The organism is Xanthomonas indica, from assembly GCF_040529045.1.
Classification (GTDB): domain Bacteria; phylum Pseudomonadota; class Gammaproteobacteria; order Xanthomonadales; family Xanthomonadaceae; genus Xanthomonas_A; species Xanthomonas_A indica.
This window is the reverse complement of sequence record NZ_CP131914.1, coordinates 1,452,796-1,510,147: the sequence shown is the minus strand read 5'-3', so window position 1 is coordinate 1,510,147 and position 57,352 is coordinate 1,452,796. Positions and strand designations below refer to the sequence as shown.

The window sequence follows — 57,352 nt, the reverse complement described above, 5'->3', positions numbered from 1 at the left end:
ACGCGGTGGAAGCGGCGGCGCGCGCCGAACTGGAGCGCGCGGGCCTGCGTTTGATCGCCGCCAACGTCGCCTTCCGCGGCGGCGAGCTGGACCTGGTGATGCAGCAGGCGCAGAGCCTGGTGTTCGTCGAAGTGCGCTACCGGCGCAGCACCGCGTTCGGCGGCGGTGCGGCCTCGGTCGACCTGCGTAAGCGCCGCCGCCTGCTGCTGGCGGCGCAACTGTTCCTGGCCGCGCATCCGCAATACGCCAGCTGGCCGTGCCGCTTCGACGTGGTCGAGGCCGAGGGCGATCCGCCGCGGCTGACCTGGCTGCGCGACGCGTTCCGCGCCGAGGATTGCTGAGGTGCCGAGCATCTTCACCCACGCCGCGGTGCCGCTGGCGCTGTGGGCCGCCGCCGATCGCGGGCGCATCTCCACGCGCCTGCTCGGCGCCGGCATCGTCGCGGCGATGCTGCCCGACGCCGACGTGCTCGGCTTCGCCCTGCACATCCCCTACGCCGACGCCTTCGGCCATCGCGGTGCGAGCCACTCGCTGCTGTTCGCCGCGGTGCTGGGCGTGCTCGGCGCGCTGCTGCACCGGCCCCTGCGCGCCGGCGCGGTGCAGGCGGCCGCGTGGCTGCTCGTCTGCACCGCCTCGCACCCGCTGCTCGATGCGATGACCTCCGGCGGCCTCGGCGTGGCCCTGGCCTGGCCGTGGAGCGAGCAGCGCTGGTTCGCGCCGTGGCGGCCGATCCGGGTCTCGCCGTTCGCCAACGGTTTCTTCAGCGCGCGCGGCCTGACCACGCTGCTGTCGGAACTGCGCTGGGTGTGGCTGCCGCTGGCGCTGGCGGTGCTCACCTGGAAAGTGCTGCAGCCGCCCTCGCCCTCCGCGTCTTCCTCTTCGCCGCCTTCGCCATGACCACACCGCTGCCCGCCGCGCTCACCGACACCCTCGCCACCCTGCTCGGCCCAGAGGGCTGGCGCACCGACGCCGACAGCCGGCGCAGCTATGGCGAGGACGATTCGCGGCGCTGGGCGCTGGCCGACGCGGTGGCGCTGCCGCAGACCCGCGAGCAGGTGCAGGCGATCGTGCGCGCCTGCCGTGCGCACCGCGTGCCGCTGGTGGCGCGCGGCGCCGGCACCGGCACCGCCGGCGCCGCGGTGCCGTTCTCCGGCGGCGTGGTGCTGTCGTTCGCGCGCATGAACCGCATCCTGCAACTGCGCCCGGCGGACCGCTGCGCGGTGGTGGAACCCGGCGTGCTCAACGGCGACCTGCAGCAGGCGCTGGCGCCGCACGGGCTGTTCTGGCCACCGGACCCGTCCAGCGCGGAGATCTGCAGCGTCGGCGGCAACCTGTCGACCAATGCCGGCGGGCCGCGCGCGGTGAAGTACGGCGCCACCCGCGACAACGTGCTCGGCCTCGTCGCGGTGACCGGCAGCGGCGAGGTGATCCGCTGCGGCGGCGCCTACACCAAGGACGCCACCGGCTACGACCTGACCCACCTGCTGGTCGGCAGCGAAGGCACCCTGGCGCTGATCGTGGAAGCGACGCTGAAGCTGTCGCCGCGGCCGCTGGCGCAGGCCGGGCTGCGCGCGTTGTACCGCGACGCCGCCGGTGCCGCCGCCGCGGTGTCGCGACTGATGGCGCAGCCGAGCACGCCGACCATGCTCGAGTTCATGGACCGCAGCGCGATCGCGCTGCTGCGCCGCAACGGCAGCGACGTGCCGGAGGCCGGCGCGATGCTGCTGATCGAGGCCGACGGCGACCACGACACCCTGCCCTACATGCTGCAGGCACTGGGCGCGGCGGCCGAGGGCGACGGCCTGCTGGCGCTGGACGTGGCCGCCGACGGCAGCGCGCGCGATCGCCTGTGGGCCGCACGCCGCGCGCTGTCGCCGGCGCTGCGCACGATCCGCCCGGGCAAGATCAACGAGGACGTGGTGGTGCCGGTGTCGCGCATCCCCGAGCTGGTCGCCGGCGTGGAAGCGCTGGCCGCCGAGTTCGACCTGCCGATCGTCGCCTTCGGCCATGCCGGCAACGGCAACCTGCACGTCAACATCATGTACGCGCCGGACGACGCCGCTGAAACCGCGCGTGCGCAGGCGGCGTTGCCACGCCTGTTCGCGCTGGTGCTGGCGCTGGAAGGCACGCTGTCCGGCGAACACGGCATCGGCGTGGCCAAGCGCGACTACATGGACCAGGCCTTCGACGCCGCCACCCTGGACGCGATGCGCGCGATCAAGCGCGCGCTGGATCCGGATGGGATCCTCAATCCGGGGAAGGTGTTGCCGGAGCCTTGAGGGGGATTCGGGATTCGGGATTCGGGATTCGGGATTCGGGATTCGGGATTCGGGATTCGCAACAGCGTCTTTCGCATGCTGATCCATTGCAACCTCGCCATGCCGCCATGCCACCATGCCGTTGTAGGAGCGGCTTCAGCCGCGACAGGCGTCACCGGCAAGGCCACGGGCGCGGCTGCAGCCGCTCCTACGACAAGCCAAGGCGATCGCGGCACGAGCGATGGCCTTGCGCACACGATGCGCTATCGCGGCCGACGACCGATGCGGTGCGAGGCGCGGTCGTCATGCCTGAAGCGCTGCATCCATCGCACACACTGCTTTGGGGGAACGGCCCCAGCCTTCCGCCGAGCTCGTCAGCGGGCAGCCGGCAGAGCGCGTGGCGCGGCAGCGATGTGCACGCTGCCGGACGCCGCTGCCACGCCTGCAGCCTTCAAGGCGTACATTGGGCCGGAGTGACGACGCTGACGTGGTCGGCCCCTTCGGCGAGCGTCGGCGCTTCGAAGAGGTCGTGCACCGAGCGGATCGCCTCCTCCGGGACCTGTTCGTCCGCGGCACGCTGCAGGTTCCGCGCGAGCGCAACGGGCAGTGCGACCTTGATCCAGACAATCTCGATCCGGGCGCCGGCCGCGTTCGCAATGGCGATGATCGGTGCCCGATGCCGGGCACCTGGCAGCGCCGCATCGAAGTAGACGGTGCACGGCCGTACCGGTTGCCGCGCAATCCACGTGGTCTTGCCCGCGCCCTGCAGGCCGCACACGATGACGACCGTCCAGGTGCCGGCGGATTCGCACGCACCGGCGAGGATCGCCTTCAAGGCGTCATGGCTTTGCTGCCACGCGCTGCGATTGCGTTCCGGTGTCCAGACGCGCCCTTGTTCCGTATGCAGGAAGTGGTCCGGGTTGATCACGATGGGAGGCGGGCACAAGGTCATCTGGTCTTCCGTCTATCGCGTTCCAATGCCTCCGAAAACACTCGCTGCCGCTGTAGGAACAGCTTCAGCCGCGACGGGCATGACCGGGAACGCAGCGGTCGCGGCTGAAGCCACTCCTACGGATACCCGGGAACGCCGACACGCCCCATCACGCCGACGGACACTGCACGCCGATGAAGCGCAACCCCACGCCCGGCTCGGTGGCGATGTAGCGCGGGGCGACGGCGCTGTCGCCGAGTTTCTGCCGCAGCTTGCCGACCAGGATGCGCAGGTAGTGGGTGTCGTCCTGATGAGTGGGCCCCCACAGTTCGCGCAGCAGTTGCGGCTGCGTCACCACGCGGCCGCTGTGCCGCAGCAGCAGCGCCAGCAACGCGTACTCCTTGCGGCTGAGCGGCAGTGCCTCGCCATCCAGGCGCACCTCGCGCAGGCCCAGGTGGATGTGCAGGTGGCCGTCGTCGAACACCGGCTCGGCCTCGCCGGCGACGGGCTGCATGCGCAGCAGCACGCGGATGCGCGCCATCAGTTCCTGCACGCCGAACGGCTTGGTCACGTAGTCGTTGGCGCCGGCGTCCAGCGCCTGCACCTTCTCGGCCTCGCCGGCGCGCACGGTCAGCATGATCACCGGCACCGACGACCATTGCCGCAGTTCGCGCAGCACGCTGTGTCCGTCCTGGTCGGGCAGGCCGATGTCCAGCACCACCAGTTCGGCGCCGTGCGCGGCCAGCTGCGCCAGGCCGGCGGCGCCGGTGTCGGCCTGCAGCACGCGGTAGCCCTGCGCGCGCAGGCTGATGTCGAGGAACCGGCGGATCTGCGGCTCGTCGTCGATGACCAGCACGCGCGGCGGCGGAATCGGATCGGCGTGGGACTCAGTCGGCATCGGGGCGGGACGGCGGCGCGGCGGGTTCGATGAGCGGCAGAGTAATGCGGATCGTGGTGCCGCGGCCATCGGGACCGGGCAGCGCCTCGACGCTGCCGCCGTGCGCGCCGATCATGCCCTGGCAGATGGTCAGGCCCAGGCCGGTGCCGTGGCGGCCGCGGTCGCCGCGCTCGACGCTGTAGAACATGTCGAAGATGCGCGCGCGCTCGTCCTCGGGAATGCCCGGGCCGCGGTCGCTGATGTCGATGCGCAGGCGGCCGTCGACCATGCCGGCGGCGACGCGGATCGCCGCGTCCGCCGGCGAGAACTTGGCGGCGTTCTCCAGCACGTTGAAGATGGCTTGCTCGACCAGCGCCGGGTGCACCCACAGCGTCGGCAGGTCCGCGGCCAGGGCGATGTCCAGGCGCACCTGCGGCTGGTAGCGCTGCAGGCGCCGCGCGGCCGAGCCGATCAGTTCGTCCACGCCGATCCAGTCGCGGTTCAAGGTCAGCCCGGTGTGGCCGAGCCGGGTCATGTCCAGCAGGTTCTGGATGTAGCGGTCCAGGCGCTCGCCTTCCAGTTGGATGGTGTCGAGCAGGCTGCGGCGATCGTCCGCGTCCATCGCCTGGCCGTAGCTGGACAGGCTGCTGGCCGCGCCGATCATCGCCGCCAGCGGCGAGCGCAGGTCGTGCGAGACCGAGGACAGCAGCGCCGAGCGCAGCCGCTCGGTCTCGCCGCTGACCCGCGCGCTCTCCAGGTCGGCGACCAGGCGCGTGCGCAGCGCGGCCTGGCCGATGTCCTCGACCATCGCCTCGGCCAGGCGCTGCTGCTCCAGGCCCGGGCGCTGCACGCCGGCGCCGAAGCGCAGGCCGACCACGCCGATCGTGCCGCGCTCGTGGCGCACCGGCAGGAACCACCAGCTCGCGCCGGCCAGGGTGTCGGTGAAGCGGCCGGTGGCCTGGCCATGGCGCTGCGCCCAGTCGGCGGCGCTGCGGTCCACCGCGGCCATCGACGGCGCGTAATCGTCGGCGCCGTCGTGGGCGCGCTCCAGCGGCTGCAGGCGCAGCCAGGCCTCGGCGTCGAGCGTGCCGGCGAGCGCGCGACGCCCGGCCTCCAGCACCTGGCCCAGGTCGGCGGCGCTGGTCAGCTCGCGGCCCAGCCGCTGCAGCGCGGTGGTCTGGGCGTTGGCCGCGCGCAGCGCCAGCACCTGCATGCGCAGACGCGAGGCCAGGCGCCCGGCGACCAGCGCCGCGACCAGGAACAGCAGCACCGTGACCAGGCCCTGGCGCGCGCCGATGTGCAGCGTGTATCGCGGATCGATGAAGAAGAAATCGTAGGCGAGGAAACTCAGGATGGCGGCCAGCACCGCCGCGGCCATCCGCGTCTTCGCCGCCACCATCACCACCGCGACGATGAACACCATCGACAGGTCGTCGATGCCGACCCAGCGCTCGGCCAGCCAGCCCACCGCGACCGCCGCCAGCGTGGCGACCGTGGCGAACACCAGGTCGTCGCGCGACAGCCAATGCCCCGGGCTGCGCCAGCGCCGCCGCGCGCGGGCGCGCGCCTCCGGCGAACTGATGATCACCAGTTCGTAGTGCGCGCCGCGTTGCAGCAGTTGCTGGGTCAGCGTGCGGTTGATCATGCGCGCCAGCGGGCGCTCGCGGGTGCGGCCCAGCACCAGGGTCGATACGCCGCTGCGCGCGGCGTGGTCGAGCAGAGTGTCGGCGACGTTGGCACCGTGCAGCAGCGCGGCCTCGCCGCCGAGCCGACGCGCCAGGGCGAAGGCGCGGTCGATTTCCAGCTGCCAGTCGGCGTCGGGCTGCGCCTGGGTCTGCACGGTGACCACGGTCCAGGGCGCGCCGCGGCGCTCGGCCAGGCGCCGCGCCACCCGCACCAGGTAATCGGATTGGCCGCGGCCGTCGATCGCCACCATCACCGTACGCCGCAGCGCGACGCTGGTACGGCCCTGCGCCGCCTGCACGTCGCGCAGATCGTTGTCGACGCGGTCGGCGGCGGTCTGCATCGCCAGCTCGCGCAGCGCGGCCAGATTCGACGGCGAGAAGAACGCCTGCAGCGCCTGCCCGGCCTGCTCGGGCAGATACACCTTGCCCTGCTGCAGGCGCTCGATCAGCTCGCGCGGCGGCAGGTCGACCAGCACGATGTCGCGCAGGCGGTCGAAGATCGCATCGGGCACGGTCTCGCTGACGCGCACGCCGGTGATGCGGTGGACCACGTCGTTGAGGCTTTCCAGGTGCTGGATGTTGACCGTGCTGTAGACGTCGATGCCGGCGTCAAGCAATTCCTGCACGTCCTGCCAGCGCCGCTCGTGGCGGCTGCCGGGCGCGTTGCGATGCGCCAGTTCGTCCACCAGCACCAGCGGCGGGCGCAGCGCCAGCAGCGCATCCAGGTCCATCTCGTCCAGGGTGCGGCCGCGGTATTCCAGGCGCCGCCGCGGCTGCACGGTGAGCCCTTCCAGCAGCGCCGCGGTCTCGGCGCGGCCGTGGGTCTCGACCACGCCGACCACCAGGTTGCTGCCCTGCTGCTGCAACTGCCGCGCGCGCGACAGCATCGCGTAGGTCTTGCCCACCCCCGGCGCCGCGCCGAGGAACACGGTCAGGCGTCCGCCGCGCTCGCGCTGCAGTTCGCCGATCAGGGCATCGGCCTGTTGGGTGCGGGGGTCGGGCATTTGGAGCTGGGAATGGGGAATGGGGAATGGGGAATCGCAGAGCGCAAAGCCTACATGGCTGCGCGATTTACCGCTGTTGCTCCTGCTTTTGCCCATTCCCGATTCCCGTTTCCCCGTTCCCGGCCGCATCCAACGCCAGATTCAGCGCCAACACGTTCACCCGCGGCGCGCCAAGCACGCCGAACTGGCGCGGTTGGGTCTGTGCGGCGACCAGGGCGGCGACGGTCTGTGGTGGCAGGCCGCGCGCGGCGGCCACGCGCGCCACTTGCAGTTGCGCGGCCTCGACACTGATGTCCGGGTCCATGCCGCTGCCGGACTGGGTGACTAGGTCGTCCGGCACCTGCGCCGGGTCGATGCCCTCGCGCGCGGCCACCGCCTGGCGGGTGTCGTCCAGGCGCTTGCGCAGGTCGGGGTTGCTGCGTGCCTGGTTGCTGCCGGCCGCCGACATCGGGTCGTACTTGGCGCCGGACGGACGCGGCTGGAAATAGCCGGCGGCGGCGAACGGTTGCGCCACCAGCGCCGAGCCGACCACGCGGCCGTCCTTGGTGCGCAGGCTGCCGTTGGCCTGCTCGGGGAACAGCGCGCCGGCCAGCACGGTGGCCAGCAGCGAGTACAGCGCCGCGGACGCGAGCACCAGCAGCGGCAGCACCAGCACGGCGCGCCAGCGCATCGGTTCGTGGGGGGAAACGGAAGACACGGTCATGGAGGCAATTCCGAAAGAGCGTATAGATCGGCGCTGGGGTCAGCCCAACGCCACCAACAGCAGGTCGATGGCCTTGATCCCGACGAACGGCAGCAGCACGCCGCCTACGCCGTAGATCAGCATGTTCCGGCGCAGCAGCGAGGTCGCCGAGGACGGGGTGAAACGCACGCCGCGCAGCGCCAGCGGGATCAGCGCCGGGATCACCAGCGCGTTGAAGATCAGCGCCGCCAGCACCGCATTGGTCGGGCTGGACAGCCGCATCACGTTCAGCGCGGCCATCTGCGGGATCGAGGCGGCGAACAGCGCCGGCAGGATCGCGAAGTACTTGGACACGTCGTTGGCCAGCGAGAAGGTGGTCAGCGCGCCGCGGGTGATCAGCTGCTGCTTGCCCACTTCCACCACCGCCAGCAACTTGGCCGGATCCGAATCCAGGTCGACCATGTTGCCGGCCTCCTTGGCCGCCTGGGTGCCGGAGTTCATTGCCAGGCCGACGTCGGCCTGGGCCAGCGCCGGCGCGTCGTTGGTGCCGTCGCCAACCATCGCCACCAGGCGTCCGCCGGCCTGCTCCTGGCGGATGCGCGCCAGCTTGTCCTCGGGCGTGGCCTCGGCGATGTAGTCGTCGACGCCGGCTTCGGCGGCGATGGCCGCAGCGGTGAGCGGGTTGTCGCCGGTGATCATCACCGTCTTGACGCCCATCGCGCGCAGCCGCGCGAACTTCTCGCGCACGCCGTGCTTGACCACGTCCGACAGCTCGACCACGCCCAGCACGTGCCGGCCCTCGGCCACCACCAGCGGCGTGGCGCCGCTGCGCGCCACCTGCTCGACCCGGCTCTTCAGTTCCGCCGGCACCTGTCCGCCCAGCGCGGTGACGTGGCGGATCAATGCATCGGCGGCACCCTTGCGGATCGACCGCGGCGGCTGCATGCCGGCGGCCGGCAGGTCGACGCCGGACATGCGCGTCTGCGCGGTGAAGGCGACGAACTCGGCGCCCGCCGGATCGGCCGGCGGCAGGCCCTGTTCGCGGGCCAGGCGCACGATCGACTTGCCTTCCGGGGTCGGGTCGGCCAGCGACGACAGCATCGCCGCCTCGCGCAGCTGCGCCACGTCCACGCCGCTGAGCGCATGGAACACGGTGGCCTGGCGATCGCCGTGGGTGATGGTGCCGGTCTTGTCCAGCAGCAGCACGTCGACGTCGCCGGCCACTTCCACCGCCTTGCCGGACTTGGCCAGCACGTTGGCCGACAGCGCGCGGTTCATGCCGGCGATGCCGATCGCCGGCAGCAGCCCGCCGATGGTGGTCGGGATCAGGCACACCAGCAGCGCGATCAGCAGCAACGGGTCCACGTGCACGCCGACGAAGGCGGCGATCGCCGGCAGCGAGGCGACCACGATCAGGAAGGTCAGGGTCATCGCCGCCAGCAGCATGGTCAGCGCGATCTCGTTCGGCGTCTTCTGCCGATTGGCGCCTTCCACCAGCGCGATCATCCGGTCCAGGAAGCTGTGGCCCGGCTCGGCGGTGACCTTCACCAGGATCTCGTCGGACAGCACCTTGGTGCCGCCGATGACGCCGGAGCGGTCGGTGCCGGCCTCGCGCAGCACCGGCGCCGATTCGCCGGTGACCGCGGCCTCGTTGATCGTGGCCAGGCCGTGCACGATCTCGCCGTCGGCCGGGATCAGCTCGCCGGCCGAGACCACCACCAGGTCGCCCGGGCGCAGTTCGGCGGCCGGCACGCTGGTCTCGCCGTCCAGCCGCGCGCTGGCGACCCGGCGCGCCACCAGGTCCTTGCGCGCGCGCCGCAGCGAGGCGGCCTGGCCGCGGCCGCGCGCCTCGGCCACCGCCTCGGCGAAGTTGCCGAACAGCACGGTGACCAGCAGGATCGCGGTCACCGCCCAGCCGAAGCCGGCCGGGCCCTGGCCGGCCACGGTGATCAGCGCCGACAGCAGCGTGCCGGCAAAGACCACGGCCATCACCGGGCTGCCGAGCAGGTGCCGCGGCGACAGCTTCAGCACGCTGTCGCGCAAGGCCGCGCGCAGCGCCGCGGCATCGAACAGCCCAGGCCGGCGCGCCGGCGAAGAAGCCACGGAAGTAGAGGGAAGCGGGGTACTCATCGTCGTCGTCTCAGTGCGCGGCCAGGGTCAGGTGATCGGCGATCGGTCCCAACACCAGGGCCGGCGTGAATTGCAGAACGGTCAGGACCGCGATGACCGCGATCAGGGTCAGCGCGAAGGTCGGGGTTTCCACCTGCAGGCTGCCGCCGGTTTCCGGCGCCACGCGCTTGCGCGCCAGTTGCGCGGCCACGATCAGCGGCACGATCAGCGCCGGATAGCGGCCCAGCAGCAGCACCGCGGTGCAGCTCAGGTTCCACCACGGAATGCCGTCGCCCAGCCCTTCGAAGCCGGAGCCGTTGTTGGCGAACGCCGAGGTGTACTCGTAGAACACCTGGCTGATGCCATGGAAGCCGGGATTGGAGGTCGCCGAGATCGACGCCGGCAGGGCCAGCGTGACCGCGGTGAAGCCGAGCAGCACCAGCGGCTGCAACAGGATCAGCAGCGCCAGCAGACGCACTTCCGGCGCCTCGATCTTGCGCCCGAACAACTCCGGGGTGCGCCCGGTCATCAAGCCGGCCAAAAACACGCTCAGCAGCAGATAGACCAGGAACTGCTGCAGGCCGCAGCCGATGCCGCCCCAGATCGCGTTGATCAGCATGTTGACCATGGCCACGCCGCCGGTCAGCGGCGCCAGCGAATCGTGCATGGCGTTGACCGAGCCGTTGGAGGTCTGCGTGGTCAGCGACGACCAGGCCGCCGACGCGTCGACGCCGAAGCGCACTTCCTTGCCTTCCATCAGCGCGGCGCTGCCGGGCGCATGGCCTTCGGCCCACAGCGACACCGCGGTGGACGCCAGCGACATCACCAGCATGCTGCCGAACACCAGCGCGGTGAACTTGCGGCGCCCGGTGAACGGGCCGACCATGCACGCCACCGCCACCGGGATCAGCACGATGGCCAGCACCTCCAGCAGGTTGGAGAACGGCGTGGGATTCTCCAGCGCCATTGCGCTGTTGGGGCCGTACCAGCCGCCGCCGTTGGTGCCGAGCTGCTTGATCGCCACCATCGCCGCGACCGGGCCGAGCGGGATCTTCTGCGTCTGCTGCCCGGCGCTGGCGTCCAGCGGCGTGGCGACCGGACCGGCGGCCAGCGTCGAGGGTACGCCCTGCTGGGTCAGCAGCAGCGTCCACAGCAGGCACAGCGGCAGCAGGAAGCGCAGGGTCGGCCGGATCACGTCGGCCCAGTAGTTGCCGAGATCCACGTCCTGCACCGCCTCGCCGCCGGTGGCGGCCGCAGCGGTGCGCGCCGCATCATGGCCACGCCCGCCGAACAGGCCGCGCAGCGTCGCCGCCACCAGCGCCAGACCCATCATCGGGGTGATGAACTGCAGGCCGACCACGCCCACCGCCTGCGACAGGTACGACAGCTGCGCCTGGCCCGAGTAATGCTGCTGGTCGGTGTTGGTCAGGAACGAGACCATGGTGTGCAGCGCCACGTCCCAACGCATGTTGGGCACCGCATCCGGATTGAATGGCAGCCAGGCCTGGGTCACGAACAGCGCGAACACCAGCACGCCCAACACCAGGTTGCTGGCCAGGAACGCGCCGGCATAGGCGCGCCAGTGCATGCCGCGCGCCGGATCGGTGCCGAGCAGGCGGTACAGCGGGCGTTCGATCCAGCCGAACAGCGCGTCGCCGCGCATCGGCGCCCCGCGCATCACCTTGGCCAGGTACAGGCCCAGCGGCCACCCCAGCAGCAGCGCGAGCGCATAGACAAGCAATGTATCGATCATGGAAGTGGCACTCGGCTCAGAAGTCTTCGGGGCGCAGGATCACGTACAGCAGGTAACCGGCCGCGACGATCACCGCCACGCCGCAAACGAACGAAAGCCAACCGCTCATGGTCTCAACTCCGAAACAAAGGGACGGCCCGCCGCAGGGCAGGCCGCAATCGTGTGGAACAGCGCCGCACGCGACGCACGCACGGCGACAGAAGGGAAGCGCAACATGGCGACGGACGCCGGGTCGGACAGGCCTTCTGGCCCAGGCCGGCATTATCGAAGCCGGCGCCATAAACTCTCCGTGGCGAAGCCGCGCGGCGCGCATAAATTCTGCGTAAAACCGCGCGGCGCTGGCGATCGCGCGCGATATCGCAGGCGCATCGCCATGGTCGGCGCCGGCAGCGCGCGATGCCGCGCGACGCGGCCGGCACCGCGTGCGCCGTCCTCAGTAGTGCAGGATCGCGTCGATCAACGCCGTCGCCTGATGATTGCGGCGTCCGCCGTCGTAGGCGGGAAAATCGTAGGCGTGCTCGTAGCGCAGCTCGGGTCGGATCTCCAGGTCCTGCGACACCCAGTGGGTCAGCCCGATGGTGTGGCTGGAGTAGCGCGTGGCGAAGCCGGTGCGCTGGCCGTCATGGTCGTTCACGAACTCGTTGCGGATCGCCAGCATGTCCGATGCGCCGAGCTGGATGTTGACGTAGTTGACGATGGCGTCGGCAGTGCTGCGCCCCAACGGGAAGTCCGGCGCCTCGCCCAACGCATAGCCCGGGCGCCCGGTCGGCGCGTGCGACTGCGACGGATCGGTGGCCAGCGCCTGGTCGCGCACGTAGAGGTGGTAGGCCTCGGTGAGCATATGCACCTCCGGCGAGAAGCGATGGCCCCAGGTCAGCACGAACTCCTGCAGGTTGTTGTAGGTCTGCGCGGCGTTGTTGTAGGACTCCACGCACGGATACAGCATGTCGTCGTTGCTCTTGGAGACCCAGCGCAGGCAGGCCTGCGCGCTCAGGCGGCTGGTCGCGTCCCAGATCGCCGAATCGTCGCCGCCATGCACGCCGAGCTGCAGCGTCCACTGGTCGTCGAGCTTGGTGGTGGTGAGCACGCCCATGTTGGTATAGGCATCGACCGTGTACAGGATCGAATGGGTCAGCAGGTAGTTGTTCGGCGAGAACTGCGCCTCGATGTCCGGCAGCGACAGATAGCGGCCGACCGTGACCAGCATGCCCTGCGCCACCGACGGCAGGTACAGGTCCACGTGCGCGATCATCGGATCGTTGCCGTAGATCTTGCCGTTGAGCGCACTGTTGGGTTGCGGGTGGTGCAGCAGCTGGTCGCTGGTGACGCCCTTCATCGTGGTGTAGTGGTAGTCGTAGCCGTACAGGTCGTCGAGATGGAAGCCCCAGTCGACATGATCGGTCTGCACCGTGTCCGGCACGCGCTGCAGGCGGATCAGCGCCTGGTTGAACTCGCCGCGGTTGGGCCGTGTGGAGTAGGACAGCGGATAATTCGTGCGCGAGGACGTGCTGGCGTTGAGCGAGGGATTGATCCAGCCGTACAGCTCGATGCGGTTGCGCTGCATCCACTGCCCCACGCGCGTGCAGGCCAGCGCCTTCTCCACCGGATACTGCGCGTTTTCGTTGGGCACGCCGACCGGATAGTCCACCGCGCCGAGCTGCCATTCGGCCGACGGGAACGGCGGCGAGGAGAACGGCGCCGCCAGGCCGCGCCGCGCCGGCGTCGGCGCATCGGGATCGGCCGGTTGCGCATCTTCGCGATAGGCGGAGGCCAGGCGCGAGAAGAAGCCATTGGCGCAATCGGCGCTGCGCGCCAGCGGCGCCGTGGCGGCATCCGACGCCGGCATCGCCTCGGACACCGGCACAATCAGGCCCGCGGCGGCGGCATCGCCCGCGCACAGCAGGGCCAAGGACAGGAACAGGGGATGGAGCTTCAGGGACATTGCGACGTCGGCTCTGCAACGAGCCGTCCTTCTGTGGGTGGAGGGGGCAACGACAACGCGCCGCGTTACGCGCACGCGCCATCGCAGGTGACGCGCCTGGTGGCGCATCGCGGGGAGAGAGGTGGAATGCGGCGCCGCGGCGGCGGCGTCAGCGGGTCAACGCGCGTGCAGTGAACGCGCGCGGCTGTGTGGAGGCGGATGCTGCGACGCGCGGCGGCCGTGGTGACGCCGCCGCGACGCGGGCGGCATCGCGGCGATCCAGATGCGGACGCCAGGCCAGTGCGCCGCAAGCGGATGCGTCACGTGGTGCCTGCAGACGATGGTTGCGGGCCGCGACATGCTCAACATTTCAGCCATCGATTCCACGCACACATCCCCGTCGTCAGCGCGGAAAGTATGCGGAATCGCCGGATATCTTCGTTGCAAAGCGCGCGCGGGTTCGAATAAAAGCTGCGTAAATTCGTGTGCGGAATCGGGTGAAGGTTCCGGCGCGCGAAGCGCCACGCCGATCTGGCTATGCGAGGCTTCGCCCGTACCCTCATCCGCCCCTACGGGGCACCTTCTCCCGAGGGGAGAAGGGAGAAGCTCAAAGCCCCTCTCCCACCGGGAGAGGGGTTGGGGTGAGGGTCGGCGCGCGAAGCGCACGCGGCAACCTATCACTGCGAGGCAGCGCCCGTACCCTCATCCTCCCCTGCGGGGCACCTTTTCCCGAGGGGAGAAGGGAGAAGCTCAAAGCCCCTCTCCCATCGGGAGAGGGGTTGGGGTGAGGGTACGGCGCGCGAAGCGCCACGCGGACCTATCTCTCCCAGGCTTCGCCCGTACCCTCATCCGCCCCTGCGGGGCACCTTCCCTTCTCCAGACGGGAGAAGGGAAACGCCGCACTACCTCAGTGCAACGGCACACTCAGGAACGACGGCGTCGCCGCCGGCGAGCTGAAGCTCACGGTGCCGCCGAAGCGGCTGGCCGAGGTGTAGCGCGGGTCGGTGGTGTCCACCACCAGCACCAGCCGGCGCCCGGCCGGGATGTCGACCGCGGTCGCCTGCAGCGCCAGGTCGAGGGTGACCGGCGTGCCCGGCGTCGCATTGCGCAAGGTGTACGGCACGTGGCTGAGCAATTGCGCCGAACCCGACCCGTCCATGCTGTAGAGATAGGCGAACAGCGACACGTTCGACTGGCTCGGGGTCACCGTCAGCCGCAGCGACGGCGCACCGGCCAGGCGCTTGCCGCTGGACAGCACGGGGCCGCTCCACACCGCGGCACCGGCGCGGCTGACCAGCGGGATCGAGGTCGTCACCGGCTGGCCGAAGCCCTGCAGCAGGCCACTGACCAGCACCACACCGGAATCGGCCAGCGTCGGCACGCCGGTGGCGATGCGGTAGCTCCAGCCACTGCTGTTGCCGCTGGTCAGCGCCCCGGTCGGCAGCAGCAGGCCGCTGGGACCCGTCAGGCCGTAGCGGGTGGCGCCGGCCTGCACGCTGTTCCAGTCGGCATAGCTGAGCCAGTCGCCACCGAGGGTGGACAGTTGCACCGGCGCTTCGCGGTCCACGCCGTTGTCGCGGCCCTTGAGGTAGCGGTCGAACCAGCGCGTGGCCTCGGTATACACCTGGTTCGGCAGGCCCAGCGCACCCGGCAGTTCGGCGGTGGCGTGATCGCCCTGACTGAACATCAGGTGCTTGGGCACGCTCAGCCGGTTGTACAGGTCGATGTACTGATTCGGCGGGAACAGGCCGTCGTTGAAGGCATTGGCCATCAGTACCGCCGGACCGTTGCGGTTGAGCGCCTGCACCTCGTTGATCACCCCGCGCTCGGCCGCCTTGGGCAGGAAGCCCTGCACCGCGCCGTCGTAGTCGCCGACCGCCACGTGCGCGGTGATCCGCGCCAGGTCCGGACCGGGCCGGCCGGTGAGCGTGCCGGCACCGACCAGCAGGGCGACGCCCTGCTGGCTGACCGTGCTGTTGGCGTAGAGCGAGGCCTGCAGGTCGGCCCAGCCGCTGAGCGCGGCCACCGCCTTGATCCGCGGGTCGCGCGCGGCGGCAAGCAGGCTGGTGCCGGCGCCGTAGGAGATGCCCGAGACGCCGATCGCCTTGGCGTCGGCCGGGGTGTTGGCCAGCGCCCAGTCGATCACCGCGCTGACGTCCTCCACCGTCGGCGCTCCGGCGATGTCGATCAGCCCCTGCGAATCCCAGAACCCGCGCGAGGTGTAGCTGACCACCACATAGCCGTCGTTGGCCAGTTCGCTGGCGCGGCCCACGTACTCCAAGTTCGGCAGCGACCAGCTGGCCGGCATCACCACCAGCGGGAACGGTCCCGGTCCCTGCCCCTGCGGCACCAGGACCAGCGCGCCGAGCTTGGTGCCATCGAAACTGGAAATGCTCTGGTACTGCTTGCTGAAGCCGGCCGCGGCGGCGGCGGCGGAGAACACCAGCAGCATCGCGCCAAGGGCGATGCGACGTGAGACGGACATGCGCATGGACTGCCTCCCAAGCGGCGCCGGACCGGAATGGCCGGCTGCCGGAACGGTATTGCCAGAACGGTGACAAGCGCTCGACACGGGGCCGGGCAGGCGGACCGTACCACCGGGTACGGGCGATGTTCACGCCGCAGTGCGGCACGGTATGGAAGGGGGTGTCGGTCGACCTTGGCGCGCGGCACACCGGTGCTGGCGCCGCGGCCCGTGGCCGGCGCGCGCGCAGGCCACGCGGCTCAGCTCAGAAAGTGCTGGTACCCGCTGCGCGGCGGTTGCCACCGCCGGCCGTCGGCATCGCGCACCACGATGCCGCGACCGGCGACGATGCGGCCGATCGGCGTCGCCGTGACCCCCACCGCCTGCAGCGCCTGCACGATCGCCGCGTGCTGCGCCGGGTCGGCGGTGAAGCACAGTTCGTAGTCGTCGCCGCCGCCCAGTTGCCAGGCATGCACCTGCGCCGCATCCGCGTCCGCTGGCGCGGCGACCGCCGGCAGCGCGGCCAGCGCCAGTTCGGCGCCGACGCCGCTGCGCGCGCAGATGTGCTCCAGGTCGGCGAGCAGACCGTCGGACACGTCCACGCAGGCCCGCGCCAGGCCGCGCAGGCGCACGCCCGCCTGCACCCGCGGCGTCGGCCGCAGCAAGCGCTGGCGCAGGCGTTCGTGCAGGGGATCGGCGGCCGGCGTGGTCACGTCCAGGCGGCCTGCCTGCCACAGCGCCAGCGCCGCGGCGGCCTCGCCCGGCTGGCCGGTCACCCAGACCTCGTCGCCCGGTTGTGCGGCATCGCGACGCAGCGCCGCCGTCGCCGGCACGCTGCCGATGGCGGTGACCGACAAGGCCAGCGGCCCACGCGTGGTGTCGCCGCCAGCCAGGCCGATGCCGTGCGCGTCGGCCAGCGCGAAGAAGCCCTCGGCGAACGCATCGACCCAGGCCATGTCGACCTGCGGCAGCGACAACGACAGCGTGCACCAGCGCGGCTGCGCGCCCATCGCCGCCAGGTCGGACAGATTCACCGCCAGGGTTTTCCAGCCGATGTCGGCGGCCGCGGTCTCGGCCGGGAAATGCACCCCGGCATTGAGCGTATCGGTGGTGATCGCCAGCAACTCCCCCGCCGGCGGCAGCAGCAAGGCCGCATCGTCGCCGATGCCCAGCGGCAGGTCGTCACGCGCCCGACTGCGTGCGCGCAGGCGCTCGATCAGATCGAATTCGGGCATTGGAGCTGGGAATGGGGAATCGGGAGTCGGGAATGGTGAGAAGCAAGAGCGAGAGCCGGGACGCCGGCGATCTGGAAGAGGATGGCTGTTGCATTTGCCATTCCCCATTCCCGTTTCCCCATTCCCGGCCTCTCAGCCGCCCGACTCCACCGCGCGCCACTGCAGCGCGGCGCGGTCGAGGACGCCGTTGACGTAGGTGTGGCCGTGCTCGGAGCCGAAACGCTTGGCGGTCTCGATCGCTTCGTTGATCACCACGCGGTACGGCACGTCCATGCGGTGCAGCAGTTCGTAGGCGGCCAGGCGCAGCACCGCGCGCTCGATCGCGTCCACTTCCTCGACCGTGCGGTCCAGGTAGCCGACCAGCGCCTCGTCCAGTTCGGCGCGATGCTTGAGCACGCCTTCGACCAGGTTCTCGAAGTACACCAGGTCGGCGATCTCGTGCGCCTGCTCGTGCGCGAACTGCGCGATCACGTGCTGGGCGTTGCCGCCGGAGATCTGCCAGGCGTAGATCGCCTGCAACGCACGCCGGCGCGCACGCGAACGCAGGACCGGATCGACGCCGTCGCGGCGTGGGTGGTGCTTGTGGCCAGCGGGTTTGTTCACGGCAGCAGCTCCAGCAGGTTGACCATCTCCAGCGCGCTCAGCGCCGCTTCCTCGCCCTTGTTGCCGTGGCTGCCGCCGGCACGCGCCTCGGCGTCCTCGACCTGCTCCACGGCGAGCACGCCGTTGAGCACCGGGATGCGGAAGTCCAGCGACACCCGCAGCAGGCCCTCGGCGCAGCCGTCGGCGACGTGTTCGTAGTGGCGGGTATCGCCACGGATCACGCAGCCCAGCGCGATGATCGCGGCATGCTTGCCGGCCGCGGCCAGGCGTGCGGCGACCAGCGGCAGTTCCCACGCGCCCGGCACGCGGATCACGTCCACCGCGTCCTCGGCGATGCCGTTGCCGGCCAGGCTCTGCCGCGCGCCGGCAACCAGCACGTCGGTGATGCGGGCGTTCCAGCGGCTGGCGATGATCGCGAAACGCGCCGACTCGGGAGTGCGGAGGTCGCCTTCGTAGTGGGACATGGCGGTGGCAGCTTGAGGGGGTGGGAGAGTTTAGCAGGCGGTGGGGCCGCGCCCCGGGAAAGCGGTCCGGGGGTCCGTGCAGAAGGTCGCGTCACCGCCAACGGCAGGAATCGCGCGGGATCAGCTTTTACCGACTCCCGACTCCCGACTCCCGATTCCCGGCTCCACATGCTCCACCACCTCCAGCCCGAACCCGGCCAGGCCGATCTGCCGGCGCGGGGTGCCGAGCACGCGCAGCTTGCCCAGGCCCAGGTCGGCCAGGATCTGGCTGCCGGCGCCGTTGCGCCGCCACTGGCCCACGTCCTTGCCATGCGCCGCCTCCGGCTGCGCGCGCAGCCGCGCCAGCAGCGCCTCGCTGTCGCGCGGCGCCGACAGCACCACCATCACCCCGCGCTCGGCGGCAGCGATCGCACGCAAGGCGTCGCTGGCGGCCACGCCGAAATCGTCGCGGCGCCAGTGCAGCAGGTCGGCCAGCGGGTTCTCCACCTGCACCCGCACCAGGGTCGGCGTCTCGGCGTCCGGGGTGCCGCGGACCAGGGCGAAATGCAGGTCGTGGGCGATGCGGTCGCGGTAGGTGACCAAGGTGAAGCCGCCGAACTCGGTGTCGATCGGCCGCTCGTCGATGCGTTCGACGGTGTGCTCGGTAGCCAGGCGGTAAGCGATCAGGTCGGCGATCGACCCCATCTTCAGGCCATGGGTGCGGGCGAACGCCTCCAGCTGCGGGCGCCGCGCCATGCTGCCGTCGGGGTTGAGCACTTCCACCAGCACGCCGGCCGGCTCCAGCCCCGCCAGCATCGGCAGGTCGCTGGCGGCCTCGGTGTGGCCGGCGCGGGTCAGCACCCCGCCCGGCTGGGCGATCAGCGGGAAGATGTGGCCGGGCTGGCTGAGGTCGTGCGGCTTGGCGTCCGGCTTGACCGCGGTGCGCACGGTATGGGCGCGGTCGTAGGCGGAGATGCCGGTGGTCACGCCCTCGGCGGCCTCGATGCTGACGGTGAAGTTGGTATGGAACTGCGCGGTGTTGCGCTGGACCATCGGCGCCAGGCCCAGCTGCGCGCAGCGCTCGCGGGTCAGCGACAGGCACACCAGGCCGCGCGCGTGGGTGACCATGAAATTGATGTCCGAGGGCTTGACCAGCTCGGCAGCCATGATCAGGTCGCCCTCGTTCTCGCGGTCCTCGTCGTCGACGATGACCACCATGCGGCCGGCGCGGAGTTCTTCCAGCAGCTCGGGGACGGAGGCGAAATTCAGGCTCGGGGTAACGGAAGGCGACATGCGGGGACTCGCGGAAAGACGGAAGGCGCCGCCCGCGCCGCAGACGGCGGCGCAGCGTGGCGGAAGGACGGCACGGCCGGACTCAGAGCAGCGCTTGGTCCTGGCGGCCCTGCAGCAGGCGTTCGACGTAACGCGCGACCAGGTCGATCTCCAGGTTCACCGCCGCGCCGACCGCGGTCTGCGCGAACGCGGTGTGCGCCACGGTGTGCGGGATCAGCGCGACCTCGAAGCCTTCCGCGTCGACCTCGTTGACGGTGAGGCTGACCCCGTCCACGCAGATCGAGCCCTTCTTGGCGATGTAGCGCAGCAGCGCCGCCGGCGCGGCGAAGCGCCAGCGCTGCGCGCGCGCGTCGTCGTGGATCGACAGCACCTCGCCGAGCCCGTCGACATGGCCGCTGACCAGATGCCCGCCGAGGCGGTCGCTGGGGCGCATCGCCCGCTCCAGGTTCAGCGCCGCGCCCTCGGCCAGGCGGCCGAGCGTGGTCAGCGCCAGGGTCTCGGTGGAGGCGTCGGCCTGGAACGAGGCGGCGTCGAAGGCGATCACGGTCAGGCACACGCCGTTGACCGCGATGCTCTCGCCCAGGCGCACGTCGGCGAACGGCAGGCTGCCGGTGGCGAAGGTGAAGCGGAGATCGCCGCCCTGCGGCTGGCGTGCGGCGAGATGGCCGACGCCTTCAATAATTCCGGTGAACATAGCTACGTTTCTCGCAATGGGGTGAGCGAAAAACGCCACAAGGCAAACAGGCACGCGCACAGCCGCGAGGCTGCGCGTAGGCCGTCTTCTTTCATCCGGACTATACCGTCGGCTCCGGCATCGCACCGGATCTGCTGACCTTCCCGATTCGGCGCGTCGCGCCTGCGCCGGGAAGCGCTCGCGGGCTCGTGCGCGAACGCACCTACCGCCGGTGGGGAATCGCACCCCGCCCTGAAGACGTTTGTGGTCGCCGGCGAACCGGCCCGCGCATTCTAGCAGGCGTGGTCACGCAGACCCGGCGCGCACTGGCAACCAGGGCAGGACACTGCATCGCGCGATGTCCCCGCTCCCAAGACAGCAATGTGAAATATTTGTTAATATGCAGATGACGACAGAGAGGTCGTTCGTGTCCGCCCTGCAACAGGGCAATGACACTGCCATTCATTCGGAGAGCACCACCCATGCGCAACACCCTGATCCTGGCTGCCCTGTTGGCGGCCGCACCCTTTGCTGCGTCGGCCGAGGGCCTGAGCTACAACTATGTCGAAGGCGGCTGGAACCGCACCGAGATCAACGTCGACGGATCCTCCGAGGACATCAATGGCGGCTACCTGCGCGGCTCCTGGCAGATCGGCGAGCCGGCGTATGTGTTCGCCGGCTACCAGCGCGGCAGCAAGGACTTCGTCCTGTCCGAAGTGTATAGCGGCAAGGTGACCGTGCAGCATGCCAACTTGGGCATTGGCTACCGGCAGGAAATGACCGAGCGCGTCGACTTCATCGCAGACGCCAGCGTGCTGCGGATCAAGGCCGAAGCCGACCTGCGCGAGGACGGCGTGCGTCTCGGTCGCGGATCCGATTCCAGCACCCTGGGCGCCGTCAATCTCGGCTTGCGCGGCAAGCCCTCGCCGCGGACCGAAGCCTGGATCAAGGCCGGCTACATCGACGGCAGCGATGCGGACCAAGGCAAGTTCGTCGGTAACCTCGGTGGCCAGATCAACTTCACTCGCACCTGGGGCATGATCGGCGAAATCGAATACATCGATGACGCCAACCAGTACAAGGTCGGCGTGCGCGCCAGCTTCTGATTCAAGGCGCGGCGCCTTGCGCGCACAAGGGCACGCCGGCATACACCGCCGGCGTGCCCTTTGCGTTTATGCGTTTTTGTCGACGGACTCAGCCCGCTGCCGGGAGATAGCGCAAGCGCAGGTCCTGTCCCACTTGCACCACGTCGGCAAGCTGCAGCGGCAGGCGCTGCGCCATGGTGTCGATACCCAGCCCGGCCAGCAGCGGCCGAGCGCTGTCGCCCAACAGCAGCGGCGCCATGTACACCAGCAGTTCGTCGACCAGGCCGGCACGCAGCAGTGCGCCGCTCAGCGTCGCCCCCGCTTCGACCTGGACCTCGTTGATGCCGCGTTCGGCGAGCAGGCGCAGCGCCGCATGCAGGTCGCAGCGGCCGTCGTGCAGCGGCACGGTGGCGAACGCCGCGTGATCCAAAATCGGCGGCGCGCGGTCCGGCGCATGCAGGTACAGGGTCGGTGCGCTGCCGTCGCGGACCTTGGGCTGGGCCAGGCTGCGCAGGTGCGCATCCAGCACCACGCGCAGCGGCGGCATCACCTCAGTCGCCGCGTCCAGGCGCACGGTCAGCGCTGGGTCGTCGGCCAGCACGGTGCCGGCGCCGGTGAGGATGGCGCCGGCGCGGGCGCGCCAGTGCTGCACGTCCTGACGCGCGGCAGGACCGGTGATCCATTTCGATTCGCCGCTGGCCAGGGCGGTGCGTCCGTCTAGGCTGGCGCCGAGCTTGATCCGCAGCCATGGGCGGCCGCGCTCCACCCGCGACAGGAAACCGCGGTTGAGCGCGCGCGCCTGCGCCTCCATCAACCCCGCCTGCACCGCGATGCCGGCCTCGCGCAGCAGCGCGAAGCCGCCGCCATTGACCTGCGGGAACGGGTCGGCCATCGCCGCCACCACCCGCGCCACGCCGGCCTCGATCAGCGCAAGCGCGCATGGCGGAGTGCGTCCGTAGTGCGCGCACGGCTCCAGGGTCACGTAGGCGGTGGCGCCGCGTGCGCGCTCGCCGGCGGCGCGCAGCGCGAACACCTCCGCGTGCGGCCCGCCGGCGCGCTGATGGAAGCCCTCGCCGACCACCGCGCCATCGCGAACGATCACGCAGCCGACCATCGGGTTCGGCCGCGTGGTGTAGGCGCCGCGCTCGGCCAGGCGCAGGGCCTGCGCCATCCAGCGATGGTCGTCGGCGGAAAATCCGGGCGACTGCGGATCGCTCATGCGGCACCGCCGCCGGCGTCGATGCGCATCACCACCACGTGCAGCAGCCCCAGCGGCAGGTCGGCGTGGCGCTGCCAGCCCAGGCGCTCGTAGAACGGCACCAGCACCGGCTCGCAATACAGATACAGCCACTGCACGCCGAAGCGCGCGGCGGCCTGCACGCAGTGCGCGACCAGGGCGGCGGCGACGCCGGCACCGCGCGCCTGCGGCCGCACGTACAGCGTGGCCAACCAGGGCGATAACTGGCGGATACGCGCGTCGTCGTTCTGCAGCAGGCTCACCGACCCCAGCCAGTCCTCGCCGTCCAGGGCGATCCAGCTGGTGGGGATGCGGCGTTCGTCGCGGTGGCTGCGCAGGTCGGCCTCGGCCTCCACCACGTTCCATTCCGGCAACAGGGGACCGAAGGCCTGCAGATGCTCCTGCGCCAGCGCCGGGATGTGCTGCGCCGCCTCGGCCAGACAGACGATGCGCATGCGCTCAGCGCTTGCCGGTCTTGTCGCCCGGCTTGGCCGCGCGCACCAGGTCCAGCAGCGGCAACTGTTCGCTGCCCACCGGCAACTCGCGCTCGAGCTTCTCGATCTCCTCGCGGAAATCGGCCACGTCCTGGAAGCTGCGGTACACCGAGGCGAAGCGCACATAGCCGACGTGGTCGAGCTTGCGCAACTCGGCCATCACGTACTCGCCGACCCGGATCGAGGGCAGTTCGCGCTCGCCGGACATGCGCAGCTGGTGCACCACCGCACGCACCGCCGCCTCGATCTGCTCTTCGGCCACCGGCCGCTTCTGCAGCGCGCGATCGAAGCTGGTGCGCAGCTTGCGCGCATCGAACGCCTCGCGGCCGCCGTCGCTCTTGATCACCGTCGGCAGCTTGAGTTCGATCGTCTCCAGCGTACTGAAGCGCTCACCGCAGGCCTCGCACTCGCGACGACGGCGGATCGTCGCGCCGTCCTCGGACACGCGCGAATCGATCACCCGGGTATCGGTGTGCTGGCAGAAGGGGCAGTGCATCAGGCGCTGGGATTGGGGATTGGGGATTGGGGATTGGAAAAAGCAGGAGCATCAGGAGCCGAGCTTACGCCCAATCCCGAATCCCCAATCTCCAATCCCCGCCGCTCAGCCATACACCGGATACTTGCGGCACTGCGCGGTCACCGCGTCGCGCACGCGCGCCAGCACGGCGGCGTCGGCCGGGGCGTCGAGCACGTCGGCGATCCAGTTGGCCAGGTCGACGCAGTCCTGTTCCAGGTAGCCGCGGGTGGTGATGGCCGGGGTGCCCAGGCGCAGGCCGGAGGTCACGAACGGCGAGCGCGGGTCGTTGGGCACCGAGTTCTTGTTGACGGTGATGTGGGCCTTGCCCAGCGCCGCTTCCGCGTCCTTGCCGGAGACGTCGCGGCCGATCATGTCCACCAGCATCAGGTGGTTTTCGGTGCCGCCGGAGACGATCTTGTAGCCGCGCGCGATCAGGGTCTTGGCCATGGCCTGCGCGTTCTTCACCACCTGCTGCTGGTAGCTGGTGAACTCCGGCTCCAGCGCTTCCTTGAACGCCACCGCCTTGGCCGCGATCACGTGCATCAGCGGGCCGCCCTGGATGCCGGGGAACACGATCGACTGCAGCTTCTTGGACAGGTCCTCGAGCGTGTCGCCGGCGCCGGCGGCACTGGCCACGATGATGCCGCCACGCGGGCCGCGCAGGGTCTTGTGGGTGGTGGAGGTGACCACGTGCGCGTGCGGCAGCGGGGTCGGATAAACGCCGGCGGCGACCAGGCCGGCCACGTGCGCCATGTCCACGAAGAAATACGCGCCGACCTTGTCGGCGATGGCGCGGAAACGCGCCCAGTCGATGACCTGCGAGTAGGCGGAGAAGCCCGCCACCACCATCCTCGGCTTGTGCTCCAGGGCCAGCCGCTCGACCTCGTCGTAGTCGATCAGGCCCTGGTCGTTGACGCCGTACTGCACGGCGTTGAACAGCTTGCCGGAGGCGTTGACCTTGGCGCCGTGGGTCAGGTGGCCGCCGTGCGCCAGCGACATGCCGAGGATGGTGTCGCCCGGCTGCAGCAGCGCGAAGTACACCGCCTGGTTGGCCTGCGAGCCGCTGTGCGGCTGCACGTTGGCGTAGTCGGCGCCGAACAATTGCTTGACCCGGTCGATGGCCAGTTGCTCGGCGACGTCGACGAATTCGCAGCCACCGTAGTAGCGCTTGCCCGGATAGCCCTCGGCGTACTTGTTGGTGAGCTGGCTGCCCTGCGCTTCCATGACCCGCGGGCTGCAGTAGTTCTCGCTGGCGATCAGCTCGACATGGTCTTCCTGGCGGCCGGCTTCGGCGGCGATGGCGCGGGCCAGTTCGGGATCGTAGGTTTCGATGCGGGCGTCGCGCGGGAACATCGGGTCTCCAGGGGGCATGGACAGAAGGCAGACGACTAGTTTAAGCCCCGCGCGCGCCCGAGGGCGAACCAAAACGCGAACGGCCTCCCGAAGGAGGCCGTTCGCCGGTGTTGCAACCGAGGTCAGCGGCCGTTGAGCACCAGGTCGGCGATGACGCCGGTGGCAATGGCGACCAGCAGCAGGTTGCCGGTGTCGTCGCGCACCCAGCGGTAGCCGTGCGGCGGGCGCCGGACCTGATAGCGGTCGTAGTCGTAGACCACGTAGTTCGGGCCGTAGTAGCGCTGGCCGCGCGCCCAGCGCGGCGGGCCCGGGCGGTAGTAGACGACGTCGGGGCCATTGCGATAACCGTCGCGGTAGCCGCGGTCGTAGGCGCGACGGGCATCGCGGCGGTCGCGCTCGCGGTCGCGCCAGTCGCGCTCGCGGTCGGCGTCGCGGTAACCGCGGTCGTACCAGCCGTGGTCTCGCGGACCCGGGCCCGGCGGCGGAGGCGGCGGCCCCGGAGGACCCGGCGGACCCCAACCGGGGCCCGGGCCGCCCGGACCCCAGGCGAACGCGGGTGGCGCCATGAAACCCAGCGCCAGCGCGGACGAGAGGGCAATTGTGGCAATGCGTTTCATGTTCATGGCAACTCCGTCACGTGGTGTGGCGGTTGCATTTAGGCCGTTTTCGTCTGAACCGTCTCCTGCTGGAATCGGTTACGTATTCAGCTTGCCGGATCGGGCTAGGAAAGCGTTCATCCAGCGGCATTTCCGGCCTGCGCGTGCAGGCGCAACAACGCAGCCTGCGCTGTGTCATCGGCTGGCAAATACACCACCAGGCGGTTGCCGTTACGCGGCGCCGACCACCAGTTGACCTGGTGCAGGCGCAACTCGCCTTCCGTCGGATGGCGGAAGCGCTTGAGCTGGTTCTCCACGCCCCGTACCTCGCGCCGCTGCCGCCACAGCGCATCGAATTCGGGCGAGGCCGCACGGTAGCGCGCCAGCAAGGCCTCCCATTCCGGCTCGCCCAGGTGCTCGGCCATCGCCGCGCGCAACAGCGCCACCATGTGCTGCAGCACGTCCTGCCGATCGAGCAGCGCATCGCGCCAGCGCGGATTGGTGAAGGCCTGATAGACGCAATTGCGGTCGGCGTCTGGCAGGTCGGTCAGGGTCACGCCCATCAGGCGCTGGAAGGCCGGGTTGGCGCCGAGAATGTCGAAGCGCGGGGTCTGCAGCATCGCCGGCCACGGCCCGAGCTGGTCCAGCAACATGCGCGCGGTGCCGGTCAGCCGTTCGCACGGCGGCGGCGCCAGGGCGGTCGTGCCGCCCACCCCGGCCAGCGCCAGCACGTGCGCGGTTTCGACCTCCGAGCACTGCAGGGCGTGGGCGATGGCGGTCAGCACACGCGCCGAGGCGCGCACCGGGCGCCCCTGTTCCAGCCAGGTGTACCAGGTCACGCCGACATCGGCGAGCAAGGCCACCTCCTCGCGGCGCAGGCCCGGGGTGCGCCGCCTGCCGCCGCGCGGCAGCGCCAGGCGCGCCGGATCCAGGCTCTCGCGGCGCGCGCGGAGGAAGGCGCCCAGCGCCCGGGCGCGCTCGCTGGCCAGGGCCGGGCCGGACGCGGCAGGTGCGGCCGCCCGCTGCGGCGTGGGGGTGGAATGCGCGAGGTCCAGTTGCATCGTCTTCTCCGCGTTGCGGTCCGCACGTGACCAACGGTGCCGTGCCGACGCATGGCCGGAGGCTGCGCCCCCGTGTTGCGCCTGCCTGCCGGATGCGGTGCCGAGGCGACCGCCCGGGATGCCAGGGAGGCACCGCCAGTACCAGGATAAATGAGTCCTTGTACCAGTTTACTTGGCTTCCATACTGCGCGCCATGACCTCCCCCGCCTCCCCCACGTCCGACATGTCCACCACCGCCCCCACCCTCAGCCGCCGCGGCCTGGGCATCCTGCTGATCGGGCAGATGCTGCCGTTGATCGACTTCTCCATCCTCAATGTCGCGCTCGGCTCGATCGCGCACACGCTGCACGCGTCGGCGACCCAACTGGAACTGATCGTGGCCGTGTACGGCGTCGCCTTCGCGGTGGGCCTGGCGGCGGGCGGCCGGCTCGGCGACAACCTGGGCCGGCGCCGCGTGTTCGGGGCCGGCGTGCTGCTGTTCGGCCTGGCCTCGTTGCTGTGCGGCGTGGCCGGCTCGGTGGGCGCGCTGCTGGCCGGCCGCACGCTGCAAGGGCTGGGCGCGGCGCTGGCGGTGCCGCAGATCCTCGCCACCATCCACGTCAGCCTGCACGGCAAGGCGCACGCGCGGGCGCTGGCGCTGTACGGCTCGCTGGGCGGCATCGCCTTCGTCATCGGCCAGGTGCTGGGCGGATCGCTGGTCAGCGCCGACATCGGCGGCTCCGGCTGGCGCAGCGTGTTCCTGATCAACCTGCCGTTCTGCGTGCTGGCGCTGGCCTGCCTGCGCGCCGTGCCGGAGACCCGCGCGGCACGGCGGATGCCGCCCGACCTGGCCGGCGCCGGGTTGCTGGGGCTGTTCCTGGCGTGCCTGCTGCTGCCGTTGGCGCTGGGCCCGGCGCTGCACTGGCCGCCGGCGTGCCTGGCGGTGCTGGCGGCCTGCCTGCCGCTGCTGGTGGTGCTGACCCGGGTGGAACTGTGGCAGGAACGGCGCGGACGGACCCCGCTGCTGCCACCGGCCTTGCTGCGGCTGCCCAGCGTGCGCTTTGCGCTGCTGGTGGGCGGGGTGTTCTTCACCTGCTGGAGCGGCTTCATGTTCGTGCTGGCGCTGACCCTGCAGACCGGCGCCGGTCTCTCGCCGCTGCAGTCGGGCAACGCCTTCATCGTGCTGGGGGCGGCCTACTTCGCCTCCGCACTGGTCAGCGCCCGCGTGGCGACGCGCTGCGGCCCGCTGCCGACGCTGCTGCTGGGCTGTCTGGTGCAGATGCTGGGCCTGCTGGCGCTGGGCTGGACGCTGCACGCCGTGTGGCCGCATCCGGGCGCGCGCAACCTGGCCCCGGCGACGGCGCTGATCGGCGCCGGCCAGGCCTGGATCGTGGCCAGCTTCTACCGCATCGGCCTGTCCCAGGTCCCCACCGCGCATGCCGGCGCGGGCAGCGCCATGCTCTCCACCATCCTGCAGGCGGCCATGGGCCTGGGCCCGGCGGCACTGGGCACCATCTATGCGCACGCCCGCGGCGGCGGCAGCCTGGCCGCGATGCAGGCCGCCCTGCACAGCGAATGGCTGGCGATGCTGGTGCTGGTGATCTGCGCGCTGTTCTATTTGCGCCGGCAACGGCGCGCGGGCGCCTCGTCAACGGCGACCACGGCTGCGCTGCCACCGATCGCCGAGTAGGCCGCGCGGCATCGCCCGCGCGTCTGCTGCCGCCACCGCGCGGCAACGAATGCCGGCGGCCGTCCGGCTATAATCCGCCATCCCTTTCGACGCCCTCCGGCCGCCGGCCGGCGGGCGCCCTGCGCCTTTGGAGCCGCCATGTCGCAATACATCTACACCATGAACCGGGTCAGCAAGACCGTGCCGCCCAAGCGCCAGATCATCAAGGACATCTCGCTGTCGTTCTTCCCCGGCGCCAAGATCGGCCTGCTCGGCCTCAACGGCGCCGGCAAGTCCACCGTGCTGAAGATCATGGCCGGCGTGGACACCGATTTCGAAGGCGAGGCGCGTCCGCAGCCCGGCACCAAGGTCGGCTACCTGGCGCAGGAGCCGGAGCTGGACCCGAACAAGACCGTGCGCGAGTCGGTCGAGGAAGGCGTGGGCGAAGTGCTGCAGGCGCAGGCCGCGCTGGAAGCGGTGTATGCCGCCTATGCCGAGGAAGGCGCCGATTTCGACGCGCTGGCCAAGGAACAGGAGCGCCTGGAGGCGATCCTGGCCGCCGGCGATGCGCACACCCTGGAGAACCAGCTCGACGTGGCCGCCGACGCGCTGCGGCTGCCGCCGTGGGACGCCAAGATCGCCAACCTGTCCGGCGGCGAGAAGCGCCGCGTGGCGCTGTGCCGGCTGCTGCTGCAGAAGCCGGACATGCTGCTGCTCGACGAACCGACCAACCACCTCGACGCCGAATCGGTGGAGTGGCTGGAGCAGTTCCTGGCGCGCTACACCGGCACCGTGGTCGCGGTCACCCACGATCGCTACTTCCTCGACAACGCCGCCGAGTGGATCCTGGAACTGGACCGCGGCCGCGGCATTCCGTGGAAGGGCAACTACACCGAATGGCTGATGCAGAAGGACGAGCGCCTGAAGCAGGAAGAGAACCAGGAGAAGGCGCGGCAGAAGGCGATCCAGAAGGAACTGGAGTGGGCCCGGCAGAACGCCAAGGGCGGCCGTTCCAAGGGCAAGGCGCGTCTGGCGCGCCTGGACGAACTGCAGTCGGTCGATTACCAGAAGCGCAACGAGACCAACGAAATCTTCATCCCGCCGGGCGAGCGCCTGGGCAACTCGGTGATGGAGTTCAAGAACGTCTCCAAGAAGTTCGGCGACCGCCTGCTGATCGACAACCTGTCGATGATCATCCCGCCGGGCGCCATCGTCGGCATCATCGGCCCCAACGGTGCCGGTAAGTCGACGCTGTTCAAGATGATCACCGGGCAGGAGAAGCCGGATTCGGGCGAGATCGTGGTCGGGCCGACCGTACAGCTGTCGTACGTGGACCAGAGCCGCGACAAACTGGAAGGCAACCACAACGTGTTCCAGGAGATTTCCGGCGGCCTGGACATCCTCAACATCAACGGCGTGGAGATCCAGTCGCGCGCCTACATCGGCCGCTTCAACTTCAAGGGCCAGGACCAGCAGAAGATGGTCGGTTCGCTGTCCGGCGGTGAGCGCGGCCGCCTGCACATGGCCAAGACCCTGCTGCAGGGCGGCAACGTGCTGCTGCTCGACGAACCGTCCAACGACCTGGACATCGAAACCCTGCGCGCGCTGGAAGACGCGCTGCTGGAGTTCCCGGGCAACACCTTCGTGATCTCGCACGATCGCTGGTTCCTGGACCGCATCGCCACCCACATCCTCGCCTTCGAGGGCGACTCGCACGTGGAGTTCTTCCAGGGCAACTACCGCGAGTACGAAGAGGACAAGAAGCGCCGCCTGGGCGACGACGCCGGCCCCAAGCGCCTGCGCTTCAAGGCGCTGAAGTAAGCCACAGCACGTTTGTGCAGCACCCGCCACGGCCCGCCTCGCGCGGGCCGTGTGCGTTTTGGGATTTGCCGGTGATCGGCGCTGCCGTAGGAGCGGCTTCAGCCGCGACCGGGTGTTCCCGGTAACGCCCGGTCGCGGCTGAAGCCGCTCCTACGAAAAGCATGTCGATCCTGCGCTACAACGCGTACGACAGCACGTCCTCGAAGCCGAACTTGTCGAAGTCGCGGATGCGCGAGGGATACAGCCGGCCGATCAGGTGGTCGTGCTCGTGCTGCACCACGCGGGCATGGAAGCCCTCGGCCTCGCGCTGCAGCGGGGTGCCGTCCGGCAGCACGCCCCGGTAGCGGATGTGCCGGTAGCGCGGAATCACCGCGCGCAGCCCGGGAATGGACAGGCAGCCTTCCCAGCCGTCCTCCAGCTCGTCGGACAACGGTTCGATCACCACATTGGCCAGGGCGGTGCGCGGCACCGGCGGTGCGTCCGGATAGCGTGCGTTGCGCTCGAAGCCGAACACCATCAGTTGCAGGTCCACCGCGATCTGCGGCGCGGCCAGGCCGACGCCGCGTGCGGCGTCCATGGTCTCGAACATGTCGGCCACCAGCGCGTGCAGTTGCGCGCTGTCGAAGTCGGTAACCGGCGGCGCCTGGCGCAGCAGACGCGGGTCGCCCATGCGGATGATGTCGCGGATCATGTGCGAACTCCTGTGCGGGGATGGCCGCGATTATCCGCCGTGGCGGCGGCGTGTGCAGAGGGGCGGCGGCATCGCCTGCCCCAACTGCGGCCCGCCGCGGTGCAACCCCTGCGTTGCGGCAAAGCGCTGGCGAAATGCCACAGGAGTGAACCGTCGTGCAGCCGCGACGCGCGACGTGGCGCGCTTCCCGATGGCGCAATGCGTCGGGACTGAAGTCCCTCCCACAGTGCACCCAGCCAACGTATTGCGCGTACCGTCACGCGTGGTTCCGCATCGCCGTGGGCCATCCGCCGAGACGGATGTCCACACGTGACGCCCGCCTGACGTCGCTCCCACAGGGATGAACTGGGCATCCTTGTGGGAGGGACTTCAGTCCCGACGACGGAGGGTGTCGGTCGGCTTTCGGCTTCGCTTGTCGGCTGCATGACAGTCGACTCCTACGCCGGCATCCGCGCGGCGCGCCCCCTACTCCGGCACGTACGGCGAGGCCAGCACCTGCGGGCGGCGGCCGAGGCCGGCGCCGAGCCGGTCGAGCACGAAGCGCACGTAGAGGTTGGTGCTGAACTGGCTGTAGTCGCGCGCGTTGTTGAACAGCAGGCGGCCGCCCAGGAACAGTTGCGGGGCGATCTGCCATTCGGCCGCGCCGGCGATGTTGTAGGACATGCCGGTCTTGCTCTGCCCGGCATAGACCGGCGCGACGTAGCGGTCGGTCAGGCCCAGCAACGCGGCCAGCGAGGCAGCGTCGTAGGCGGCCTGCTGCATCTGCGCGCTGGTCGGGAAGTACGGGCTGTCGTCGCTGCGGAAATGCTGCACGCCGACGCTGGCGTCCACGCTCCAGTTGACCGTGCGCCCGGCCGTGCGCCCGCTCCAGTGCACCGGGAAACCCAGGTCCACGTAGTCCTGGGGACTGAAGTAGCCGCCCTGGCCGTAGGTGTAGCCGCCCAGGTTCTTGTCGTACTGCATCGCGGTCAGGTTGAGGCCGGCGGTCAGCGACTGGTTCTCGGTGTCCAGCGCGTGCACGTACACGCCCAGGTCGACTTGGCGGTGATCGTTGTCGGCGACGTTGCGGCCGACCAGGCGATCGGCGCTGACGCTGGCGTAGCCGCCGAGCAGGCCGTTGTCGAGGGTGGCCGACAGGCGCAGACCGTTACTGGTCACGCCGCCCCAGCCGAGTCCGGCGCGGCCGTCGTCGACGCCACCGAAGGACAGCAGGCTGTCGCTGACCGCACGCCGGAACACCTCGCCCGAATAGGTCAGGCTGTCGCCGGCCTGGCCGCGATAGCCGACGCCGCCGACGATGCGGCGCTCGGGGAAGCCGACCGGCGTGCTGCCCAGATCGGCGCTGAAACCGCCGTTCTTGTAGGTCACCGCCATGCCGACGCCGCGCGCGTCCTGGTCCATGCGCCGCGCCCCGTTGCCGTTGGCGGCCATGGTGTACAGCGCCTGGCTGAAGCCGGCCGGGGTCAGCGCCGCGGCGGTGGGGTTGGCGGCGAGGTTGCGGAAGCGGGCGATGTCGGCGGCGCTGAGGTCGGCGCTGCGCGAGGCATCGCCGAGGATGGCGCTGGCCAGCGTGCCGATCGCGGTGTCGGCGGCGGTGTTGCCGAGCAGGAACGCCGACAGCGGTTCGGCGTACAGCGCCTGCAGCGCCGCCGCCTCGCGCTGCGCATTGGTCAGCGCCGGGTCGGTATCGTTGAACAGCTTGTTGTACAGCCCGGTGTTGACCGCATAGGTGCGCAACGCGTTGCGGGTGGCGTTGCTGTTGCCCTCGGTGAGCAGCAGTTGATACAGGTCGCTGCCGACCAGGCTGTCGATCGGGGTGCGGTCGGCGGCCAGGGCATCGCCCATCGCCGCGGCGGGGCCGGCGCCGAAACGGCTGGCGGTGGCGTAGCCGGTACCGAGCGTGCCGGCATCGAGCAGGGTCGGGGTGACATCGACCTGCAGCTTGCCCTCGCCCACCGCGAACTCGCCGTGCAGCGGCACTTCCAGATCGCGCAACCGGCCCAGGCCGGCCTCGCCGTCGCGGGCGCGGTAGCTGGCGCCGGTGGCGAGACTGTCGCTGTTCTCGGCCTGCACCTCGCGCAACTCGTCGAGCACGCTGGAACCGCCGACGGACGCGGCCGCTGCGGGCGGCTGGCGCAGGGACCCACGCGGCGCGGCGGCCAGCAGCCCATCGTCGCCGGGCAGCGCGCGCGGTGCGGTGCGGGTGGTCGTGGTCGTGCGCTGGCCCGGCACCGGCAATGCGGCCAGGGCCACGCCGGTGGCACTGGCGCTGGCCAGCGGCGGCAGGTCGTCGCCGGCGGCCACGGCCGACGCGGATGCGGGCAACGGGGACGCCGCGTAGGCCGGCGCCGGCAGGCCGCCGCCGAGGCTGTCGGACACTACCGCGGCGCTGCGCGGCATGCGCCCGTTCATGCCGGCGAAGGGATTGAGCGGGCGCCCGGCGGCGGCATAGGACGCCGGGCCATTGGCCGCCGGCAGGCCGTTGTCGTACTGGCCGGCCTCGCGCGCCTGCGCCGCCAGCGCGGCGCGGAAGTAGCTCTCGGCCTTGCGGTTCTTGCCGGCGCTGCGGTACACGCGGCCGGCGGCGGCGAGCACCTGCGGCGAATCCGGCGCCTGCGCCAGCGCACGTTGCAGATAGTCCTCGGCACTGCGCAGGTCGCGCAGCGCGGCGGCGGTGTTGGCCGCGGCGATCAGCGTGTCCAGGTCGTTGGGCGACTGCTGCAGTTGCTGCTGGTACAGCACCAGTGCCTGGCGCTGGTCGCCGGCGGCGGCGTACAGCCGCGCCAGCGCGGCCACCGCCTGCGGATCCTGGTTCTGCTGCGCCAGCAGCGGCGCCAGCGCGTCGTAGGCGGCTTCGAGGTTGCCGAGCTCGCGCAGCGCATCGACCTGGCGCAGCACGTAGCCGCTGCGCAGCGCCTGGTAGCGGCGTTGCTGCTCGGCGCTCATGTCGCTGTCGCGCAGTTGCCGCAGGGTCGCCGCCAGTTCCGCGTCCTGGTGCGCGCGCAGCAGCACGCCGGCGTACTGCAGGCGCGACTCGGTGGAGGGATTCTGTGCGACCAGGCGCTGCGCCAGGGTCAGCGCGCGCGTGTTGCTGCCGATGTCGGCATAGGCGCCGGCCATCGCCGCCAGCAGCGCCGGCTGCTCCAGCGCATCGCCCAGCGCGGCCTCGGTGCGGCCCAACAGCAACTGTGCTTCGCCGCCGCGGCCCTGCTGTTGCAGCAGGCGCGCCTGTGCCGCCTGCTGTTCGACCCAGGCGGTGTTGCGCAGCGCGCGCATCTCGGCGGTGCGCGCAGTGGCCGGGATGCGTTCCAGGCTGGCGTAGGCGGTGGCCCAGTCGCCGCGCTCCTGCGCCAGCAGCGCGTTGGCATACAGCGCCTCGGGCATGTCGCCGTGCACCGCGAGCAGGCCGTCCATGACGCTGCGCGCCTGGTCCGGACGCCCGGCCTGCTGGTACAGCCGCGCCAGGTCCAGGCGCACCCACGGATCGCCCGGGTTGTCGACCATCGCCGTCTCCAGCTCGCTCTGCGCGGTGACGGTGTCGCCGGCTTCCAGCGCCTGCTGCGCGCGGGCGCGCTGCAGGTTGGCTTTCAATGCCGACTCCCCACCGGCCTGCTGGCGTTGCGCCGGGCTGAGCCGGGCGAACAGCGCACTGGCCTCGTTAGCGCGGCCCTGGCGGCTGTACAGGGCGATCAGGCCCTGCAGCGCGCCGCTGTCGTCGGCATGCAGACGCAGCGCCTCGCGGTAGCTCTTCTCGGCGGCGGCGGCGTCGCTGGCCGCCTGCAGGTCGCCCAGCAGCGCGTAGCCGGCGGCCTCCTCGGGCTTGAGCTTGACCGCTTGCTGGGCCAGGCGCAGCGCCGCGTCGCTGTCGCCGCGTGTGCGTGCGTCCTGCGCCTGCTGCAGCTGCAGCCAGTAGCGCGCGCTGTCCAGCGCACTGCGCCACTTGCCGTTGGCGGCCGCGGCCGGGCGCAGCAGTTCCTGCGCTTCGCCGAAGCGCTGCTGGCGCAGCCGCACCGAGCCCAGGCCGCCGAGCGCCTCGGCGTCGCGCGGACGCGCGCGCAGCACCTGCGCGAAGCGCTGTTCGGCCAGCGCCAGGTTGCCGGCGTTGAGCGCCTTGAAGCCCTCACCGAGTTGTTCGCCGGCCGGGTCGCCGCCGCCTTGCGCGCGCCGCGCCTGCACCTGCGCTAGCTTGTTGGCGACCTCGGCATCGTTCGGATTGGCGGCCAGGAACGCCTGGTACAGCGGCGCATCGGCGAGCCCGGCGTTGAGCCACAGCAAGGCCTGGCGCCAGGCGGCGCGGGCCGGGCCGGCGACATCGGCGCGCTTGCTCAGCGCAGCGAGCTGGGCGATGCCTTCGCGCCGCGACGGTTCGCGGTAGGTCAGCACCTGCGCCAGCGCCAGCGCCGCGGCGGTGTTGTCCGGCTGTGCGGCGGCCAGGCGGCGCAGGCCGTCGCGCGCGCCCTCCCAGCCCTGCGGCGTGCCGGCCAGCACCTGGTAGTACTCCAGCGCCAGCGCGTCCGGCGGCCCCTTGCCGTCGAACAGCGCCTGGTAGGCGCGCACCGCATCCACGTAGCGGCCCGCGGCGGCGGCGCGGCGCGCGTTGCGCAGCTCGATCGTGTCGCCGCTGCCACCGCTACCGCCGATCGACATGACCAGGCGCTGGGTCTGCGGCGCCTGCGGATGCGCCTTCTGCAGTTGCGCCAGGCGCTTGCGCGCGTCGGTCTGGCGGCCTTGCGCCAGATCGATCTGGGCCAGGCCGAGCAGCGCGTCGGGCTGGTTCGGGTCGACCTGCAGCAACTTGCGCCAGGCGTCGGCGGCGAGGTCGTCGCGTCCCTGGTCGTGCCAGTAGTTGCCCTGGCTGACCAGTTGCTGGGTGGCGGTGGCGTTCTGCGCCTGTGCGCTGCCGGCGAGCAGGCACAGGTCGATCATGCCGGCCAGGTACAGGGGCTTGAAATTCATGCGGAGCATTGGGTTCTCCAGGCGGGCTGCAGCGCGCCGTCTGCGGAAAAGCGGTAACGGTTGTCGAGCCAGGCGCGGCCGAACAGGATCAGCACCCGGTCGTAGTAGGGAAGCCGGGCCGCGGCGGCGTCGCCGGGCGCGGGAATGCGTTGCGCCTGCGCCTTGAGCAGCGCCGGTTCGCGCAGCGCGCTCAGGTACGGCAGCAGGGCCGCGGAAAAGCCGGGCGGCGCCTGGCCGCTGCCGACGCCCTGGCGGGTGTCGATCTTCTCGTCGAGGCGGCCCTGCGCACGCAGTTGCTGCAGCGGGCCGGACAGATCGTCGAGCAGTGCCTTGCGCAGCGGCTCGGCCGCGTCGAGCATGCCGGCCCACAGGTACACGCGGATTGCGTCGTAGCTGCCCAGCGCCCCCTTGTCCGGATCGACGCCGAACTCGCGGCCGTTCCAGGCGATCCAGTCCGGGGCGAAGCCGACCGGCGCGCTGTCGCGCAGCAGGCGCGCGCTGCGCGTGGCCAGGCCGGCCCATGGCCCCTTCGGATCGACCGCGGCGAAGCGCCGCAGCAACTGGATCGGCAGGTAGCTGGGGTTGAGCGTCCAGCGCTGCGGCTTGACGAAGCCCTTGGCCGCCGGCAAGACCATGCTGCCGAACCCGGGCAACTCGGCAAGCTCGGTGCGCCGCACCAGCGCCAGCGTCTGCAGGCCGGCCTGGGTGTAGCCGGGCCGCTGCCACAGGCGCCCGGCCTCGAGCAGCACGTAGGCGATCCACAGGTCGGCATCGCTGGCGGTGTTGCCGTCGAGCACGCGCCAACTGCCGTCGCTGGCGCGGCCCCACAGCCACGCCGGCAGCACTTGCTGCGGGCGGCCACCGCACAGGTTGTGCCGGGTCCAGCCGAGCACGCGCTCGAACAGCACCTGGTCGTTGGCCACCAGCGCGAAGAACAGCGCGTAGGACTGGCCTTCGGAGGTGCTGCGCTGGTCGGCGTGCTGGAAATCGATCACCCGCCCGCCGGCATCGAGGTGCTTGCCGACGAACGCGGTCCACTCGCGCCACGGCGCGCAGGCCGGCGCTGCGGCGAGCGCGGCGCGCGCCGGCGGCAGCAGCGTGGCCGCACCGGCGGCGAGCAGGCCGCCGAGCAGGCGCCGGCGTTGGCCGATGTGTGCGTTCACTGCCCTTCCTGCAGCCGCGCCGCCGAATGCCGGCGCAGCACCACGCGCGCGGCCAGTGCCAGCAGCACGCTCAGCGCCACCACCGCCAGGCCGAGCAGCAGCGGATGCTGCGAGAAGTACCAGCGCGCCCAAGTCGGCAGCGGCAGGTGGCCGACGTAGTAGGTCTGGTTGCCGGCCAGGCTGCGCACCTTGCCCTTCTGCAGCAGCACCACGCTGCCCTGGAAATCCTTCAGCGTGGCCGGTTCGAACCAGGCGTCGAAGAAGTCCTCGACGCTGGCCGGGTCCTCGGCCAGCAACGCGACCACGCTGCGCCCGGCCTTCAGCGGCGACTGGAAGCCCATCAGCACCACGTCGCCGGGCGCCGGCTTCACCGCGACCTCGGCGGTGGTCGGCAGGTCGGTGCGGCGCGGATCGAACGACAGGAAACCGGGCAGCTTGTCCAGCACCCAGTCGCTCATCGAAAACCGCTGTCCGCTGGCGCCGTCGCCGATCGGCAGCGCCGCGCTCCAGCGCTGGAACAGCGGCTGCGAGCGCAGGCTGCCGAACACCAGCAGGTCGCTGTCGGCGTGCTTGTCGACCTCGGCGGCGTGGATCAGGGTCACCCGCAGCGCCGGATAGCCGGTGGACGCGCCGAGCCGGCCGAGCAGAGTCAGCAGGTTGGCCATGTCCTGATCGCCGATCTCGTCCGGCACCACCACGGTGGATTCGGACAGGTCGGCCAGGCGCGTGAACGGGAAGCCGGCATTGCCGAACGCGGCCAGGTTCGGCATCGCCATGTAGTGATGGAACGAGCGCAGGTCCACGCTGGAATCCGCATCGATCGCGCCGGACACGTCGGGGAAGGTGTTCTTGCACGCCTCCGCCTGCGGACGGTCGAAGAAGAAGTGGAAGCGCAGCTGGCTGTTGGCCGAGAACGGCCCGGTCGGCAGCAGCAGCTTCTGCTCCACCGGCATCGCGCCCTTGGGCGAGAGCTCGTGCCACCAGCGCAGCGGCAACGACTCGGCGTAGGCGTGACCGGTCAGCGGCAGCGTGGTCACGAAGGCCTCGTTGATGCTGACGTTGAGCGCGGACTTGTTCTGCGTCTCCGGCACCGTGTAGCGGTAGCGCAGGTTGATCGGGATGCCGTCGCGCTGCCACACGAACAGATCCGGCGGCAGTTGCAGGCCGACCCGGATCAGGTCGGGGTGGTAGCCGCTGACATTCAGTTGCGCGGTCTGCGCGACCAGGTCGCCGAAGCGCACGGGCCTGTCGCTGGAGATCCAGTTGGGCGCGTCGTAGGGCTTGCGCGGCTGCGCCTGCTTGAGCTCGCCGATGCGCGCCACCGGGCCGTTGAACGGCGTACCCAGGCTCAGCGCGGTGGCGGCCTGCTGCAGGTCGGCGTCGTCGCGGCCCAGCACCAGCAGCAGCTTGCCGGTGGCATCGCGCGGGTTGGCGACCATCGCCAGGGTCGGACCGGATATCTCGCTCAAGCCGGCCTGGGTCGCGGCCAGTTCCGCCGGCAGGGTCGCAGCGGTGGCGAACAGCACCGCATTGCCGGTGGCCGGCACGTCGCCGATGGCCACGCCGAACGACGCGCCGCGGTAGCCGGCCTGCGCGCCGAACCAGGAGGCGACGATGCCAGCGCTGCGCAGCGTGGGCAGGTCCGGGCGCTGCGGGAACACGAACGGCAGTTCCAGGCGGCGCGTGTCGCGCTTGTCGTAGAACGGCACCGGCAGCAGCGCCAGGTCGTTGCGCAGCACCAGCGGGGTGGCGGTCAGCGACAGCCGCGTGGACGGATCGATGTTGGCCCACAGGCTGGTGTGGTCCGGGTCCTCGCAGTCGCGGGTGTAGTGACCGATCAGCTGCAGGTTGAGCCGGTTGTAGTCGCTGATCAGGCGCGGATCGATCGGCACGTCGCTCTGCTGCAGCTTGCCGGCGTTCTCGCGGCTGACCGGCAGGGTCGCCACGGTGACGCCGTTGACGCTGACCTTCAGGTGCGACAGGTCCGGCAGCAGCGCCGGCGAATAGCTGTACACCAGGTGCAGGTTCGCCGCCTGCACCACTTCGTCGGTGCGGGTGCTGAAGGGAATGCCGGCGCTGCCCTGGATGCCGCGCAGGGTCATCTCGTAGTCCACGCCGAGTTGCTTGAGCGTGGCCGAGCGCTCGCGTTCGGCCGGCGACGGCAGCGGCGTGGCGGTCGCGGCGGCGGCCGGCGCCGGTGCGGTGGCGGGAAGGGTCGGCTCCTGGGCCAGGGCGAGGCCGGACAGGACCGTGAGACAGCACGCAGCCAGGGCAGGGAAACGCATCGACGGCAACCGGAAAGAAGGGAAAGAGAGGGAGCAACGCACCACCGCGGGACGACGACTCACGGCGCCGCCTCCTCGCCGGTGGCGCGGCCGCGCCAGCCGCTGCGCGCGCTGCTGGCGATGTGCTGACCGAGACGCCGGAAGCCGCGCATGCTGGCCGCGAACACGCGCCCCAGCGACACCCAGAAGCGATCGCGGTCGTGGCGGCCCCACTGCGACACCCAGATGTCGGCGCGGGCGAAGGTGCAGGCCACCAGCCAGCGCTCCTGCTCGATCGACATCGGCCGGAACTGGATGCTGATTTCGCCGTCGCGGTCGTGGCGCACCATCGCCGGCAGGCGCTTGGAACTGCCGCGCTGCGGCAGCGCGATCTCCACCGGCAGGTCCGGCTCCACCGGCACCGGCGCGAGCAGGCGCAGGGCCATGCCGCCGGTGGAGAAGTTGACGGTGCGACAGGCCAGTTCGCGGCCATCGGCCAGGTGCAGGGTGGCCGGGATGTCCAGCGGCACGCGGTGCGAACGGCGCACCTGGCGCATCTCGCTGGCGGTGGCGATGGTGGCGCCGAGCAGCAGCACGTTGTAGGCGGTCCACGCCAGGTTGAACCAGATGGTCTGCGCCTCGCCGCCGGCCTGCACGCTGAGCAGGCGCATCACGCCCGCGACCACGCCGGCCAGGTTGAGCACCAGCAGGAACAGGTAGGGCTTGGCGATCTGCCCGTCGAAGTAGCTGCGCGGCACCAGGCCGCCCTTGGGGGTGACGTTGAACTTGCCGAGCTTGGGATTGAACAGCGCCACCAGCGTCGGGCGCAGGATGTACCAGGCCAGGGTGGTCTCGTAGACCTCGTTCCACAGCAGGTGGCGGAACTTGCCCTGGGTGCGCAGGTTGGTCAGGTTGGCCTGCAGGATGTGCGGCAGCGCGTAGGCCAGGATCATCAGCGCCGAGGCGTGGATCACGTGCGCGCCGAAGAACAGGAAGGCCAGCGGCGCGGTGAGGTAGACGATCCGCGGCAGCCCATAGAAGAAATGCAGCATCGCGTTGGCGTAGCACAGCCGCTGCGACAGGCGCAGGCCCTTGCCCAGCAGCGGATTGTCCAGCCGCGCGATCTGCGCCATGCCGCGCGCCCAGCGGATGCGCTGGGCGACGTGGCCGGACAGGCTCTCGGTCGCCAGGCCGGCGGCCTGCGGCACCGCGATGTAGGCGCTGCGGTAACCGCGACGGTGCAGCTTCAGCGCGGTGTGCGCGTCCTCGGTGACGGTCTCCACCGCCACCCCGCCCACTTCCTCCAGCGGCTTGCGCTTGATCACCGTGCACGAGCCGCAGAAGAAGGTGGCGTCCCACTGGTCGTTGCCGTCCTGCAGCAGGCCGTAGAACAGCTCGCCCTCGTTGGGCACCTTGCCGTGGTTGCCGAGGTTGCGCTCGAACGGATCGGCCGAGAAGAAGTAGTGCGGCATCTGCACTACCGCCAGCTTGGCGTCGCGCAGGAACCAGCCCATCGCCACCTGCAGGAACGAGCGCGTGGGGATGTGGTCGCAGTCGAAGATCGCCACGTACTCGCCGCTGGACTTCTTCAGCGCGGCATTGATGTTGCCGGCCTTGGCGTGGAAGTTGTTGGTGCGGGTGATGTAGTGGATGCCGGCCTGCGCGCAGAACGCGCGAAACTCCTCGCGGCGGCCGTCGTCGAGCAGGTAGATGTTGAGCTTGTCGGCCGGCCAGTCCATCACGCTGGCGGCGAGGATGGTCGAGCGCACCACCGACAACGGTTCGTTGTAGGTGGGGATGAACAGGTCGACGCTGGGCCATTGCCGCTGGTCGGCCGGCAGCGGCAGCGGCCGCCGGTTCAGCGGCCACAGCACCTGGAAATAGCCCAGGGCCAGGATCACGAATGCGTACAGTTCGGCCAGCAGCAGGCCCAGGCCCAGGCTCAGGTCGATCGGGCTGCTCATGCCCACGGTCTGGGTCAGGCGCCACCAGATGTAGCGCGAGGACACCGCCAGCGACAGCGCCATCATCACCAGGATCGCCAGGCGGCTGCCACTGCGCCGCAGCAGCATGGCCGCGACGAACACCACCAGCGAGAACACCAGTTGCTGCGGCACATCCATGGGGATGGCGACGACGAAGACCAGCAACACGGCGCCCAGCAGCCACAGCGACCAGTTGGCCAGGACATGCAGCGGGCGCGCGGCATGCGACGCGGAGGCAGCGCTCATCGGCGGTTCCTAACAAGGGGGAGGAGGTCGCCGCGCGGTCTTCCCCACCACGCGGCGACGGCAAACAGCGCGGCGCCCGAGGCGCCGCGCGGCATCAACGATTCAAGAAGCGCTTGAGCGGACCGCCCGGCGCCGGCACGGCGGCCTCGCGGCCGACCTCGAGCAGGCGCTGGAACAGCTGCTGCAACGGCGTGCCGCTGCCAGTTCCCGCCACGACCGCGGCCGGCGCCGGCGCAGCCGGGGCGACAGGCGCCAGCGGCAGCGGCGCAACCGGCAACGGGGCGCCCGGCCTGGGCTCGACCGCGGCGCGCACCACCGACAGCACCGGTGCCGGGACGGCAGGCGCTGGCGGCGCCACCGCGGCCGGCTCCACGGCGCTGAGCCGGTCGGCGGAGAAATCCTGGTAGGCGGTGGCGCCGCTGCTGCCGAGCTTGGCGAACAGGCTGGAGACGTCATCGCCGGTTTCGGCACCCGTCTGCTTGGACTTCTTGGACATGACTCCCCTCATGACGATCTGAAAATAATGGGTCGCCGCCGCCGCGCTCAGCCGATCCTGGCCAGCACGAAGCGCCGCAGGTCTTCGTTCCCGGACGACAACGCACGCACGCCCAGCCCGGCCGACATGCCTACCTGCACGAACCATGCCTGATACACCCCTTCCAGGAAGCCGTCGGCGCCGGTGGCCTGCCCGGCCAGGCCGATGTGCAGCGGCGAACCGGCGTGCAGCAGTTCGACGCGGTCGGCATGTTCCTCGAACCGCGCATAGCCCCATTCCAACTGGTCCCAGAGGCGGTTGGCCGCTTCCTCCAGGTCCTGCAGGGTGGCGCAGGCGCCGACCGGATGTTCGGCGGCGAAGCGGCGGCCGATGCGCGCCAGCAGCAGCGCCAGGTCCTCGGCCCCGAGTTCGGCGGCGAACTCCTCGGCCAACGCGCGCAGAAAGCCACGCCACTGCCGCGAACAGGCCTGGGTGCGGTAATGGGTCTGCAACGCGTGAGCGCTCATCGAGGAAGTCTCTGGGCAGGGACGGAACGACAACGGCGTAGCGGCTGCGGCGCCTGGCCGGCCGTTGTCGACCGTCACTATTGCGACACAGTTCTCACTTTATGGCGAAGTGTATCTCACTCCTTCTTCACCGCAAAGTCCCGATGCGCCGAACTGCGACGCCTGTCCGGCCGCCCCGGGACCGCGGCGTCCGCCGCGTCGGCGCACCGCCGCAGCACTCAGCGCGGGTCCTCGGCAGGCACCTCGAACACCTGGCGCAGGTACGCCAGATAGGCCGGGTCGTCGCACAGGGTCTTGCCCGGCGAGTCGCTGAGCTTGGCCACCGGCTGGCCATTGCAGCGGACCATCTTGATCACGATCTGCAGCGGCACCAGGCCCAGGTCGTTGGTCAGGTGGGTGCCGACGCCGAACGCCAGCATGCAGCGATCGCGGAAATGCGCGTACAGCCGCATCACCTTGTCGATGTCCAGGCCGTCGCTGAACACCAGGATCTTGCTGCGCGGATCCACCCGATGCCGCTGCAGGTGCGCCAGGATCCGCTCGCCCCAGTCGAACGGATCGCCGGAATCGTGGCGCATGCCGTCGAACAACTTGCAGAAATACAGATCGAAATCGCGCAGGAACGCGTCCAGGCCGACCACGTCCGACAGCGCGATGCCGAGGTCGCCGCGGTACTCGCGCGCCCACGATTCCAGCGCCGCCGCCTGCGAATCGCGCAGCCGCGGCCCCAGCGCCTGGAACGCCTGCAGGTACTCGTGGGCCATCGTGCCCAGCGGGGTCAGCCCGTAGCGGCGGGCGAAGTGCACGTTGCTGGTGCCGACGAACTGCTTGCCCAAAGTCTGCTGCAGCACCGGCAGCAGCTCGCCGTGCCAGGCCCGCGAATAGCGGCGGCGGGTGCCGTAGTCGGCGATGGCGCAGCCGTCGTAGCCCGGGGTGTCGCGCAGCAGCGCGATCTTGGCCTGCAGGCGGCGCAGGCCTTCGGCATGCTCGGCGCCACCGGCATTGCGGAACCACACCTCGTTGACGATCGCCAGCAGCGGCACCTCGAACAGGATGGTGTGCAGCCACGGCCCGCGGATGTGCAGTTCGATCTCGCCGGGCACGCTGGTCGAGGCCTGCACCTGCAGATACTTGCGGTCCAGGTGGAACAGCGCCAGGAAATCGACGAAGTCCGGCTTGATGAAGCGCATCGCACGCAGGTAGTCCAGCTCCTCCTCGCGGAAGCGCAGCGCACACAGCGCGTCGATCTCCGCCGAGATCTGCGGCAGGTACTGCGCCAGGTCGATGCCCGGGGTGCGGCACTTGAAGCGGTACTCCACCTGCGCGCCGGGATGCTGATGCAGCACCGCCTGCATCATGGTGAACTTGTAGAGGTCGGTGTCCAGCAACGAATCGATGATCATCCGCCGATTATGCGCTCGCTGCGTTGCGGCTCCGTTGTCACCGATGGCAGATGGCGCGATATGCGCGTGCCACTCAGCGCTTCAGCACCGCCTGCGCCGGCTTGTGCTGCACGGTGAAATCGCTATCCTGCGCGCCGCCGGCATCCGGGTCGGTGTACCAGCACCACAGCGCGATGCCGGCGATGCGCGGCTGCGCGTCGAGCACGTCGCGCCACTCGCGCAACACCTGCGCCTGCAACGCGGTGTCGACGTCGGCGGTGCGCTGCTCCGGGCTTTCCCATGGCGCCGCCAGGCTGCCGTGCGCCGAGCGCAAGCCCAGCTCGGCCACCCACACCGGGCGGCCGCTGCGCTCGCCCAGCGCCTGCACGCGCGCCGCCGCCGCATGCATCTGCGCGCGCCGCTGCGCCGGCGTGGCGGAAAGCGCCGGGTACAGACTGGTGCCGACGAAATCGAAGCGGTCCCAGTAGCCGAAGCGCTCGGCCTGCTCCAGGCCATCGGCGACGTAGCCGATCGGGCCGCGATAGACCTGGCGCACCGCCGCCAGCAGGGCCGGCCATTGCGGCGCATCCTGCAACTGGCGCAGTTCGGTGCCGACGATCAGCGCGCTGGCGCGTTCCTCGGCGGCGACCTGCGCCAGTTGCAGCAGCGCGCGCTGGTAGGCGGCGAACCAGGCATCGCGATCGGCCGGCGCGGCCTCGCCGGCCCAGTGCCCGGGAATCCACAGATGCACTTTCAGCACCGGCTGCAGGCCCGCGGCGCGCATCTGCCGCAGTCCGGCGCGGATCAGCGCCGGGCTGCTGTCGCTGCCCAGCACCGGTGCCGAGGACTGCGGCGCGGCCTGCCAGACGAAGGCGACCAGCAGCGCGCGCGAGGCGCCGGCATCGGCCAGTTGCCGCAGCGACTGCTGCGCCGCCGCGCTGCCCCATGGCGCCTGCGGCGAGACCTTGACGTTGGCGCCCAACCACGGCGGCGCCGGCGCCGCACTGCAGCCGCCGGCGCTCAGCGCCAACAGCAGTGCGGCCAGCAGTCTCACGGCGATCGGCGCCATACCCGGTAGATGCCCTGGTGGTAGACCAGACTGTAGCCCGGCAGGCCCTGTTGCCATAGCTGCGGGAAGCGCCGGTTGAGGCTGTCCAGGGTGCCAGCCTGGCTGGCCGGGTCGCTCACCACCACCTGCGCCGGCATCTGCCGCGGATCGACCAGCGCCTGCTTGAAGCGCGGGTCGAACGGCAGGATCAGTTGCCTGGCGTCGCCGCGGGCGACGATCACCGGGTAGCTGGCGCGGTCGTCGAGCAGGGTCGGCAGCCGCGCCTCGGCCAGCCACGCGCCCAGCCGTGCGGCATCGGCATGCCGTGGCGGCGCCGGCGCCTGCAGCGCGGCGATCCAGTCGCGGGTGGTGGAGGTGGCGGTGCGGGCGATCACCCAGCCGCTGGACACCGCGCCGGCCAGCAGCAGCACCAGGCCCAGCCAGCGCAGGTCGCGGCGCAGGTCGCCCAGCACCAGCGCCACCGGCACCAGCAGCAGGGCCAGGAAGTCCAGCGGCTGCGCAGTGAAACGCGCCCAGGTGGCCAGCGTGCCGGCGCCGATCACGGTCAAGGTGGCGGCCAGCACGCTGCGCCAGGTGTCGCCGGTGCGGGTGTGGCGCAGCAACAGCAACAGCGGCGCGCTGACCAGCCCGGCCAGCGACAGCCACAGCGGCGGCCACCACGGCTGCGCCGCGGCCTGCTGCAGCCACGGCTGCAGCGCCGCCTGCGCATAGATGCCGCGGAAGGCCGAGTTGGCGTCGCGCACGAACAGCAGCGGGTCGCCGAAGAACATGTAGTTGAGGTACATCCACGCCGCCACCGCGAACAAGAACGGCAGGTAGCACACCAGGTAGAACGCCAGCGGCGCCTGCCGCATCAGCCGCGGCGGCGCGATCAGGAACAGCCACGGTGCCAGCGCCACCGCCAGGAAGCAGGCGCGCTCGTCAACGAAGAACAGCAGGCACAGGCTCGCCGCCAGGCGCAGGTAGGCGAAGGCTTCCGGATCGCCGCGGAAGTGGCGCAGTGCGCGCGCGGCCACGTAGAACACCAGCAGGCCCAGGCCCTGGTTGTTGCCGGACAACGTCGGCCACAGGAAGAACGGCTGCAACACCAGGCCCGCGCTCAGCGCCCACGCCCAACCGCGCCCCAGCCCGGCGGCAATGTCGCGCCACAGCAGGGTCACCAGCGTCGCCCCCGCCAGCACGTCGACCAGGTACGGCAGCAGCGGCGTGGACAGGCCCGGCAGGCCGCCGATCAGCACGCCCAGGTAAAGCGAGGCCTGCGCGTACAGAAAGCCCAGGTACTCGATGCGGAAGCCGGCCGCGTCGCGCAACAGCAGCAGCTTGGCGTACTGCGCCATCGCGTCGTCGCTCATGTAGCCGTGCGCGAGCAACCGGTGGCACAGCAGCGCCAGCAGCGCCGCGGTGAGCACGAACACCGCGGTGCCGCGCGCGCGCGGCGGCGCGTCAGTCGTCGAGCGCGGCGCGGCGCTCTTCGGCCATGTGCTTGCTGATGCCATGGGTGGTCTTTTCCCAGTAGAACGGGTTGCGGATGAGCTGCCACAGGCCCTTGTAGGCGGCGATGGACTGCAACAGCCAGTACAGCGGCACGGTCAGCGCGTAGGGCGCCAGGCGGAAGTAGTCGCGCTTGAACGCCGCCACCAGGGTCATGTAGATCAGGAAGCCGTTGCCGAGCAGCAGGTTGAGCAGGCTCAGGTACAGCAGCGCCGGCGGGAAGAACGGATCGAAGAATTTCGAGCCCACCGCCAGCCACAGCCCGTAGCTCAGCCACATCAGCGGCGCGGCCAGTGCGGTGAAGAAGGTGCCGCCGACGAACAGCTGGAAGCCCCAGAACCCGCGCACGCCGGTGGAGCGGTACAACTGCACCGGGTTGCGCATGTGCACCAGCCAGGTCTGCATGTAGCCCTTGAGCCAGCGCGAGCGCTGCCGGATCCAGTTGGGGATGCTGACGTTGGCTTCCTCGAACGTGGTCGAGTTGACCACGCTGACCCGGTAGCCCTGCTGGGTCAGGCGCACGCCCAGGTCGGCGTCCTCGGTGACGTTGTACGGATCCCAGGCGTGGACCTTGCGCAGGATGTCCAGGCGGAAGTGGTTGGAGGTGCCGCCGAGCGGAATCGGGATGCGCAGGGTTTCCAGCGCCGGCAGGTAGAAGTCGAACCACAACGTGTATTCCAGCGTGAACATGCGCGTGAGCCAGTTCTCGTCGGCGTTGTAGTAGTTCAGCCGCGCCTGGATGCAGGCCACGTCGGCCGGCGACTTGCGGAACGCGGCGACCACGCGCTTGAGCTGGTCCGGCTCCGGCTTGTCCTCGGCGTCGTAGATGGTGAGCATCTGCCCGCGGGCGAAGCGCAGCGCGTAGTTGCAGGCCTTGGGCTTGGTCTTGGGCTGCGACGGCGGCACCCGGATGATCTCGAAGAACGCCTCCAGGCCCAGCGCCTTGGCCGCCTCGATGGTCTCGGTGTCGTCGGCCTCCAGCACCAGCTTCACGTCCAGCTTGGAGGTCGGGTAGTCGAGCCGGCGCAGCGCGTTGGCCAGGATCGGCAGCACGTCCGGTTCCTTGTACATCGGCACCAGCACCGTGTAGACCGGCAGGTCCTCGTCGCCGAGCGCGGCCACTTCCTCGTCGCTGACCTTGATGTCGATGCGGCGCCGCGCACCGCGCCAGGCCAGCACCAGCTTCAGCCCGAAGGTGGCCAGGAACGCCACCGCGATCAGCGTGTTGAGCGCGATCAGGGTGACCAGCGGCCACAGCGCCAGGGCCGCGGCCAGCACCACGGTCAACACCACCAGGAAGGCGGACTGCGCACGGGTGATCACCTGCCGCGCCGAATGCTCCGGTGCATGTTCGGCCAGCAGGTTCAGCGCGTCGTGGGTGAGCTGCGCGTCGGCGTGCTGCTGCAGGCTCCACACGATGTCGAACTTGGAGGTGCCGACGAAGCGCACCTGCTCGCCATAGGTGGCGCGCGCCCAGGCGAAGATCTCCGGGCCGGGATCGGCCACCGCCAGCACCAGCTGGCCGTCCTCCTCGCGCCACGGCAGCACCAGGCGCTGCGCGTAGTCGGCCAGCCGCTCCGGCTGGAACAGGGCCGGGTCGATCGGTTGCTTGAGCAGATTGACGAAATGCAGCCCGAAATGCTGCGCCAGCACCGTGTAGAAACGCAGCGCGGCGACGCCACGCTGGGCCAGCACCACGTCGCCCAGTCGCGAGCGCCAGCGCGACTGCAGGGTCAGCGCATTCTGCAGTTGCGGCGGGTCGATCACCCCCGCGGCGACCAGCGCCTCGCCGATCGGCGCCTGCAGGCCGCCCTCGGTCGGCAGCCGCCCGAACCGGCCCGGGGCGCTCGCCTCGGCGGCGACGCTGTCGTGTTCGCCGGACACGGCTAGAACCGCCACCAGGCGGCCACGAACGGGCCGCCCGCGCCGCCGGTGTTGCGCCCGGCCACCGGCTGCTGGTAGCCGAGCTGCAGCTGCGTGCCGCCGGGCAGCGTGTACAGCACCGAGGCCTGCAGCTTGCTGAAATCGAAGTTGTTGCCGCGGATCGGCGTGTTGTCGCCGGGCGCGTAGATCCGGTTCGGGCCCTTGCCGTTGCCCAGGCTCTGGATCACGTTGAACTCGCCGATCAGCATCCAGCGCGGCGCCAGCGCCAGGCCGCTGGACACGTCCAGCCGCGCCTCGTCGGAGGCGTCGCCGCCGCGCAGGCGCACCGCCGTGCCCAGGTCGACATAGCCGTCGTGCTCGCCCAGGCGGTAGCCGCGGCCGACGCTGTAGCGCAACTCGGCGCCGTAGTCGCCCTGGCCCAGCGCCGGCCGCGCGCCGTCGCGCTGGCGCGCATAGGCGGGCACCAGCGCCAGCACCTGCAACGCGCCCTGCCAGGGACCGTCGCGGCCATCCGGGTCGAGCCGGTAGCGCAGGCCGATTTCCTGGTCGGACCAGCCGCTTCTGTGGCGGTCGCCGTAGCCGCTGTCGTTGCGGTAGCCGACCTTGCTGAAATAGAAATTGCCGACCAGGGTCAGGTCCGAGCTCAGCGCGTATTCGCCGTAGAGATTGAGCTGGTCCTGGCGGCTGCGCCCGGCGTCGGGGAAGTTGCCGGACTGGCCGTGGCTGTTGAACACCGCGCCGCCGTCGGTATGGCTGGCCTTGAGGATCACCAGCCCGTGGCCGGCCTCGTCGACCCAGGCGCTGGCGTAGCAGGGGCCGGCCGCCAGCGCGAGCAGGGCCAGTGCCAGCCGCGCGCGGCGCGCAGGCGTGGCGCTGCCGGCAGCGGCCATAGGCACAGCGGACGCGCAGGCGCGCGCGTGGGTGCGCGAGCGCACGCCGTCGAGATCAAGCATGGTTGAGTTCCTGGTGGGGCCCCCGAACCAGAAAGCGGGCACGGTTCAGGGGTGATCGGCGGAACACGCCATTTGTTAAGTGACGCACTTCCCAATATAGCGAATTTATGTTGCCATGCCGCACGCGCGCGCAACGCGGCAGATTTCGTTCAGCCTGGGCGCCGCCAGCACAACCGGGCGAAGGTGACCCAGGCGTGCAGCCAGATCACCGCCCACACCGCCGCCCGCACCGGCCACGCCCGGCTGGGCGCCTCGAACTTGCGGAAGTAGCGCCACAGCCCGCGGTGCTTGTGCCACTCGACGAACCACGGCCGCTTGCGGCTGGACACGCCGCGTACATGCAGCACGCGCAGGGTGTTCAGCACCGCCACCGTGGCCCCGGCCTGGCGGACCCGGCGGCACAGGTCCAGGTCTTCGGCATGCAGCCGATAGCCGGCGTCCCAACCGCCGATGCGCACAAACAGCGCGCGCGGCAACAGCATCAGCGCGCCGGACAGCGCCGGCACCGGCTGCAGCGGCTGCGCCGGGTCGGCCGCCAGCGCCAGCCGCGAGCCGGCCAGCGGATGCCGCAGCATCGCCGCGAAGTCCGGGTCGCGGCGCCGCACCGCGGCGTCGGCGCGGCCGTGTTCGTCGACCTGCTCCACGCCCAGCAGCGCCTCGCCGAGCGCGGCGGCCTGTGCGCGCAACTGCGCCAGGGTGTCGGGCTCGACCATCAGGTCGGGATTGACGAAGGCCAGCCATGGCGCATCGCTGGCCGCGGCCCCCTGATTGCAGGCGGTGGCGAAGCCGGGATTGTCGGGATTGGCGATGAAGCGCACCCGCGCATCGTCCAGCGCATGCCGCTGCACCACCGCCAGGGTGTCGTCGCGCGAGGCGTTGTCGACCACCCGGATCTGCGCCACCTCGGCGGCCGCGCGCAGCCGCTGCAGACAGGCATCGATGGTGCTGCCGCTCTCGTAGGTCACCACCACCACGGCTATCTGCTGTTCGCTCATCCGCCGATTATCCCGCATGCGCCGCCCGCCACGCGCGCAGCAGGCATGGCGGCGGCGGCGATTGCCGCGCATACTCTGCGCCCCGTGCACTGCGCGGCCGTTTGCGGCCCGCACGCGCGGGAGACGGAGCGATCCGTGTCCTTTCCTTCGCCCAGTGCAGATGCCGGTCAGCGTTGTTTCCTGTCCCAGGCTGCCGCCCCACCCCGCAGACCGCGCGCGCCGCCTGAGCCCGCGCGCATGCCGAGACGCCGGCGGCGCCACCGTCCCCGCTCCCGATCGTGCGACCGGGCCCTGCCCCAGGCCTCCCCGCCTCTGGTCTAGACCAGCCGCGCACAGCCGCCGCGACGGTGCGCATCGCGCGACCAGCATGCGGCGCGCCCGGGCGCACCACCACCGCGAGACACGCGCATGAGCGCGCGCCACCAGATGCACGGCATGGGCCTGCAGACCGTGGCTGCCGACTGGCCGCCGCTGTCCGACGGCGAGGTGGAGGCGCTGCTGCAGCAGTACGCCTTGCCCGGCCAGCTGCGCGCACTGCGCTGGCACAGCCCGCGCCCGTTCTCCGCGGCGGCGGAGGTGGAGACCGCGGCCGGCACGCTGTTCGTCAAGCGCCACCACCGCCGCGTGCGCGACCTGCACGCGCTGGGCGAGGAACACGCCTTCATCGCCCACCTGCGCGCGCACGGCGTGCCGGTGCCGGAGGTGCTGCGCGACCGCGACGGCGCCAGCGCGGTGCGGCGCGGCCACTGGACCTACGAGGTGATGCGCGCCGGCGACGGCGAGGACCGCTACCGTGAGGCGGTGTCGTGGACGCCGTTCGCCGACACCACCCATGCCGCCGCCGCCGGCCGCGCGCTGGCGGCACTGCATCGCGCCGCCGCCGGCTACACCGCGCCCCCGCGCAGCACCACCGTGCTGGTCGCCAACCTGCGCCTGTTCGCCCAGCCGCAGCCGGTGCAGGCGCTGCAGCAGGATCTCGCGCGGCGCCCGGCGCTGGCGACATGGCTGCAGCGGCACGACTGGCAGGACGACCTGCGCGCGCACCTGCTGCCCTGGCACGCGCAGGCGTGGCCGCTGCTGCAGGCGCCGCCGCCGGCGCTGTGGACGCATGGCGACTGGCACGCCTCCAACCTGCTGTGGCGCGGCCACGGCGCCACCAGCACGGTCAGCGCGGCGTTCGATTTCGGCCTGGCCGACCGGACCTTCGCCCTGTTCGACCTGGCCACCGCGATCGAACGCAACCTGATCCCGTGGCTGCAACTGGACGACGGCGGCGAAGCGGTCGCCGAACTCGACCAGCTCGATGCGCTGCTGCACGGCTACGCCACCCTGCTGCCGCTGGACGCGGCGCAACTGCGCTTGCTGACCGCGCTGCTGCCGCTGGTGCATGCCGACTTCGCGCTCAGCGAGATCGACTACTTCGCCGGCATCACCGGTTCGGACACGCACGCCGAGATCGCCTACCGCCGCTACCTGCTCGGCCACGCCACCTGGTACGGCGAGCGCGAAGGCCAGCGCCTGCTGCGGCACCTGCGGCGGCGCGCCGCGGCCGCGCCATGAACCGTCGCATCCACCCCGCCCCATCCGCCGTCACGGCTGCCGCGCGCACGCCGCGCGGCGCTGCCGCTTCCCTCTTTCGTTTCGTTTGCCCGAGGTCGTTCCGCATGCTTCCCACCCGCCGCTTCCCCACCCCGCACGCGCTTGCGCTGGGCCTGGCCATCGCCCTGCCGCTGCCGGCCCTGGCCGCCGACGATGCGCCGGCATCCGCCGCCGCGCAGACCCCGGTCGAACTGGACGCGGTCAACGTGCAGGGCCGCCAGCCGCACAACCGCAGCAGCCTGAGCGGCTACGGCGACGCGCCGCTGCTGGACACGCCGATGGCGATCGACACCATCGACCGCACCCAGCTGGCCGACCGCCAGGTGCGCGTGCTCAGCGAGGTGCTGCGCGCCGACGCCGCGGTCGGCGACAGCTACGCGCCGATCGGCTACTACGAGAACTTCCTGGTCCGCGGCTATTCGCTCGATGCGGCCAACAGCTACCGCATCAACGGCCTGACCATCGCCGGCGAACAGAACGTGGCGCTGGAGAACAAGGAGCAGGTGCAGGTGCTCAAGGGCCTGTCCGGGGTGCTGTCCGGCATCACCACCCCAGCCGGGGTGATCGACTACCAGACCAAGCGCCCGCAGCACGTGCGCAGCCTGGTGCTGAGCGGCGACGACGACGGCAGCCGCGGCGCGGCGGTGGACCTGGGCGACTGGTTCGGCAGCGAGCGCCAGTTCGGCCTGCGCGTCAACGCCGCGCACGAGACGCTGCGCAGCCATGTCGATCACGCCGACGGGCACCGCAACTTCCTGTCGCTGGCCGCGGACTGGAACATCGATCCGCAGTCGGCCCTGCAGCTGGACGTGGAGTACCAGGACCGCCAGCAGCGTTCGGTGCCGGGCTACCAGTTGCTCGGCGGCACGCAGCTGCCGAGCGGGGTGTCGGTGCATCGCCTGCTCGCCTACCAGCCGTGGTCCAGGCCGGTCGGCATCGAGGCACTGAATGCACAGGTGCGCTACGAATACCGCTTCAGCGACGCCTGGAACGTGCATGTCGCCGCGTCGCACAGCCGCGCCCTGATCGACGATTACTCCAGCTTCGCCTGGGGCTGCTACGGCGCGGCCAGCTGCGCCGGCGACGCCGTGCCCAATCACTTCAGCCGCGAAGGCGACTACGACATCTACGACTACCGCAGCCCCGCCGACAGCCGCCGCAACGACGAACTGCAGGCGATCGCCAGCGGCAGCGCCAGCACCGGCGTGTTGCAGCACCAGTTCCAGGTCGGCGTCGACTATCTGCATCGCACCATCGACCGCCACGGCTCGATCAATGAAATGATCGGCAGCGGCAACATCGACGCCGATCCGCCGCTGCTGGCACCGGCCGACGCCGTCCTCGGCCCCAAGCGCCGGCGTCTGGACAGCGCGCAGACCGCCCTGTTGGCCAGTGACCGCATCGGCATCGGCGATGCCTGGCAGCTGCTGCTGGGCGCGCGCCAGGTGCGCTACGACGAACGCGCCTGGGACCGCGACGGCACCCTGACCCGGCGCACCCGTCGCTCCGTGTTTCTGCCGCAGGCGGCGCTGCTGTTCAAGGTGCAGCCCTCGCTGTCGCTGTACGCCAGCTTCGCCAAGGGCCTGGCCCCGGGCGGCACCGCGCCCTGGTTCGCCAGCAACGCCGACAGCATCCTCGCCCCCACCAGCGCCTACCAGCGCGAGGCCGGCATGAAGTACGAGCGCGACGGCGTGACCCTGGGCGCGGCGCTGTTCGACATGCGCCAGGCGTACCAGTACGCGCAACCGCAGGCCGACGGCAGCTTCCTGTTCGTGCAGCAGGGCCGCCTGCACAACCGCGGCATCGAACTGTCCGCCGCCGGCACGCTCGGCGCCGGCCTGCACCTGCAGGCCAGCGTCGCCGGCATCCGCGCGCGCGCCGAGGACACCGGCACGCCGGGCGACGAAGGCCACCAGGCGTTGAACGTGCCGCGCTTGCGCGCCAGCGCGCAGGCCACCTGGGACGTGCCCGGCATCAACGGCCTGGCGCTGCTGGGCGGCGCGCAGTACAGCGGCGCCAAGTACGCCGATCGCAGCGGCCAGGTCGCCGTCGGCGGCTACAGCGTCTACACCCTGGGCGCCCGCTACGCGACGCGGCTGGGCGCTGTGCCGACCACGCTGCGGCTGAGCGTGGACAACCTCACCGACAAGCGTTACTGGCGCGATGTCGGCGCCTACGAAGGCGACGACTACCTGTTCCTGGGTGCGCCGCGGACGGCGCGGTTGGCGGTGCAGTTCGATTTTTGAATAGCGGGGATTGGGGAATCGGGATTCGGGATTGGTAAAAGCCAAAAGCGGAACATGGCGCGTCGCCTGTGTAGGAGCGGCTTCAGCCGCGACGCGCTGTTGCTAACGGGTTACGGCTGATCCCCACAGTGGGGCAAGCGCTGCTCCTTCAACAAACACTGTCTTCTTCGCTCGCAAAAAGCGCTTGACCCTGTTCTCCGGATCCACCATGACTTCATCCATTCGTGTCCCCTCTCGAACACAAGCCACGCGGATGACCAATGTGGGAGTCAACTGGCATGCAGCCGCGACGCGCGAAGTGGCATGCGTTCCGGTGGCGCAATGCGTCGGGACTGAAGTCCCTCCCACAGTGCACCCGGCGGGCTTGCCGCAAGCCCGTGTGGGAGCGGCTTCAGCCGCGACGGGCGTTCCTGGTAATGCTTGTCGCGGCTGAAGCCGCTCCTACAAACGCGCGCGATGCAACGCGCTCGCGCACCACATCCCATCCAGAATCCCCACTCCCCAATCCCGGCCACCCCACCATGTCTCCCCTCGAACTGCTCGCCGTGCTGGTCAACGTCGTGGGTGTGTGGCTGACCGCGCGGCGGGTGCGCTGGTGCTGGCCGGTCAACGTGGTCGCGGTGCTGCTGTACGCGTGGCTGTTCTATCAGTGGAAGCTGTATTCGGACATGCTGCTGCAGGGCCTGTACGTGGTCCTGCAGGGCTACGGCTGGTGGCGCTGGAGCAAAGGGCTCGGCGACGACGGCAAGGTCCAGGTCGGGCCGCTGCCGTGGGCCGAAGGGCTGCGCTCGGTGCTGGCCGGCGCCGCCGGCGCGGTGCTGCTGGGCTGGTGGATGCACCGGCACACCGATGCGGCGCTGCCGTGGCTGGATGCCGCGCTGTCGGCGTTCAGCGTGGTCGCCAGCGTCTGGGCCGCGCGCAAGCGCATCGCCAACTGGGGCCTGTGGATCGTGCTGGACTGCGTCTACGTCGGCGTGTTCCTGTACAAGGGGCTGTACCCCACCGCGGCGCTGTACGCCGGATTCGTGGTGCTGGCGGTGTACGGATTGCGCCTGTGGCAGGCGGATCTGCGTCGCGCGCGTGCGATCAGCTGAGTGCGCCCAGATCCTTCCGTGCTGTCAGCGACACTGCACGCGCGAAGGTCGGGCAATCGGCACACCGGAAGCCCTCAACCGTCAGGCGCCCCACATCGCCCGCATGCCTGCCGGCAGCGTAGTCTTGTCAGCCACGCTGCGCCCCGCCCTGGACTTCGCATGAGCTTCGCCACCCCCGCCGGCTTCGCCCAGCGCATCGCCGATGCGCTGCTGGCGCGCATCGCCGCCGGCGAATGGCGGGCGGACCAGCGCCTGCCGGTGGAGCGGGAACTGGCCGCGCTGTTCGGCTGCACCCGCATCACCCTGCGCGAAGCCCTGCAGCAACTCGAATCGGACGGCCACATCTACCGCGAGAACCGCCGCGGCTGGTTCGTCAGCGCGCCGCGGGTGCGCCACGACCCCAACAGCATCGCCGGCTTCATGCAGTACGTGGCGGCACAGGGCGGCGTGCCGCGCACCGAACTGCTCGCCGCGCAGCGCCAGCCGGCCGGCCCGGCGCTCGCCCGGCACCTGCAATTGGACGATCCCACGACCGAGGTGTTCGTGCTGCGCCGCCGCCGCTGGATCGGGCGCCGCGCGGTGCTGCTGGAGACCAACGCGATCCTCGCCGCGTGGGCACCGCGCCTGCTCGACCACGACCTGGCCGGCTCGCTGAGCGCGGTGCTGACCCAGCGCCTGGGCTTGCGGCAGGCGCGCAGCCGGCTGTCGATGTATCCGGCCACGCTCGACGCCGAGCAGGCCGCACTGCTGCAATCCACCACCGGCACGCCCTGCTTCCGCCTGCAGCGCGTCAGCTACGATCCCGCTGGACGCGCCGTGGAGTTCGACATCGAATCCTGGCGTCACGACGTGTTGGAAGTCTCGGTGGACGTGTTCGCGCCATCGGAGTAAGCCGATCTGCGGCGATGTCAACCAGGCACGGAGGTTGTGGGAGTCAACTGTCATGCAGCCTTGACGCGCAAAGCGGTGCGTAATTTCCGATGGCGCAATGCGTCGGGACTGAAGTCCCTCCCACAGTGCATCCGGCGGGCTTGCCGCAAGCCGCTGTGAGAGTCAACTGTCCTGCAACCACGACGAACGGAGTAGGTGGACGACCGGACCTCGAAAGCCGTCGGGACTGATCCTACAAAGGGGAGGAGAGTCTCTCCCACATCGCACCCGGACACCGATCATCGCATGGTCGCTTGGCTTTGGCTGTTGCTCTTGCTTTTGACTTCCCGGGTTCCCTTCCGAAGCGGCGGCCATCGCGGGGAAACACCCGAAGGGCGGCGCACAGGGATGTGCGCCGTCCGCGGCAGGGGCAGGATGCCCCTTCCGCGGATCCCCGCGATGGACGCGGACCCGGAGCGCGCAGCGCGGAGGGCGCGAGGCAGGGCGCGCTTGACCAGCCTTCGGCTGTGGTAAAGCGCTTCTTTTGGTTACTTTTCTTTGCGCGAGCAAAGAAAAGTAACTCGCCGTAAGGCGAAAGCTTTGCTCTTGCACTTGTTGTCACATGGCTGAATTGTAGGAGCGACCTCGACACGAGACGCACTAGGCATCGAACAGCGCGCGCTGCGGATCCGGCGGCGGCAACGTGTCGTACAGGCGCTGCAACTCCTCGCGGCAGGCGCGTAGCGGATCGTGCATCAGGAAGCCGGCCAGGCGCGCGTGCCAGGCAGGCCAGCGCGTGGCCAGCGCATCCATGTCACCGTCGGCGGCGCGGCCTTCGCCGCTGCACGCGACATGCGCGGTCTCGCACAGCACGTTGCGCCAGCCGAGTCCGGCCATGCGCAGCGACAGGTCGGTCAGCGCCGCATACCAGGAGCCGTAGCTGCTGGCGTCCAGGCCGCCGGCGCGCTGCCGCGCCACCCCGCGCAGCACCACCGCGTGGCACACCGCCGACGGCAGTTCCGGATGCAGCGGCGGCAGGGACGCGCAGGCGCGGGCCAGGCGCTCGGGATCCTCGGGCAGCGGATTGATCTCGCCCAGCCGCGGCCACGCGCAGGCCTCGCCGGCATTGCTCCATGGCGTGGCGCTGGCAATGGCCGCATCGCGCGCCAGGCAGGCGCTCAACTGCAGCAACCAGCCCGGCGCGGGCTGCGCGTCGGCGGCCAGCACCGCCACGTCGGCATCGCCGCAGGCGCGCAGCATCTCGTCCACATGCGCGACCTCGCCGAGCATGCGCGGCCGCCGCGTGTAGTCGGCCTGCAGGCGCGTGCGCGCCAGCCAGGCCTCGATCACGCGGATGCCGCGCGGGCCGGCCTGCGCATCGTCGGCCAGCCACACGCGGGTGCCGGCCGGCGTGTTCGCTTCCAGCGCGCCCAGGCAGGCGTCCAGCGCGACGTCGTCGACGCCGACCGCCAGCAGCACGATGGGCAGGCTCACCCGCTTACTTCTTGCCGCGTGCCGGCAGCGGCTCCATGGCCTTGAACTTCTGCCCGTACTCGTCGGTGAGATTGCGCGCTTCCTGCGGGTTGCGCACGATCGTCGGGGTCAGCAGCACGATCACTTCGTTGCGGTTCTTCTGCTGGGTCTTCTGTCCGAACAAGGCGCCGACCACAGGCAACTTGCTCAGGTACGGCACGCCGCTGCTGCCGTCGGTGGTGCTGT

At 70.7% G+C, this 57,352-nt stretch carries 45 protein-coding genes and 1 riboswitch (2 of these 46 running past the window's edge); of the genes, 10 read left to right on the top strand and 35 right to left on the bottom strand.

The window, feature by feature from the left end; genetic code table 11:
* The 3 genes in view from Q7W82_RS06440 to Q7W82_RS06430 are tightly spaced (at most 1 nt apart) and all read left to right on the top strand, a layout consistent with a single transcriptional unit that may run on beyond the window.
* Window positions 1–341, top strand: the 3' portion of a protein-coding gene (locus Q7W82_RS06440; protein ID WP_160948109.1) for a YraN family protein. Its footprint begins 28 nt before the window's first position; the window shows 341 of its 369 coding nt (coding positions 29–369); its start codon lies off the left edge, out of view; its stop codon occupies window positions 339–341.
* A gap of 1 nt (window position 342) precedes the next feature.
* Window positions 343–897 carry a metal-dependent hydrolase gene (locus tag Q7W82_RS06435; protein ID WP_242160661.1) on the top strand — a complete coding sequence of 185 codons (555 nt, stop codon included), beginning with the start codon at window positions 343–345 and terminating at the stop codon, window positions 895–897.
* Window positions 894–2,279 (top strand): FAD-linked oxidase C-terminal domain-containing protein, encoded by a 1,386-nt coding sequence (locus Q7W82_RS06430; protein WP_242160660.1) that lies wholly within the window; start codon window positions 894–896, stop codon window positions 2,277–2,279. Before Q7W82_RS06435 ends, Q7W82_RS06430 begins: the two co-directional genes overlap by 4 nt.
* A gap of 430 nt (window positions 2,280–2,709) precedes the next feature.
* Here Q7W82_RS06430 and Q7W82_RS06425 read toward each other — a convergent pair whose 3' ends face one another.
* From Q7W82_RS06425 to Q7W82_RS06360, 14 genes are all read right to left on the bottom strand, one after another.
* The gene (locus Q7W82_RS06425) at window positions 2,710–3,210 is read right to left on the bottom strand and encodes an AAA family ATPase (protein WP_242160659.1); all 501 of its coding nucleotides are present in this window, start codon (window positions 3,208–3,210) and stop codon (window positions 2,710–2,712) included.
* 148 nt (window positions 3,211–3,358) lie between these two features.
* Window positions 3,359–4,087: a response regulator gene (locus tag Q7W82_RS06420; RefSeq protein ID WP_242160658.1), complete on the bottom strand. Its 729-nt coding sequence runs from the start codon at window positions 4,085–4,087 to the stop codon at window positions 3,359–3,361.
* Window positions 4,077–6,755, bottom strand: coding sequence for a sensor histidine kinase KdpD (locus tag Q7W82_RS06415; protein ID WP_242160657.1), 2,679 nt, complete (start codon window positions 6,753–6,755; stop codon window positions 4,077–4,079). The genes Q7W82_RS06420 and Q7W82_RS06415 overlap by 11 nt, the downstream gene beginning before the upstream one ends.
* A gap of 67 nt (window positions 6,756–6,822) precedes the next feature.
* Window positions 6,823–7,425, bottom strand: coding sequence for a potassium-transporting ATPase subunit KdpC (kdpC, locus tag Q7W82_RS06410; protein ID WP_242160733.1), 603 nt, complete (start codon window positions 7,423–7,425; stop codon window positions 6,823–6,825).
* 72 nt (window positions 7,426–7,497) lie between these two features.
* Window positions 7,498–9,567, bottom strand: coding sequence for a potassium-transporting ATPase subunit KdpB (gene kdpB / locus Q7W82_RS06405; RefSeq protein WP_242160656.1), 2,070 nt, complete (start codon window positions 9,565–9,567; stop codon window positions 7,498–7,500).
* A 10-nt stretch (window positions 9,568–9,577) separates the two neighbouring features.
* A complete protein-coding gene (gene kdpA, locus Q7W82_RS06400; protein ID WP_242160655.1) occupies window positions 9,578–11,299 on the bottom strand; it encodes a potassium-transporting ATPase subunit KdpA in 1,722 nt (573 codons plus the stop codon).
* A gap of 16 nt (window positions 11,300–11,315) precedes the next feature.
* Complete coding sequence (locus Q7W82_RS06395; protein ID WP_010341961.1) at window positions 11,316–11,408, bottom strand: potassium-transporting ATPase subunit F; 93 nt, start codon at window positions 11,406–11,408, stop codon at window positions 11,316–11,318.
* Between the two features lie 324 nt (window positions 11,409–11,732).
* Window positions 11,733–13,241 carry an outer membrane beta-barrel protein gene (locus Q7W82_RS06390; protein ID WP_242160654.1) on the bottom strand — a complete coding sequence of 503 codons (1,509 nt, stop codon included), beginning with the start codon at window positions 13,239–13,241 and terminating at the stop codon, window positions 11,733–11,735.
* 886 nt (window positions 13,242–14,127) lie between these two features.
* Window positions 14,128–15,711 carry a CocE/NonD family hydrolase gene (locus Q7W82_RS06385; protein ID WP_242160653.1) on the bottom strand — a complete coding sequence of 528 codons (1,584 nt, stop codon included), beginning with the start codon at window positions 15,709–15,711 and terminating at the stop codon, window positions 14,128–14,130.
* Between the two features lie 233 nt (window positions 15,712–15,944).
* Window positions 15,945–16,919 (bottom strand): thiamine-phosphate kinase, encoded by a 975-nt coding sequence (gene thiL, locus Q7W82_RS06380; RefSeq protein ID WP_242160652.1) that lies wholly within the window; start codon window positions 16,917–16,919, stop codon window positions 15,945–15,947.
* Between the two features lie 132 nt (window positions 16,920–17,051).
* Window positions 17,052–17,522 carry a transcription antitermination factor NusB gene (gene nusB / locus Q7W82_RS06375; RefSeq protein WP_209032390.1) on the bottom strand — a complete coding sequence of 157 codons (471 nt, stop codon included), beginning with the start codon at window positions 17,520–17,522 and terminating at the stop codon, window positions 17,052–17,054.
* Window positions 17,519–17,986 carry a 6,7-dimethyl-8-ribityllumazine synthase gene (gene ribH, locus Q7W82_RS06370; protein ID WP_048490538.1) on the bottom strand — a complete coding sequence of 156 codons (468 nt, stop codon included), beginning with the start codon at window positions 17,984–17,986 and terminating at the stop codon, window positions 17,519–17,521. Before ribH ends, nusB begins: the two co-directional genes overlap by 4 nt.
* 120 nt (window positions 17,987–18,106) lie before the next feature.
* Window positions 18,107–19,234 carry a 3,4-dihydroxy-2-butanone-4-phosphate synthase gene (ribB, locus tag Q7W82_RS06365; RefSeq protein ID WP_242160732.1) on the bottom strand — a complete coding sequence of 376 codons (1,128 nt, stop codon included), beginning with the start codon at window positions 19,232–19,234 and terminating at the stop codon, window positions 18,107–18,109.
* Between the two features lie 106 nt (window positions 19,235–19,340).
* Window positions 19,341–19,952, bottom strand: a complete 612-nt coding sequence (locus Q7W82_RS06360; RefSeq protein ID WP_242160651.1) for a riboflavin synthase — start codon at window positions 19,950–19,952, stop codon at window positions 19,341–19,343.
* A gap of 79 nt (window positions 19,953–20,031) precedes the next feature.
* Window positions 20,032–20,195, bottom strand: a riboswitch (FMN riboswitch).
* Window positions 20,196–20,413: 218 nt separating this feature from the next.
* On the opposite strand from Q7W82_RS06360, the gene Q7W82_RS06355 reads away from it, so the two are divergent.
* Window positions 20,414–21,037, top strand: coding sequence for an outer membrane beta-barrel protein (locus Q7W82_RS06355; protein ID WP_242160650.1), 624 nt, complete (start codon window positions 20,414–20,416; stop codon window positions 21,035–21,037).
* Between the two features lie 88 nt (window positions 21,038–21,125).
* On the opposite strand, the gene ribD is transcribed toward Q7W82_RS06355, so the two are convergent.
* From ribD to Q7W82_RS06325, 6 genes are all read right to left on the bottom strand, one after another.
* Complete coding sequence (gene ribD / locus Q7W82_RS06350; protein ID WP_242160649.1) at window positions 21,126–22,235, bottom strand: bifunctional diaminohydroxyphosphoribosylaminopyrimidine deaminase/5-amino-6-(5-phosphoribosylamino)uracil reductase RibD; 1,110 nt, start codon at window positions 22,233–22,235, stop codon at window positions 21,126–21,128.
* Complete coding sequence (locus Q7W82_RS06345; RefSeq protein WP_242160648.1) at window positions 22,232–22,708, bottom strand: GNAT family N-acetyltransferase; 477 nt, start codon at window positions 22,706–22,708, stop codon at window positions 22,232–22,234. The genes ribD and Q7W82_RS06345 overlap by 4 nt, the downstream gene beginning before the upstream one ends.
* A 4-nt stretch (window positions 22,709–22,712) precedes the next feature.
* Window positions 22,713–23,243, bottom strand: coding sequence for a transcriptional regulator NrdR (nrdR, locus tag Q7W82_RS06340; protein WP_010340907.1), 531 nt, complete (start codon window positions 23,241–23,243; stop codon window positions 22,713–22,715).
* 105 nt (window positions 23,244–23,348) lie between these two features.
* Window positions 23,349–24,617 (bottom strand): serine hydroxymethyltransferase, encoded by a 1,269-nt coding sequence (gene glyA / locus Q7W82_RS06335; protein WP_242160647.1) that lies wholly within the window; start codon window positions 24,615–24,617, stop codon window positions 23,349–23,351.
* Window positions 24,618–24,739: 122 nt separating this feature from the next.
* Window positions 24,740–25,240, bottom strand: a complete 501-nt coding sequence (locus tag Q7W82_RS06330; RefSeq protein ID WP_242160646.1) for an RcnB family protein — start codon at window positions 25,238–25,240, stop codon at window positions 24,740–24,742.
* Window positions 25,241–25,350: 110 nt separating this feature from the next.
* Entirely contained in the window at window positions 25,351–26,274 is a 924-nt protein-coding gene (locus Q7W82_RS06325; RefSeq protein WP_242160645.1) for a helix-turn-helix transcriptional regulator, read from the bottom strand.
* A gap of 223 nt (window positions 26,275–26,497) precedes the next feature.
* On the opposite strand from Q7W82_RS06325, the gene Q7W82_RS06320 reads away from it, so the two are divergent.
* Window positions 26,498–27,943: an MFS transporter gene (locus Q7W82_RS06320; RefSeq protein ID WP_242160644.1), complete on the top strand. Its 1,446-nt coding sequence runs from the start codon at window positions 26,498–26,500 to the stop codon at window positions 27,941–27,943.
* A gap of 138 nt (window positions 27,944–28,081) precedes the next feature.
* The gene (gene ettA / locus Q7W82_RS06315) at window positions 28,082–29,743 is read left to right on the top strand and encodes an energy-dependent translational throttle protein EttA (RefSeq protein WP_017908418.1); all 1,662 of its coding nucleotides are present in this window, start codon (window positions 28,082–28,084) and stop codon (window positions 29,741–29,743) included.
* A 175-nt stretch (window positions 29,744–29,918) separates the two neighbouring features.
* Here the strand turns inward: ettA and Q7W82_RS06310 are convergent, their stop codons facing one another.
* The 13 genes from Q7W82_RS06310 to Q7W82_RS06250 form a co-directional block, all read right to left on the bottom strand.
* Window positions 29,919–30,434: a peptide deformylase gene (locus tag Q7W82_RS06310; protein WP_242160643.1), complete on the bottom strand. Its 516-nt coding sequence runs from the start codon at window positions 30,432–30,434 to the stop codon at window positions 29,919–29,921.
* 465 nt (window positions 30,435–30,899) lie between these two features.
* Entirely contained in the window at window positions 30,900–35,399 is a 4,500-nt protein-coding gene (locus Q7W82_RS06305; RefSeq protein WP_242160642.1) for a cellulose synthase subunit BcsC-related outer membrane protein, read from the bottom strand.
* On the bottom strand, window positions 35,387–36,553 hold the full coding sequence (bcsZ, locus tag Q7W82_RS06300; protein WP_242160641.1) for a cellulose synthase complex periplasmic endoglucanase BcsZ: 1,167 nt from the start codon (window positions 36,551–36,553) through the stop codon (window positions 35,387–35,389). The genes Q7W82_RS06305 and bcsZ overlap by 13 nt, the downstream gene beginning before the upstream one ends.
* The gene (gene bcsB / locus Q7W82_RS06295; RefSeq protein ID WP_242160640.1) at window positions 36,550–38,838 is read right to left on the bottom strand and encodes a cellulose biosynthesis cyclic di-GMP-binding regulatory protein BcsB; all 2,289 of its coding nucleotides are present in this window, start codon (window positions 38,836–38,838) and stop codon (window positions 36,550–36,552) included. Before bcsB ends, bcsZ begins: the two co-directional genes overlap by 4 nt.
* Window positions 38,839–38,897: 59 nt before the next feature.
* Window positions 38,898–41,048: a UDP-forming cellulose synthase catalytic subunit gene (gene bcsA, locus Q7W82_RS06290; protein WP_242160639.1), complete on the bottom strand. Its 2,151-nt coding sequence runs from the start codon at window positions 41,046–41,048 to the stop codon at window positions 38,898–38,900.
* Window positions 41,049–41,142: 94 nt separating this feature from the next.
* Window positions 41,143–41,544, bottom strand: coding sequence for a hypothetical protein (locus tag Q7W82_RS06285; RefSeq protein WP_242160638.1), 402 nt, complete (start codon window positions 41,542–41,544; stop codon window positions 41,143–41,145).
* Between the two features lie 47 nt (window positions 41,545–41,591).
* On the bottom strand, window positions 41,592–42,050 hold the full coding sequence (locus Q7W82_RS06280; protein WP_242160637.1) for a cellulose biosynthesis protein BcsD: 459 nt from the start codon (window positions 42,048–42,050) through the stop codon (window positions 41,592–41,594).
* Window positions 42,051–42,268: 218 nt separating this feature from the next.
* Window positions 42,269–43,453 carry a nicotinate phosphoribosyltransferase gene (pncB, locus tag Q7W82_RS06275; RefSeq protein ID WP_242160636.1) on the bottom strand — a complete coding sequence of 395 codons (1,185 nt, stop codon included), beginning with the start codon at window positions 43,451–43,453 and terminating at the stop codon, window positions 42,269–42,271.
* 73 nt (window positions 43,454–43,526) lie between these two features.
* Window positions 43,527–44,492 (bottom strand): glycosidase-like protein, encoded by a 966-nt coding sequence (locus Q7W82_RS06270; RefSeq protein ID WP_242160731.1) that lies wholly within the window; start codon window positions 44,490–44,492, stop codon window positions 43,527–43,529.
* Entirely contained in the window at window positions 44,483–45,997 is a 1,515-nt protein-coding gene (locus Q7W82_RS06265) for a hypothetical protein (RefSeq protein WP_242160635.1), read from the bottom strand. Before Q7W82_RS06265 ends, Q7W82_RS06270 begins: the two co-directional genes overlap by 10 nt.
* Complete coding sequence (locus tag Q7W82_RS06260; protein WP_242160730.1) at window positions 45,945–47,816, bottom strand: glycosyltransferase family 2 protein; 1,872 nt, start codon at window positions 47,814–47,816, stop codon at window positions 45,945–45,947. Before Q7W82_RS06260 ends, Q7W82_RS06265 begins: the two co-directional genes overlap by 53 nt.
* 62 nt (window positions 47,817–47,878) lie before the next feature.
* Window positions 47,879–48,829, bottom strand: coding sequence for a hypothetical protein (locus Q7W82_RS06255; protein ID WP_242160634.1), 951 nt, complete (start codon window positions 48,827–48,829; stop codon window positions 47,879–47,881).
* 149 nt (window positions 48,830–48,978) lie between these two features.
* Entirely contained in the window at window positions 48,979–49,824 is an 846-nt protein-coding gene (locus tag Q7W82_RS06250; RefSeq protein WP_242160633.1) for a glycosyltransferase family 2 protein, read from the bottom strand.
* 408 nt (window positions 49,825–50,232) lie between these two features.
* Between Q7W82_RS06250 and Q7W82_RS06245 the strand changes: the two genes are divergently transcribed.
* The 4 genes from Q7W82_RS06245 (at window position 50,233) to Q7W82_RS06230 (ending at window position 55,654) form a co-directional block, all read left to right on the top strand.
* Entirely contained in the window at window positions 50,233–51,384 is a 1,152-nt protein-coding gene (locus tag Q7W82_RS06245) for a phosphotransferase (RefSeq protein WP_242160632.1), read from the top strand.
* A 104-nt stretch (window positions 51,385–51,488) separates the two neighbouring features.
* Window positions 51,489–53,669, top strand: a complete 2,181-nt coding sequence (locus Q7W82_RS06240) for a TonB-dependent siderophore receptor (protein ID WP_242160631.1) — start codon at window positions 51,489–51,491, stop codon at window positions 53,667–53,669.
* A gap of 521 nt (window positions 53,670–54,190) precedes the next feature.
* On the top strand, window positions 54,191–54,763 hold the full coding sequence (pnuC, locus tag Q7W82_RS06235) for a nicotinamide riboside transporter PnuC (protein ID WP_242160630.1): 573 nt from the start codon (window positions 54,191–54,193) through the stop codon (window positions 54,761–54,763).
* A 159-nt stretch (window positions 54,764–54,922) separates the two neighbouring features.
* Window positions 54,923–55,654, top strand: a complete 732-nt coding sequence (locus Q7W82_RS06230; RefSeq protein ID WP_242160629.1) for a UTRA domain-containing protein — start codon at window positions 54,923–54,925, stop codon at window positions 55,652–55,654.
* 639 nt (window positions 55,655–56,293) lie between these two features.
* Here Q7W82_RS06230 and Q7W82_RS06225 read toward each other — a convergent pair.
* Together Q7W82_RS06225 and gspD are read right to left on the bottom strand one after the other, a co-directional pair.
* On the bottom strand, window positions 56,294–57,127 hold the full coding sequence (locus tag Q7W82_RS06225; RefSeq protein WP_242160628.1) for a glycosyltransferase: 834 nt from the start codon (window positions 57,125–57,127) through the stop codon (window positions 56,294–56,296).
* Window positions 57,128–57,131: 4 nt separating this feature from the next.
* Window positions 57,132–57,352, bottom strand: partial view of a type II secretion system secretin GspD gene (gspD, locus tag Q7W82_RS06220; protein WP_242160627.1) — the final stretch only. Its footprint extends 2,089 nt past the window's final position; the window shows 221 of its 2,310 coding nt (coding positions 2,090–2,310); the start codon falls outside the window, past its right edge; it ends in the stop codon at window positions 57,132–57,134.

What these genes read in the sequence shown, in the direction of transcription:
- ribH (WP_048490538.1), bottom strand. Translation starts at nt 17,986, where the DNA reads ATGTCCCACTACGAAGGCGACCTCCGCACTCCCGAGTCGGCGCGTTTC.
- Q7W82_RS06265 (WP_242160635.1), bottom strand. Translation starts at nt 45,997, where the DNA reads ATGGCATCAGCAAGCACATGGCCGAAGAGCGCCGCGCCGCGCTCGACG.
- kdpA (WP_242160655.1), bottom strand. Translation starts at nt 11,299, where the DNA reads ATGATCGATACATTGCTTGTCTATGCGCTCGCGCTGCTGCTGGGGTGG.
- Q7W82_RS06320 (WP_242160644.1), top strand. Translation starts at nt 26,498, where the DNA reads ATGTCCACCACCGCCCCCACCCTCAGCCGCCGCGGCCTGGGCATCCTG.
- Q7W82_RS06285 (WP_242160638.1), bottom strand. Translation starts at nt 41,544, where the DNA reads ATGTCCAAGAAGTCCAAGCAGACGGGTGCCGAAACCGGCGATGACGTC.
- Q7W82_RS06360 (WP_242160651.1), bottom strand. Translation starts at nt 19,952, where the DNA reads ATGTTCACCGGAATTATTGAAGGCGTCGGCCATCTCGCCGCACGCCAG.
- bcsA (WP_242160639.1), bottom strand. Translation starts at nt 41,048, where the DNA reads ATGAGCGCTGCCTCCGCGTCGCATGCCGCGCGCCCGCTGCATGTCCTG.
- Q7W82_RS06330 (WP_242160646.1), bottom strand. Translation starts at nt 25,240, where the DNA reads ATGAACATGAAACGCATTGCCACAATTGCCCTCTCGTCCGCGCTGGCG.
- bcsB (WP_242160640.1), bottom strand. Translation starts at nt 38,838, where the DNA reads ATGCGTTTCCCTGCCCTGGCTGCGTGCTGTCTCACGGTCCTGTCCGGC.
- Q7W82_RS06250 (WP_242160633.1), bottom strand. Translation starts at nt 49,824, where the DNA reads ATGAGCGAACAGCAGATAGCCGTGGTGGTGGTGACCTACGAGAGCGGC.
- Q7W82_RS06255 (WP_242160634.1), bottom strand. Translation starts at nt 48,829, where the DNA reads ATGCTTGATCTCGACGGCGTGCGCTCGCGCACCCACGCGCGCGCCTGC.
- ettA (WP_017908418.1), top strand. Translation starts at nt 28,082, where the DNA reads ATGTCGCAATACATCTACACCATGAACCGGGTCAGCAAGACCGTGCCG.
- Q7W82_RS06385 (WP_242160653.1), bottom strand. Translation starts at nt 15,711, where the DNA reads ATGCGCATGTCCGTCTCACGTCGCATCGCCCTTGGCGCGATGCTGCTG.
- Q7W82_RS06310 (WP_242160643.1), bottom strand. Translation starts at nt 30,434, where the DNA reads ATGATCCGCGACATCATCCGCATGGGCGACCCGCGTCTGCTGCGCCAG.
- Q7W82_RS06345 (WP_242160648.1), bottom strand. Translation starts at nt 22,708, where the DNA reads ATGCGCATCGTCTGTCTGGCCGAGGCGGCGCAGCACATCCCGGCGCTG.
- thiL (WP_242160652.1), bottom strand. Translation starts at nt 16,919, where the DNA reads ATGCCCGAATTCGATCTGATCGAGCGCCTGCGCGCACGCAGTCGGGCG.
- Q7W82_RS06325 (WP_242160645.1), bottom strand. Translation starts at nt 26,274, where the DNA reads ATGCAACTGGACCTCGCGCATTCCACCCCCACGCCGCAGCGGGCGGCC.
- Q7W82_RS06430 (WP_242160660.1), top strand. Translation starts at nt 894, where the DNA reads ATGACCACACCGCTGCCCGCCGCGCTCACCGACACCCTCGCCACCCTG.
- Q7W82_RS06425 (WP_242160659.1), bottom strand. Translation starts at nt 3,210, where the DNA reads ATGACCTTGTGCCCGCCTCCCATCGTGATCAACCCGGACCACTTCCTG.
- kdpC (WP_242160733.1), bottom strand. Translation starts at nt 7,425, where the DNA reads ATGCGCTGGCGCGCCGTGCTGGTGCTGCCGCTGCTGGTGCTCGCGTCC.
- Q7W82_RS06230 (WP_242160629.1), top strand. Translation starts at nt 54,923, where the DNA reads ATGAGCTTCGCCACCCCCGCCGGCTTCGCCCAGCGCATCGCCGATGCG.
- Q7W82_RS06390 (WP_242160654.1), bottom strand. Translation starts at nt 13,241, where the DNA reads ATGTCCCTGAAGCTCCATCCCCTGTTCCTGTCCTTGGCCCTGCTGTGC.
- Q7W82_RS06355 (WP_242160650.1), top strand. Translation starts at nt 20,414, where the DNA reads ATGCGCAACACCCTGATCCTGGCTGCCCTGTTGGCGGCCGCACCCTTT.
- pncB (WP_242160636.1), bottom strand. Translation starts at nt 43,453, where the DNA reads ATGATCATCGATTCGTTGCTGGACACCGACCTCTACAAGTTCACCATG.
- Q7W82_RS06415 (WP_242160657.1), bottom strand. Translation starts at nt 6,755, where the DNA reads ATGCCCGACCCCCGCACCCAACAGGCCGATGCCCTGATCGGCGAACTG.
- Q7W82_RS06395 (WP_010341961.1), bottom strand. Translation starts at nt 11,408, where the DNA reads ATGAGCGGTTGGCTTTCGTTCGTTTGCGGCGTGGCGGTGATCGTCGCG.
- Q7W82_RS06240 (WP_242160631.1), top strand. Translation starts at nt 51,489, where the DNA reads ATGCTTCCCACCCGCCGCTTCCCCACCCCGCACGCGCTTGCGCTGGGC.
- Q7W82_RS06245 (WP_242160632.1), top strand. Translation starts at nt 50,233, where the DNA reads ATGAGCGCGCGCCACCAGATGCACGGCATGGGCCTGCAGACCGTGGCT.
- kdpB (WP_242160656.1), bottom strand. Translation starts at nt 9,567, where the DNA reads ATGAGTACCCCGCTTCCCTCTACTTCCGTGGCTTCTTCGCCGGCGCGC.
- nrdR (WP_010340907.1), bottom strand. Translation starts at nt 23,243, where the DNA reads ATGCACTGCCCCTTCTGCCAGCACACCGATACCCGGGTGATCGATTCG.
- Q7W82_RS06420 (WP_242160658.1), bottom strand. Translation starts at nt 4,087, where the DNA reads ATGCCGACTGAGTCCCACGCCGATCCGATTCCGCCGCCGCGCGTGCTG.
- pnuC (WP_242160630.1), top strand. Translation starts at nt 54,191, where the DNA reads ATGTCTCCCCTCGAACTGCTCGCCGTGCTGGTCAACGTCGTGGGTGTG.
- ribD (WP_242160649.1), bottom strand. Translation starts at nt 22,235, where the DNA reads ATGAGCGATCCGCAGTCGCCCGGATTTTCCGCCGACGACCATCGCTGG.
- glyA (WP_242160647.1), bottom strand. Translation starts at nt 24,617, where the DNA reads ATGTTCCCGCGCGACGCCCGCATCGAAACCTACGATCCCGAACTGGCC.
- Q7W82_RS06280 (WP_242160637.1), bottom strand. Translation starts at nt 42,050, where the DNA reads ATGAGCGCTCACGCGTTGCAGACCCATTACCGCACCCAGGCCTGTTCG.
- Q7W82_RS06305 (WP_242160642.1), bottom strand. Translation starts at nt 35,399, where the DNA reads ATGCTCCGCATGAATTTCAAGCCCCTGTACCTGGCCGGCATGATCGAC.